Source organism: Litorivivens sp., from assembly GCF_041624475.1.
In the GTDB taxonomy this organism is placed as follows: domain Bacteria; phylum Pseudomonadota; class Gammaproteobacteria; order Pseudomonadales; family Spongiibacteraceae; genus Litorivivens.
Map to the genome: position 1 here is coordinate 1 of NZ_JBFJUX010000012.1, position 57097 is coordinate 57097.

A 57097-nucleotide genomic window follows, 5' to 3' on the forward strand; every position below is an offset into this window, starting at 1 on the left:
CCTGTTTCCTGCTGTTCTTGCGTACTGGACAATTGAGCTCTCCGCTGACGTTTGACGCCACTATAGCGCGATTGAAAAGTGGTGCCCCGGTCAGGATTCGAACCTGAGACCTGTCCCTTAGGAGGGGACCGCGCTATCCAGCTGTGCCACCGGGGCAGACAAAGGCGGCTATTCTAGCCTGTGTGACCTGCCAGTCCAACCACAGGCTTGGCAAACCCATACGCTCTCGCGATACTGCAGGCCGCAATACCCGCTTTGGAGAATCTGTGAATCCAACCGTCTCTGTTGTTATGCCCGTTCTGAACGAGGCCGACCGTCTGCAAAGTGCAGGCCGCTCTCTGGCGTCACTGCCAAACAGCGAGTGGATTGTGGTTGACGGTGGCAGTAACGATGACAGTGTAAAAATCGCAGAGTCGATGGGTGCCAATGTCATTGTAAGCTCGCCGGGCCGCGCCCGGCAGATGAATACTGGCGCCAGTCTCGCCAGAGGTGACTACCTGCTCTTCCTTCACGCTGACACCAGTCTACCCGGTGACTGGCAGCTGTGGCTGCGTGCGCTGGAATCCGTGGAGCCGCACTGGGGGTTTTTTCGTGTGGCGTTGCAGCCTGCCGGCAAAGTGTTAGGTCTGGTAGCCGCTGCAATGAACCTGCGAAGTCGTCTGACGCGCGTTGCAACAGGGGACCAGGCTATTTTTGTGAAGCGCTCCGTGTTTGAGGCGCTGTCGGGTTTTGCGGATATTCCGTTGATGGAAGATGTGGAAATCTCCAAGCGTCTTCGGCGTCAGGCTCCGCCGATGATCTGGCCGACGCCGGTGCATACCTCAAGCCGACGCTGGCGCAGGCACGGCATAGCAAGGACAGTTTTACTTATGTGGAGCCTGCGCCTGCAATACGTGCTTGGCGTGTCTCCAACGATACTTTACCGACGCTACTACGGACCGACCCTTGAGCGAAAATAGTCGCATTGCCGTTTGTCTGTTTGCCAAGGCGCCCCTGCTCGGACGGGTAAAAACCCGGATGCAGCCGATGCTTACACCCTCAGAAAGCCTGGCCTTGCACTGCGATCTGTTGCGGCTGTGCTGTGACAATCTATCGTCGCTGGATCGAGACCGGTTTGAGCTGGAGCTGCACGTTACCGAGCGGAGTGAGTTTTTGATTGATCTTGCCAGCAGTCATGGGTTTTCAGTCAAAATCCAGAAAGGGGCGAATCTCGGGGCAAGAATGAGCCACGCCGTGCGTCAGAGTTTGATGCATCATCGCGCCGTGTTGCTGGTTGGCGCCGATTGTCCCTCAGTGGATGCGCCGCTGGTAGAGCGCGTCGGTGACAGCCTGCGGGATAATCAGGTAGTTATGGTTCCCGCGTTGGATGGCGGCTATGTTGCGCTGGGACTGACTGAATACGCGCCTGAGTTGTTTTGCAATATACCTTGGGGAAATGAGACCGTGGCCCGGGAAACGGCGCAAAGGATTCAACAGCTGGGCTGGAGCGTTGAGTATTTTCCTGCAGAGGCGGATATTGACCGGCCGGACGATTTGAAATGCCTGCGGGGCAAACTGGATTTCTGGTCAGAGAGGTAACAGCGTCAGGCTGCCGCGTATTCGCGTCGATACTGGTCCAGCCAGCCGCTGAACTGATTTTCGTTGAGGGGTTGATCCTGTTGCTTGGAGAAGCACTTGGCCCACAGGCGCCCGAGCTGCGCTGCATCGCAGGGTTGGGGCAATACGATGTCCTCGCGCTGGTAAATTAGCCACGCAATTGCGGTGGCATAGCTGAGATTCCAGCTCAATTCGCTGTCCGGATCCTGCAGAAAGCGGTGTTGGCTGGCCAGGCCGCGCACTTTGCTGGCGAGATCGGGTTTGAACGCGAGATAGGTGTCCCAGATCTGACGGTGCTGTTCAGGTGTTATCTGGTAAATGCCCAGACCGGCGGCGTCTTTGTGAAGCGGGTTGAGCTGCGATTCCAGAGCAGCCGTTCCCAGCAGAAGCTCTTCGGCGACGTTAGAGTCGACCCCGAGGTAGCGCAAGGTGGGGCCAATTATCTGATCTCTAAGCTCGAATGCGTTCATCATAGCTCGGGTTCTCCGCGCCAGAAGTCATCTGTTTGATACTGTCTATTCTTATGGACTTCAGCTTCCGCGAGTTTACTGCAACCTAGAAGCGTTAAATTTCCGCTCCCTATGAATAGAAATAGTGCAATTTTCGCTCAATGTCAAAAAACTTTCACGATTTTAATGTATTAGACCACTTTATTCAGAGTAAATAGTGGAATGTACTGTAAGTGATTATACGCATTAACCTTGTGGTTCGAATGCGCTTGGTGCTAAGTTCTTGTTTTATAATCATTACTCGACGCAAGTAAAACGCAGGCCGAAACCGCGCACAGTGCGCATTTTGCAAATGTATCAGGAGAGAGCTAGCGCATGACAGATACGGGAGTGGTTCTGCCTTGGTGGCTGCTCAGCCTGTTTGCCGGCGTGTTGCTGACGGTATGCGTGTGGCGTCAGGACAGTCTGCGCCGTTGGTGCTCGCAGCGCCTGTTGGGCTCATCAGAGCGGCTGTTGCTCTGGTCCAATCGCCTGGAGTTGCATCTGGCGCGCCTGAAAATACGCACCGATGAAGCCTTTTCCTCCTTAGCCGGCTACCTGGCAGCGATGCGTTATCAGATGGCTGTGATCGACTTCAATCGTCTGTTGATTACCCGTTGGCAGCGCGTCGAAAGATTGTGCGCAGACAGTGACGGATTGATCGCCCGCGCCGGACAGGAGCTGGAAACTGCTCGTTCGGAGCGTCCAGACGCACCGGAGTGGGTAGTGGCCGCCGATGCCATCGGTAAGCTGCCGGCGGGCAATACCCAGCCGGCCACGTCGAAAATTCTCGAGGCCATGCTGGATGCGGCTAAAACCCAGCACGAGGAAGCCTTGCGGGAGTTTCGCTGGGCGGCGGCTGTGCGCGGCCGGGCCTTGCTCGCCAGTGCCGCTTACTGGCGCAAGCTGAATGCCCGATTGGAGGCGATCGAGGCGTATTGGTGTGATATTCGCAACAAAGCGCAGCATATCGCCCGGGCCAGCGCCTCTACCCAGCGGTCAGAGAGCGAATCCCGACGGCGTCGCATTTTGCGCGGGGTGGGCAATGGTGTGATTACCACGCTTTTGCTGGCGGTCTCCTGCTGGTTGACGGTGTATTTGCTGGGTAGCTTTCAGCAGGCTTTGGCTGGACAGGTGGCCGGCTGGTTGTCTGCCTGGTCGGCGCTATATCTGGTAGGTCTGTTGTTGCTTGGTGCGACGATTATTTCTGCCCTGCGCTGCTCGGATGTATTTCCCAGTGTTGCGGAGCTTCCCGCGCGTTGGCGTCGCAGTCTATCGGTGCTGGGTTTGGCGCTGCTGGCGGCGATCAGTGTCACCAGCATGCAGTTGCCGGTGGCGCAGGCGACAAGTGCATTGCTGACTGCAGGCTGGAGCGAGGGCAGTGCCCGATGGATGGCCGGCGTGCTGTTTCTGCTGCCAGCGCTGGTTGCCAGTCAACTCTGTTTACTTGCGCACTGGCTGCGCTCGACCAGGCCCTTGTCGCTGCTGGCGCTGGAGCTGGTCATAAAAACGCTGACCGCGGTATTGAAATGCCTGCACTGGCTGGCCTGTGCCGGATATCGGCTGGTGGCACCGAAGGGGCAAATCTCCTTGCCTGACGCCAGTGGTGAGCCGATCAAGCTGGTGGCAGACAATTCAGGCAAGCGCGCGAGTTAACCGCCCGCGAGCTTAACGGTAAAACCCTCTTTCTCCAGCAGGGGTTTCAGGGCAACACGCTGATCGCCTTGAAATTCCAGTACTCCCGCTTTCAGGCTGCCGCCGGTGCTGAGTTTCTGGCGCAGGCTTTTGGCCAGCACTTTAAGATCTTTTTCCGGCAGCGGGATGCCCGTCACCAGAGTGACGCCCTTGCCCTTGCGCCCTTTGGTTTCTCGTTGAATGCGCACGATTCCGTCGCCAGTCGGCAATGACTGGTTTTCACGACAGCTGCATTGGGCTGCGGGCTGATTACAGCCCGGGCAGATGCGGCCTTGATCCGTTGAATAAACACGACTCATATTCTTGACTCCCTCAGCTCAGTATAATGACTGCCAATGTGGAGGAATGCTTGTTGAAAACACCAGAAGTAGAGGGCCTGTTGCAGGATCTGCAATCGCGCTATGCCTTTCAGGAAGATCTGCTGAACAGCCTGAACGCGACCGTTGTGGCGCAGGGGCGTCAGATCGAGCAGTTACAGCGCCAGTGTCAGCATCTGCAGCAGGTTATTCGTGGGATGGCGGAGGACGTTGAGCAAATGCGGCCGGCGACAAACGAGCGCCCGCCGCACTATTGATCAGTTTCCGTTTACAGTCCGCACATCTTCAGCCTGGGCACCTTTCTCGCCCTGCGTGAGCACAAACTCAACCTGCTGACCTTCCTGCAGGCTGCGACGCCCTTTGCCGCGAATAGAGCGGAAATGAACAAAGACATCGTCACCATTGTCGCGCGTGATAAAACCAAAGCCTTTATTGGCGTTAAACCATTTCACCTTGCCTGTCTCGCGCTGAGGCGTCATTTTTTCCAGCGCAACCGGCAGCCAGGGGCTGACCAGGAAGGACGTCAGACTAACCAGGAAAAAGCCGGCAAAGCTTGAAAGCAGGGATGCGTCAAAGGTTGGGGTGTCGGCGCTGAGCAGGGCGAGCGCGGTAGCGATGGCGCCGAGTACAGTGGCGGCCAGAAGTTTAGTGATAAATACCATAGGTCTCTCTGTAAATACTCATTTAAATCATGGTGTTAGCACACAAGCGCAGGAATGAAGGCGCTGTGAGGCGCAAAAGTTTACCACGTCAACGAGAGAGGCTCTATTGGGATTGCAGTTTACTGAGCCCAAAGCGCCTGCTGAGCATGCGATCCAGCAGTCGGTGAGGCAAAAGGCTCAGGTTGTAAAGCTGGTGCACACCGGCCGCTACTTTGACGTAGGGTTGATCCGGTTTTGCCAGCGCAGTCTGGAGGATCTTGCGGGCGACCTGGTCCGCAGGGCTGCCGTTTTTCTGGGACAGCTCGGCCCGTTCCTGAATGTACTCGACAATTCTGTTGTAACGGGACTGGGGGGAGAAGGTGCGATCCAACTGCTGCCGCGCGGTTTTGCCAAAATCGCTGCGAATTCCGCCCGCCATAACGCACTGGACTTTGACGCCGAAGGGGGCCAGCTCGCGGCGCAGGGCATCATTGAGGCTGTGCAGGGCGCTCTTTGAAGCACAATAGCTGCCGGCGAAGGGCGTCGTGAGGTGGGCGGAAACGCTGCCGATATTGACAATCGTGCCTTGAGTTTCAATCAGTTGCGGTAGCAGGGCCTGGGCCAGCGCCAGCGGGGCCACGGTGTTGGTGTGCAGCTGTTGCTGCAGAACTTTCCAGTGCAGTTCTGCCACCGGCCCCATCTGGCCGTAGCCGGCGTTGTTAATCAGCAGAGAGACCGGCCCTGCCAGTTGCTGCCAGCCCTCGGTTTCGCGGGCAAAGCTATCCGGATCATCGAGATTCAGGGCTACCTTGATGAGGTTCGGGTGTTCCAGCGAGATGCGTGAGGGGTCGCGAGAGGTGGCGATAACCCGAAAGTCGCGTTTGAGTAATTCTTCAGCGAGTGCCAGGCCAAGCCCGGCGCTGGCGCCGGTCACCAATGCGGTTTGTGTCATGCGTACCTCAGTAGACAGGGGCTAAGCTGCCTACCATAACGCGTTGTGTTGCAGGGGTGAATACGAGCTCAGATTTTGAGGACGTCTTCTGCCTGAAAGCCCTTGGGGCCTTCAACCAGATTGAATTCTACCGTCTGCCCCTCATCCAGGGTTTTGTAGCCATCACCTCGAATAGAGCGGAAATGAACGAATACGTCATCGCCGCCTTCCTGGGTGATAAAGCCAAAACCCTTGGCGTTGTTGAACCATTTGACGGTACCGGTCATGCGGTCACTCATGGGACTTCTCCAGATAGCATTCCCGCAGCCATAGGAACGCAGCGCGAGCAAAAGCACGCGGCACGGAATCAAAAGCGACGGGAGATTGGAGGCAGGAGTTACTGCCTACTACAGAAAGCCGAATATTGGCGTCGTTATTTTTATGATAGGGCACTGTGTCACAGACTAACGCTTGAATAACGCTTTCATACTATAACCCGTGCCGACGGCTGTCTACTGTCCAAAAAGCCTTTTTGAAACAGCATCTTACACATTCAAGAGCAGTGTAAACTTGCGCTGACGCCCGGTTGTAGCCAGCGCCAGTGCTTACAACGCGGCAATCGTGGACTGTTGCTCACGCATTTTCTGCAGTGACTGCTCTTGAGCGGCCAGCTTTTCCTTCTCCTTGGCGACGACCTCAGCGGGTGCCTTGGCGACGAAGTTATCGTTACCCAGTTTGCCGGCCAGACGCTGGACTTCTTTTTCCAGTTTGCCAATTTCTTTGCCCAAGCGCGCCAGTTCGGCGTCTTTGTCGATCAGGTCTGCCATGGGCACCAGCAGCTCCATGTCGCCAATCAGCTGGGTGGCTGACATCGGTTTGTCTGCGTCAGATGGTAATACGGTGAGGCTGTCGAGTTTTGCCAGTGTAGTCAGGAACTGCCGGTTCTCCTCGACGCGCCGCTGATCCTCATCCGAGCAGTTGCTGAGTAGTACCGGAATCTGTTTGCCCGGTGGAATATTCATTTCGCCGCGCACGGTGCGGATCGCCACGATCACTGCTTTCAGCCACTGTACGTCGGCACTGGCCTGCGGGTTGAGTTTGCTTTGATCTGCCTCGGGATAAGGCTGCAGCATGATGCTGTCGCCTTCAACGCCGGCGATGGGCGCCACCTTCTGCCAGATTTCTTCCGTAATAAAAGGCATAAAGGGGTGGGCCAGACGCAGCACGGCTTCCAGCACCCTGATCAGTGTGCGGCGGGTGCCGCGCTTGGCATCCACGCTGGCATTGTCGTCCCAGAGCACGGGCTTGGACAGTTCCAAGTACCAGTCGCAGTATTCATTCCAGACAAACTCATAGATTGCCTGAGATGCCAGATCAAAGCGGTACTGAGTGAGAGCTTTTTCTACCGCCGTTTCAGTTTGCTGCAGCTCAGAGATGATCCAGCGATCAGCCAGGCTCAGTTTGACTTCGCTGTCGAGGCCACAGTCTTCGCCTTCGGTGTTCATCAGCACATAGCGGGCGGCGTTCCACAGTTTGTTGCAGAAATTGCGATAGCCTTCCAGTCGCTTCATATCCCAGTTGATGTCGCGGCCGGTGGAGGCGAGCGAGTAGAGGGTAAAGCGCAGGGCGTCGGTGCCGTGGGCGCTGATACCTTCTGGAAAGGCCTTGCGCGTGCGTTTGCCGATCTTTTCAGCCAACTGGGGCTGCATCATATTGCCGGTGCGTTTCTCGACCAGTTCTTCTAGCTCGATGCCGTCAATCATGTCCAGCGGGTCGAGTACATTGCCCTTGGATTTGGACATCTTCTGGCCGCTCTCGTCACGGATAAGGCCGGTGACATAAACGGTTTTGAAGGGCACATGGGGCGTACCGTCTTCGTCCTTCATAAAGTGCATGGTCATCATCGCCATGCGCGCCACCCAGAAAAATATGATATCGAAACCGGTGACCAGCACATCGGTGGGGTGGAAGGTTTTCAGGCGCTCGGTAACCTCCGGCCAGCCGAGGGTTCCAAAGGTCCACAGTGCTGAGCTGAACCAGGTGTCGAGCACGTCGTCGTCCTGATTCAGTTTCGTGGTTTCTGACAGATTGTATTTGCTGCGCACTTCCGCTTCGTCGCGGGCAACGTAGACATTGCCTTCGCTGTCATACCAGGCGGGAATGCGATGACCCCACCACAGCTGGCGGGAAATACACCAGTCCTGAATGTCGCGCATCCAGGAAAAATACATGTTCTCGTATTGCTTGGGTACAAACTGGATGCGCCCGTCCTCGACCGCTTCGATAGCGGGCTTGGCCAGGGTTTTGGCATCCACAAACCACTGATCCGTAAGCAGGGGTTCAATGACCAGACCGGAGCGATCGCCGCGAGGAACTTTCAGGGCGTGGTCGTCGATCTTTTCCAGTAAGCCGGCGCTCTCGAAATCCGCCACAATCTGCTTGCGGGCCTCGTAGCGATCCAGCCCCGCATAGGCGGCGGGCAGGCTGGCGTCGAGCTCGGTATTTTCACTGCCGTCACTGTTAAACACTTCGGCCGTGTCGCGAATGGCCGCGTCGATGGTCATGATATTGATCATCGGCAGGCTGTGGCGTTGGCCCACGGCGTAGTCGTTAAAATCGTGGGCCGGGGTAATTTTGACGCAGCCACTGCCAAAGTCGCGATCTACATAATCGTCGGCGATCACCGGTATGCGGCGGTTGACCAGCGGCAGCATAACGAACTTACCGATCAGGTCTGCATAGCGCTCGTCTTTCGGGTTCACCGCCACAGCGGTGTCGCCCAGCATGGTTTCGGGGCGGGTGGTGGCGACCACCAGATAATCTTTGCCATCGGCGGTAGTGACGCCGTCGGCCAGCGGATAGCGGAAGTTCCAGAGATGGCCCTGCTCTTCGGTGTTTTCCACTTCCAGATCGGAAATGGCGGTATGCAGTTTTGGGTCCCAGTTGACCAGGCGCTTGCCGCGGTAGATCAGATTGTCGTCGTAAAGGCGAACAAACACTTCCTGTACGGCTTTGTAAAAGCCCTCATCCATGGTGAAGCGTTCGTTGTCCCAGTCCACTGACGCGCCTAGCCGGCGCAGCTGGCGGGTGATGGTGCCGCCGGACTCCGCCTTCCATTCCCACACTTTTTCCAGAAACTTTTCGCGGCCCAAGTCGTGGCGCGTTTTGTTGTCCTCGTGCGCCAGTTTGCGCTCCACCACCATCTGGGTGGCGATGCCGGCGTGGTCGGTGCCAACTTGCCAGAGGGTATTGCGTCCTTTCATGCGCTGGTAGCGGGTCAGGGCATCCATGATGGAATCCTGAAAGGCATGCCCCATGTGCAGGCTGCCGGTGACATTGGGCGGCGGGATCATGATGCAATAGGATTCACCGCTCCCGGACGGGCGGAAATAACCTTTGTCTTCCCATGCTTTGCCCCAATGGGCTTCGATCTTGCCTGGCTGAAATGTCTTGTCCATAAATCCAATCGTTACAACGTGAAGGGAACGGCGGCAACCGTGCCGTAAAAGGCGACCAATTATACTGGAATTGGGTGATGAGGCCACCGATGGCGGCCTGTGCACCGGCGCCGCTCAGGCGATTTTGTGCGTGTTCAGCGGATAACCCCGATCCTTGTAGAAGCGATAGCGCTCGCGGCTCGGCGGCAACCAGTCGGGCGCTTGGCAGACAATTTCGCCGAGACGGGCGAAACGACTGAAAAAGTCCGGGATTTGCGGGGCGAAATTTATAAACAGGTCGCCCGCCGGTGGCGGTTCCTGATCCCAGGCGATCACAATAGTGTCATTGGTGTTGGCCGATTTCAGCGCGTGTGGCACAAAGCTTGGCGGCGAAAAGCTCCACAGCAGTTCATCGAGTGCCAGCCCCTGCGCCTCGTCGGCACAGTGCAGGTAGATGGACATACCGCGTTTGTGTGCCTTCTCCGCCAAGCGACAGCCGTAGAGCAAGGCGTCCTGCGGCTGGGCTGATTGCAGTATGTAGAAATCGACCTGAGTCATCAGTCAGCACAGTCCAGCAGATACTGCATCAACAGGCCCACCGGGCGACCGGTGGCGCCTTTGGGTGCTGACAGCCAGGCGGTGCCGGCGATATCCAGGTGGGCCCAGGTCAGGTTTTTGGTAAAGCGCGAGAGGAAGCAGGCTGCAGTCACGCTGCCGGCTTCCGGCCCGCCGATATTGGCAATATCGGCAAAGTTGGAGTCGAGCTGGCTCTGGTATTCGTCCCACAATGGCATATGCCAGGCGCGGTCGCCGCTGCGCTCGCCCGCAGCGAGCAGCTTTTCCGCGAAGGTGTCGTCATTACTGTACAGGCCGCTGGCATGGCGACCAAGCGCCACGACGCAGGCACCGGTCAGGGTGGCAATGTCGATAACGGCTGCGGGCTTGAAACGCTCTGAATAGGTCAGGGCATCACACAACACCAGTCGGCCTTCGGCGTCAGTGTTCAATACTTCAATGGTCTGACCGGACATACTGGTGACCACGTCGCCGGGTTTGGTGGCTCGCCCGCTGGGCAGGTTTTCAGAGGCCGCGATAATGCCAACCACATTAATGGAAAGTTCGAGCGCGGTAACGGCGTTCATGGCGCCCATTACACTGGCCGCGCCGCACATGTCGTATTTCATTTCGTCCATTTTGGCGCCGGGCTTGATACTGATGCCGCCGCTGTCAAAGGTGATGCCCTTGCCGACCAGAACCTGAGGCTTGGCCGACTTCTTGCCGCCCTGGTATTCCATCACGATCAATTTGGCGGGCTCGTCACTGCCGGCGCTGACGGACAGCAGCGAACCCATGCCCAGTTCGCGCATTTTTTTCTCATCGAGCACAGTGACTTTCAATTTGTCACTTTTGCGGCCCAGTGCCTTGGCTTCTTTGGCAAGAAAGCTGGGTGTGCAATAGTTGCCGGGCAGGTTGCCGAGCTGGCGGGCAACGTTAATGCCCTGGCCGATGGCCTGGCCCTGGGCGAGTGCCTTTTTGGCCGCAGCATTGCCGGCTGCCAGCAAGATCAGCTTTTTCAGGCCGGGTTCGGCTTTTTTGCTGAGCGAGGCGGTGTATTGATAGTTGCCTGTTTCCGCCAGTCGCGCCAGGGCGCTGATCTGGGCTTCGCTGCTGAGCACGCGGCTGTTTATCAGCACCGCGGCATCGCTCAGCTTGTGCGTTTTGAGAGCGTTGAACGCTGCAGTCGCGGCCTTGTCGTAGCTTTTTGCATCGACTGAATCGGCTTCACCCAGCCCGACCAGCAGCACGCGTTCGGCGCTTAGAGCGTCGCACCAGGGCAGCATCAAGGTTTGCGCGCCCTTGCCTGAAAAGTCGCCGCGCTTGACCAGGCGTTCAATGGCAGCGTTCAGTGTGGCATCGCCGGGCAGAGCCTTGAGATCCTCCACCGTCAGCGGCAAGACTAGGCAGGCGCTCTTCTGGCGGCTCAGGGTAGAAGGGGCTTTCAGGCTGATTTGCATGTTTGGCCTCGCGCAGTGGGTGCAAAGTAAGGATAATGACGTTTTTGACAGGCCACACAGTGTAATGCCTGCCCAACCATCAGGAAAGTTCCACAGGGTTAAGCTGTCTTGATTCTTTACCGCTACATTGCCAGCGAACTGCTCAAGTCGATGTTTGCCGTCACCTTTATTCTGCTGGTGATCATCATGAGCGGACGCCTGATCAAGTATCTGGCCGATGTCGCCGCCGGTGAATTGGCGCCGGACTTTCTGTTCCTGATCATGCTCTACCGTCTGCCCAATTTTCTGGAAGTGATTCTGCCGCTAGGGATGTTTATCGGCATTCTGCTCAGCTATGGGCGGCTGTATGTGGATTCTGAAGTGGCAGTGATGAACGCCTGCGGCATCAGCCGCCTGCAATTGCTCAAGCTCGCTGCCGCGCCCATTCTGCTGGTGACTTTCGGGGTGGGATTGCTGAGTATGGTGGTCACCCCCGCCGGTATTCGCGCCTATGAGGCGCTCTTGGTGGAAAGTAAGGCCTCGGAGGGTTTGCGCGCAGCGGTGGAAGCGCGCTTTCGTCTCGATGAGCGCAGCGGCCGAGTGACGTATATAGAAAGCCTCAATCGGGACAATGATGGTATGTCCGGCGTGTTTATCGCCCAACCCATGGAAACCGATAAAGGCCGTGAGCTGGTGGCGGTTATCGGAGCCGATCAGGGTTTTTTCGATATGGATGAGCGCAGCGGACAGCGCTATCTGGTACTCGACAATGGCGTGCGTTACGTCGGTGAGCCGGGAGAACTGGATTATCAGGTGGCCCGCTTTGCACGCTACGGACAGTGGCTGCAGGACAAATCCCAGAATCGGGGCCGCAAGGCCGCCGATGGCAAGAGCACCGGTGAACTGTGGGGCTCAGATCAGCCTAACGATCGCGCGGCGCTGCAGTGGCGCCTGTCGCTGGCGCTGTTGGTGCCTGTTGTTGCCCTGCTGGCAGTGGCCTTGAGTAAAACGGACCATCGCAGTGGTCGTTACTCAAAAATGTTCCCGGCATTCATGTTGTACATGCTGTACCTGATCGCCCTGAACGCAGGGCGGGAAGGGCTGGCCAAGGGTGATCTGCCGGCGATACCCGGATTGTGGGGGATTCATTTCGGTTTTTTAGTGTTTGGTTTGTTGCTGATGTTGGGGCCTGACTGGCTTCGTCGCTGGCGGGCGAGGTCCGCATGATCAAGCTTGACGCCTACGTGGGGCGAACGGTTACCGCTGCGATTCTGTTGGTTCTGCTGGTCATTGTTGGTATCGACCTGCTGACCGCACTGATTGACGAGCTGGAGGATGTCAGTGATGACTACAGCTTCTTCCAGGTTGCCAAATATGTTTTGCTGACCACGCCGACAAGCCTTTATGAGTACCTGCCTTTTGCGGCCTTGGTCGGCTGTCTGGCCGGACTCGGCTCGCTGGCTGGCACCAGTGAGCTGGTTGTCATGCGCGCTGCCGGTATCAGTACGGGCCGACTGGTCTGGTCGGTTATCAAGCCGGCCTTGTGGCTGACCTTTCTGGGGCTGTGCATTGCCGAATTTGTCGCGCCGCGTTTTCAGCAGATCGCGGAAAGCGGCAGGGCGATTGCCCTGCAGGAAGAGGGCAAGGTGCACTCGGAATATGGCATGTGGCACCGGGAAGGTGACAGCTACATGCATTTCAATGCGGTGGAAGCCGGCGGTATCCTGCACGGGGTTGTGGTCTACCAGTTCGGTGAGGGCCGCGAGCTTGAAAAGGTGGTCTACGCCGAACGCGCCATCTTCACGAATAGTGAGTGGCTGCTTGAAGACGGTTCGGTGTCGCACTTTTCAGCCAGCGGTGCGAACAAAGAGCTTTTCTCGCAACTCGACTGGGATACCGAGCTGACGCCCGAGTTGCTCAACATTCTGGTGCTGGATCCGGCGGACTTGTCGATCAGCGGTATCTGGCAATACGCCAATTACCTGCAGGAACAAGGGGTGAGTGCGGCGGAGTACGAGTTGGCCTTCTGGCAGAAAATACTGCAGCCGCTGGCGATTCTGGCGCTGGTGCTGGTCGCGATTTCGTTTGTCTTTGGCCCATTGCGACAGGTCACCATGGGCTTTCGTGTGTTTACCGGTGTGATGGTGGGTATCGTGTTTCGCACGATGCAGGATATGCTTGGTCCCGCCAGTCTGGTGTTTGGCTTCGAGCCCCTGGTGGCAACCCTGATCCCCATTGGCCTGTGTTTCCTGTTTGGCGCGGCGATGATGATGCGCCGGGTGTAATCTGGTCTGCCGTCAGCCCTTTTTCTTTTTGGGCAGACGGATCACTCGCGTGCCCGACAAGCGGTCGTGCCAGCTCAACTTTTCCCTGTCCACCCAAACCCACCAATAGCCGATAAAACCCGGCGCCATTGATAGGGTCGCCGCGAGGCAGCGGGCGATGCATCGCAGCCAGCCCGGTTTGCTGCCGTCACGGGTTTGCACCTGTATTCGCCAGGCCTGCATGCCCAGCGTCTGTCCATTTTTGCGCCAGAACAGGCTGTAAAAACCGATCACAACGGCGACCAGATAAAGCTGAAAGCCCAAACCGGCCAGCAGGGGGTCGGCTTTGTGCATGACCTGGCTGCTGGCTTCGGGAATATTGGGGTCGAGTTTGCCGGTCACCAGAACCGCGAGCAAGGTCGCCAGACAGAGCAGGGCGAACAGCAGCATGGCGTCGTAGACCATCGCCATAATGCGCGGCAGAACCCCGGCGGGCGGAAAGGGCTGTTCGGAAGATGCGTCGGTCATGGCTCAGGCGGTTTCCGTGCGGAACAAAATTCGGCGCGCAGTATAGCATGTAGCTCGAGAGCACTGAGTGTTTGCACGGCAGGCTTACCATCGTGTAATGGCCGGCCCCCGGCGCTGACAGGAGCCACGGTTAGTGCTAACCTCGCCTGAAACCTCAGCCGGTGCTGTCATTTGTTTCATTTCACTGACGAATCGTGTCGGCCAATCCCAATAAGAGTAAACAGGATCTGCGCATGCGTGTTCTGGTAATTGAAGATGACGCCACGGTGGCGGACTACATTGTCAAAGGCCTCAAGGAAAGCGGATACAACGTGGACTATGCCGCCGATGGCAAAGTCGGGCTGGTGAAGGCTACCACTGAAAATTATGACGTCGCCATCGTCGATCGCATGCTGCCCCATGTCGATGGTCTGACGATCATCCAGACGCTGCGCGCCTCCAACAATACGACGCCGGTTCTGATTCTCAGCGCCCTTGGCGATGTGGACGATCGTGTCAAAGGGCTAAAGGCCGGCGGCGATGACTATCTGGTCAAACCCTTCGCCTTTGCCGAGCTGCTGGCGCGAATTGAAGCGGTACTGCGACGCCAGGAATCCACGGCGACGCAGACACGACTGAAAGTCGGCGATCTGGAAATGGACCTGCTGGCTCATAAAGTGACGCGTGCCGGAGAAGTGTTCAACCTGCAACCGCGCGAATACAAGTTACTGGAATACCTGATGCGCCATGCCGGTCAGGTCGTTACCCGCACCATGCTGCTGGAAAATGTCTGGGACTATCATTTCGATCCGCAAACCAATGTGATTGATGTGCATATCAGTCGCTTGCGTCAGAAGATCGACAAGGGCTTTGACAAGCAGCTGCTGACCACCGTGCGTGGTGCCGGGTATATGCTGGATGATCCTGAGTAAAGTATTTAACAGCTTTACCTTCCGCTTTATGTCCGGCTATGTAGCCGGGCTCAGCATTACCGTCTTTTTGGTACTGGCGGCAATCTATACCCTGATTTCGCGGGACTACTTCACCCAGGTTCACAACACCATTCAGGAGGAGCTCGATGCGCTTACCGTCACCTATCAAGAGGGCGGTGCCGAGGCTGTTTCAGAGTTTGTTGAGGTGCACGCCGGACCTGATCGCCTGATTCGGTTTTTCTTTCTGGTGGTCGACGAAAATTACGAGCCGATTGCCGGCAACCTCGACCGCTGGCCCGATCCGCGTCAGTACCGGGACGGTTGGCTGGGTTTTGACCTGAAGCTGCTGTCGGGTGACTGGGATGAGGTAGGCACCGAGTTCGTCGCCCGTTCGCGCACCCTTGATACCGGTGAAACGGTGATGGTGGCGCGCCACTATGCCGACGTTATCAACAGTGCCAAGCTGGTCAGTGGTGCGCTGACCCGCTCGCTGATCGCAACCATCGTACTGGGTATCATTGGCGGGGCCATTGTTGCCAGTCGGCTGGTGCGCCGCATCGACGACATGAATCAAAGCCTTAACCGTATTATGTCGGGCGATCTCAGTGAGCGCATTGAAGTGCACGACAGTCACGGAGATTTTCGTCGCATGGCGGAAAACCTCAACAAGATGCTCGATAAAATCGAGCAGCTGATGCTGGGGATGCGGCAGGTATCTGACAATATTGCCCACGATTTGCGTACACCATTAACCCGTCTGCGCAACAAGCTTTCCGATCTGCAGCAATCCTCCAACGAGCCCGATCGTGTGCAGGATTTGATTGATGAGGCAGACGGCTTGCTGGCGACCTTCAGCGCTCTGCTGCGTATCGCCCAGGTCGAGTCCGGCAACCCCCGCTCCGGCTTTACTCAGGTAGATGTCAGAACCATTCTGCTGGACGTGATCGAGCTCTATGAACCTCTGGCGCTGGAGAAAAATCAAACCGTCGAAACAGATCTGGCCCGGGTGCCCGCATTGAGTGGTGATCGCAATTTGCTGTTTCAGGCCATTGCCAATCTGGTCGACAACGCCATCAAGTACACCCCGGAGCAGGGCAAGGTGATGGTGCGACTGTGGGCGCAGCAGGAGCAGGTCGTTATCGAGGTGGCGGATTCCGGCCCCGGTGTGTCCCCCGCCGAGCGCGACAAGGTGTTGCAGCGTTTTTATCGGGTCGAAGCCAGTCGCAGTGAACAGCCCGGCAATGGTCTGGGGCTGAGTCTGGTTAACGCAGTGGTGAAATTACACGGCGGCAGTGTGCAGCTGACGGACAACTTCCCGGGCTTGCGGGTCAGCCTGCGGATGCCTTTGAGTGCATAGCCCTTACATCGCCGCTCAAATTAATCCTGGGGACCTCTGATTAGTTCGACGATAGCTCAGGCTTTCAGAGAAAAGGATTGTGCTTTTCCAGTTTGATATGCCCGGTGTCCGGTGGCGGCGGCGCCGGTTTGGGTTTTTCCCCAAGCCGGGCACCGGGCTCGTCAAGGGACAGGCTGCTGGTGTCGGGGTTCAGTTTTTCCCGGGTATCCGGCAGGGTATCGATGTCTGATCCCGCTTCCGCCAGGCCAAAATCTGGCGGTTCAACTTCGGGCAGCGCCGGACGCTCCTCGCCTTCCCAGGGCTCCATGTCTGCCAGGCTGAACTCGGAAAGGTCCAGTGCCGGCGCGACAACGGTCTGGCGTTCATCGTCAGTCAACACGGGCGTTCCCTCAGGGGCCAAGCCAATGGTGCCGGTTTGCGGTGCCCGGCTTTGCTCAGCAGTCTTGGTTTGCGGTGCCTGCGCATCACCATGACGTTCCAGGCGTTTTACCGCAGTCTGCAGGCCCGCTTTGGTCAGCGCAGCCTTAAACTTTCGGGCGGCATCTTCCGTTACGGCTTTTTTAATGCGATGCGGTTTGCCATCCACCAGGCTGGAGGCCTGCTGCTGATCGGTCTTGAATAACTGGGCTACTCGCGCCACGGCCTGAGCCTGGCTGGTACCGTCCAGCAGTTTGCCGGTTATGATAATGTCGTAGCGAGCTTCACTCATCGTGCTTACCTGGTGCCTTGGCGCTTTCGCCGTCTACTGATCAACTTAGCAGAGATCGCGGGGCAATGTTAAGATGCCTGTTCTGCTCACCTGCGAAATTGACGACCAGACCTCTGAATGGACGCCGAAACGGTTCCCACAAAATTTGCCAAATCGCTGCTGAATCTCGTTGTTGAGAGAGGCTACGACTATGCGCCGGTCCTTGGCGTTGCGGGAATAGATTTCGATCCGATGGATACCAGGTCGCCGGGCTATCAAACCCAGATCTCGGCGCATCAGTACTCCCGACTCTATCAGCAGGTGCTGAGCCTGTTGCAGGACGAGACCTTCGGGCTGGTTCAGGGCAGTGGCGTAACTCCGGGCGCGTTCCGGATGATGTGCTACTGCATACTCAGTTGCGACAATCTGGGTAAGGCAATCAAGCGCGCCTGTGAGTTTTACCGCACCTTCTTCCGCAATGAGGCTCAGATCAGCTTTGCTCTGGAAGGCGAACTGGCCTCTGTTGGCTACAGCGGCGCCCGCGACAGCTCGCTGGCGGCGACCGAAGTCGAAGCGGCTGATATCTATGGCCTGTCGATCTGGCATCGTTTTTACTGCTGGCTGGTGGGCACCTCGATTGAGTTGAGTGAAGTACATTTCGCGCGCCTGGCTCCGGATAACGCTGAGCGGCGAGAAAAGTACGAGCGCCTGTTTGGCTGCCCGGTACTGTTTGGGCAGAGTCGCGATGAGATTCTGTTTCATCAGCGTTTCCTGGACTACCCGCTGGTTCAGTCCGACGAATCGTTGAAAACCTTTCTTAAAACTGCACCCTATCCGTTGATGGTCATGCCCAATGGTCGCAGCGATAACGGTCTGGTGGCCCGAGTGCGGGCGCTGATCGGGCACGATTTCAGTCAGGGCTCGCCCAGTTTTGATCGCATTACCCAGGCGTTGCATATGTCGGCGCCAACTCTGCGCCGCAGGCTGAAGAAAGAGGGCACCAGTTTTCAGACCCTCAAGGATGAATGTCGCCGGGATGCGGCTATCAACTACCTCAGCAATTCTGATCTGTCGATCAACGCCATCGCCGCGCTGATGGGCTTTACCGACCCAAGCGCCTTTCACCGCTGCTTCAAAAAGTGGACCGGCACCACCCCGGGGGAATTTCGGCAGCGGGAGCGGCGCCAGGGCTCCTGAGATAAGCTTTTGTTTTTAAAGTCTTTATAGCTTCTTTGCCAGTCTGATTGACCGCAATTGTTATTGTCTTTCCGCGCCGCAGAGTTAGATTGTGCTCGCTAATTTGGCGGGCGTGTCCTCGCCGCTGTCCAACTGTACACAGGAATCATTATGGCTACCGAAGCATTTATCTACGAAGCGATCCGTACGCCGCGAGGTAAGGGCAAGAAAGGCGCGGGCTCTCTCTACGAAGTTAAGCCCATCGATCTGGTTACCAATCTGCTGGAAACCCTGAAAACCCGTCTTGACCTCGATACGACCCAGGTCGAGGATTTCATTCTGGCTACCGGTGAGCCTGTGGGAGAGCAGGGGCAGGATCTGGCCAAGGCCGCGCTGGTCTATTCAAGCTGGGACGATGTTACAACCGGCGCCCAGCTGCACCGCTTCTGCGCAGGTGGTCTGGATGCGGTAAACATGGCGGCGGCGAAAGTCGCTTCCGGCTTTGAAGATCTGGTGGCCGCCGGTGGTGTGGAGTCCATGTCCCGCCTCGGTATCGGTGCCTCCGGTGGCGCAACTGGCGACCCCTGGGTTGCCATGAAAAGCTATTTTATCTCCCAAGGCCTCGGCGCCGACATGCTTGCGACGCTGGATGGCTTCACGCGTGAAGACGTGGATGCCTACGCCGTGCGCTCCCAGCAGCGCGCTGCCCACGCCCGCGACAACGGTTACTTCAAATCGCTGGTGCCGGTAAAAGACATGAACGGCGTGACCATTTTGGATCACGACGAATTCATCCGTCCGGGCACCACCATGGAAGATCTGGCCAAGCTGAAACCTGCCTTCCAGATGTTTAACGATTTCGGTCACGGCGGCGTTGCCAAACTGAAATACCCCGAGCTGGAAAATATCAACTGCGTTCACACGCCCGGCAATTCCTCCGGCATCGTTGACGGCGCCGGTCTGGTGCTGATTGGTAACGAGAAGGCCGGCAAGGATCAGGGGCTCAAGCCGCGTGCCCGCATCGTGTCCTGTGCGCTGGTTGGCACCGAACCCACCATTATGCTGGCAGGCCCAGGCCCAGCTACCGAAAAGGCCCTGAAAAAAGCTGGCCTGACGGTTGATGATATCGATCTGTTTGAGTTGAACGAAGCCTTTGCCTCTGTCGTTCTGCGCTACCAGAAACAGCTGGGCATCCCCGATGAGAAGATCAACGTGAACGGTGGCGCTATTGCCATGGGTCACCCGATTGGCGCGACCGGCTCCATGATTCTCGGCACCCTGCTGGATGAACTGGAGCGTCGCAACCTGAAGCGCGGTCTCTGCACCTTGTGTGCGGGCGGTGGTATCGGCATCGCCACCATTATCGAGCGGGTTTAACACAGAAATTATCGTAGGAGCGACCAGCGCTTGCGGGCGGGACTCGTTTCTGCAATGGAGAGAAGACAAATGGGATACATTCAACTAGAGAAAGACAGTGACGGCATCGTCGAGCTGATTTTCGACCAGCCGGGTAAAACCGTTAACACCATGGGCGCGGAGTACGACGAAGCCATGCGCGCCGCCGTCGCCGAATTGAAAAGCATGGTAGAGCAAGGCGGTGTAACCGGGGTTTACGTTCGCAGCGGCAAGCCCGGCCAGTTTTTCGCCGGCGGCGATATCAAAGAGCTGCTGGAAATGGACCTGAACCCCAGCGATGAAAAGAAAGCTGAGGTGTACAACGGCATTATGCAAACCAAGGCGCCTTTACGCGAGCTGGAAACGCTTGGCGTACCGGTTGCTGTTGGTATTAATGGCGCCTGTCTGGGTGGCGGTTTTGAAATCTCCCTGGCCTGTCATTACCGGGTTGCGATGAATGGTGTGCAGGTTGGTCTGCCCGAGGCGATGATTGGTTTGATGCCCGGCGCTGGCGGCGTTGTGCGCATGACCTATCTGCTGGGCATGCAGGAAGCCATTGGCCTGATCAGTCAGGGCAAACGCCTGACCGCAGAAAAGGCACAGGGCAAAGGCCTGATCCACGAGCTGGCCGACTCTGAAGAAGATCTGGCCGCCAAGGCCAAGGCCTGGATCAAGGCCAATCCCGAGGCGAAGCAGCCCTGGGACACCGAGGGTTATAAAATACCCGGCGGCTACCCCACCGATGAGGCCAATCAGGGCCTGACCTTCTTTGGTCCATCCAATGTGATGGTCCAAACCAAAAACCTGATGCCGGCACAGAACGCTATTTTTGCCTGTGTGGTGGATTCTGCGCGGGTCGATTTTGACACCGCCCAGAAAATCGAAGGTCGGTATTTCATGCACCTGATGCTCAATCAGGTGTCGCGCAATATGATGACCGCCTTCTTTGTGCAGATGGAGGCACTCAACAAAGGCGCCAGCCGTCCCGATAGCATCGACAAGACCAGTGTGAAAAAGCTGGGTATTCTCGGCGCCGGTCAGATGGGTGCCGGTATTGCTACCGTTGCCGCGCAAAAGGGCATCGAGGTTGTGTTGAAAGATATTTCTCTGGCGAACGCAGAGAAAGGCAAAGCTTATGCGGAGAACTTTTTCAACAAGCGCATTGAGAAAAAGCGCCTTACCGAAGAGGCGAAAACCGAGTATCTGGCGCGCATTAAAGCCACTGAAGACTATGCCGATCTGGCGGACTGTGATCTGGTGATCGAGGCCGTCTTTGAAGACCGCAAGGTCAAGGCCGCGGTAACCAAAGACACCGAAGCCGTATTGAAGGTCGACGGCGTGTTTGCGTCCAACACCTCGTCGCTGCCCATCACCGAACTGGCCGAGGCCTCCAGCCGTCAGGCCAATTTTATCGGTATGCATTTCTTCTCGCCCGCCGAGAAAATGCCATTGGTTGAAATTATCCGTGGCGAAAACACCTCGGATGAAACTCTGGCGCGCGCTTTTGATCTGGCCCAGCAGCTGGGTAAAACCCCGATTGTGGTCAACGATGCCCCCGGCTTCTTCACCACTCGCGTGATCGGTAAAACCGTATCGCAGGGTGCCATCATGTTGGAAGAGGGCATCAACCCGGTACTGATCGAGTCAGCGGCCCGCGACAACGGTTCGCCGATTGGCCCGCTGGGCGCGATTGATGAAATCAGTCAGGAAACCGCCTATAAAAATGGTCAGCAGGCCAAGGCCGATGCCGAAGCCCAAGGTCAGAAGTGGGAAGACAATGCTGCCTCGCGCATTCTCGACCGCATGGTCAACGAGTTTGGCCGCAAAGGTAAGGTTCACGGTGCCGGCTATTACGAGTACCCGCAGGGTGGCCAGAAGCACATGTGGCCGGGCCTGAAAGAGGCATTCGCTCCAAATGGCTACAAAGAGATTCCTTACGAGGATATCAAAGACCGTCTGGTTTACTCCCAGTGTCTGGAAGCGGTCCGCGCCATGGAAGAAGGTGTTATCGAGAATGTGGGTGACGGCAATATCGGTTCCATCATGGGTATCGGCTTTCCGGCCCAGACCGGCGGTGTATTTCAGGCGATCAACGCGATTGGTCTGCAGCAGTTTGTAGAGCGTGCCGAGTACCTGCACCAGCAGTACGGTGAAGACTTTGCCGTGCCGCAGTTGCTGAAGGACCGCGCTGCGAAGAACGAACTGTTTCTGTAAGTTCTCTATCCGGAGGGAGTCACGCCCTCCGGATAGCCCTTTTGCCTGATCAGGCAGATACCGCAAGCTCCGGCCGCTCGGCCTCCAACCACTCCAGCCACGCCTGCATGCCTTCACCGGTTTTTGCCGACAGCTGCAAAATGCGGCAGTTCGGGTTCACCTCACGCACATAACCCAGGCAGGCCTGCAGATCAAAATCGAGATGCGGCAGCAGATCGACCTTGTTAAGCACAACCAGATCCGCCTTGTGAAACATGTGCGGATACTTCAAGGGCTTGTCTTCACCCTCGGTGACTGATAGCACCACGACCCGCTTGTTCTCACCCAGATCAAACAGTGCCGGACAAACCAGATTGCCGACATTTTCCACAAAGACCACGCTGCCCGGTTCAGGCTCGAGCTCGTGGATGCCCGCGTGCAGCATGTCGGCTTCGAGATGACAGCCGGTGCCGGTATTGATTTGCACAGCTAAAGCGCCGGTCGCGCGGATACGCTGGGCATCGTTTTCGGTGGCCTGATCGCCTTCGACCACACAACAGGGGCCGGAGAGTTGCTTCAGGGTTTTTTCCAGCAGGGTGGTTTTGCCGGAGCCGGGTGAACTCAGCAGGTTCAGGCAGACAATGCCGAGCTTATCAAACCAGCGGCGATTGTCTGAGGCGATGCGATCATTTTTACTGAGGATGGCCTGCTCCAACGCAACAGTTTTATCGCCGGTTTCATGGCTGTGTAAATGGTCATGACTATGCCCGTGCTCATGACTGTGATCATGGCTGTGGGTATGCTTCAGTGACTTGCCGTCGAGCTGGGTTTCCGCGCCCTCAGAACAGCCGCAAACTGTGCACATGTTTATCTCCTATTGCAGTTCCATTTCGTGAACCAGAAGTTCATCGCCAGCGACACAACGCAGATTTCGCGAGCCACACTGGCAGCGCCCGAAAGGCGTGCTGCTGCCAAATTCAATGCCACAATCCGAACAGGCTAACCTGCCCGGAACGTTAATGATTTCCAGTCTGGCGTTTTCCAGCACGGTGCCACGCGTACAGCTGTCAAAACAAAAGTGCAGTGCATCGGGCAATACGGCGCTGAATTCGCCAATCTTCACGCTGACCCGTGCGACCGGGTTGCTGCCGGCGGCGTCAGCTACAATGCTGACAATATTGCGTGTGATACCCAGCTCGTGCATCTGACTACAATTTCCAGAGCTTGCAGTACCAATCCGGCTCAACCGGCAGTGGCAGTGCAGGAAGATCACACCATTTGCGCTTGGGTAGATAGTAAATACATTCCTTGCAGCGCAATATCATCTCGCCGTCTTCCATGCTGCCGGTATCACCGAGGGAATGGTTGGCAAAGCCCCCAATCTCCAACAGCGGCAGTAGGTCGTTTTTATCCGTTCTCTCCAGTGCATCCAGCGTTCTCTGCCAGTCCTGCGCGCTTTCCGGCAAACGGGTGTCAGTTTCAATGCCCGCCTGCAGAACACAACCTATCTGGTGGCGCAAAATATCGTCGCTCAGTGTTCGGGTGATCTGGTCAACGGACTCATAAGGAATGGAGGTATCTGCGTAAAGCGCGAGTATTGTCTGCGGGAAAAAGCTGATTTCTCTGGCGTGGCACTGGATGCTATGGGTTTCGATTAACACATTGCTAATCTCAACGTCCTCAAGTTCAGCCAGGATTCTCCCCAGGGATTCGCCGTCTCCGAATTCAGCAAAATGTCGCGCGCTACTGGATTGCCCCAGAGTGCGCAGTAACGGGTTGTTGTCAGATTCACTTGCAGGCTGCTCGTCCGCGCCGAGCCTGACGAGGGCCTGGTGTGGCAGTGTGGTGCCGTTGTCGAGTGCATGCAGAGATTGGCGGAATTCGCCGACGCGGGAGTGACTGGCTTGAGTGGCCAGCGCTTGCCCGGTGCCGCTTGAGCCGCGAAGCAGGCCCAGCAGACAGGCCGGCATTTTTGCGCTGCGCAGGCTAACGATAGCGCTGATAATAGTGTCTTTTGGCGATCCGTTTGCAGCATCGGAAACCGGGTCTAGAAGCTGACTGATCAGCTCCGCGTTGGCATCGGCCGTCGAGTCGTTCAACGGGCGTTCGAGCAATTGCGCTTTATGCACGCCGGCGTGGTTGCTGATACAGGCTTCAAACAACGCTTCGATTTCCGGTGAATCGATGTCAATGCTGGTATGTGGGCTGGTCATGATCCGCGACTCTCCTCCCGGTTAGCAGATACGTGGCAGCAGTTCGCCGCTTGGTACGTCCAGTGAGCGCTCTCCACCGAAGCGGGTTCGCAGCGCCACGTTGTCGGGGTAGTGCGGCGAAAAGCCGCCAATGGCACAGGCATTTTTACAGGCGGGGAAGGCGCGCAGGGCCTTCAGTGCGCTTTCGCAATCCCGCTCGGGCACCACCGCAACAAAGGTCCCTTCATTGGCGAGCCAGAGTGGATCAAAGCCCAGTAATTCGCAGGCACTGCGCACACCTTGCCGAACGGGCAGGCTGCTTTCGTCCAGCCAGGCACCCAGGCCACTGCCCTGCACAATTTCGCTGATCACGGTGGCCACGCCGCCGCGGGTGGCATCGCGGATGACCCGCGTCTCCGGGCAGGCATCCAGTAAGGCTCGGCTGTAGAGGTGGATTGGACGACAGTCGCTTTCGACGGAGCTTTCCAGTTTGAGATCACCGCGGGCGCAGAGTATGGCAACACCGTGGTCGCCCATGGGTCCGCTGACAATAATGCGATCCTGCTCACTGATCGGCGTCTTGCCGAGCTGCAATTCGCGCGCCGCTGCGCCAATGCCGGCGGTGTTGATAAACAGACCGTCGACACCACCGCGCGGTACAACTTTGGTGTCACCGGTCACGATGGCGATATCACTGGCGTCGGCAGCGCGGCGCATGGAAGTGAGCAGATACTGCAGTTCTTCTAAGGGCAAACCTTCCTCGATGATCAGACTGCAGGAAAGATAGAGGGGGGTAGCACCTGCGGTAGCCAGATCATTGACGGTGCCGTAGACCGCCAGTGAGCCCAGATCGCCGCCGGGAAAATGGCGCGGGCTTACAGTAAATGAATCACTGGTAAAGACCAGGCGTTGATCGCCGGCCACCTGCTGCCAGTCAAAGCTTGCGGCGTCGCTGGATTGGTGCTGACCATTGCTCAGTGTTGGCAGAATAAGCGTGTCCAGCAGGCGCCGCATATCGCGGCCACCGGCACCGTGTGACAGGGTAACCACACCGATTGAGTCAAGCATGTTCCACCTGTTTGTGTTTTCTATACTGGCCGTATTGATAGTACGCCGCACAGGCGCCCTCCGACGAAACCATCAGCGCGCCCATCGGCTGCTGCGGCGTGCATTGTTTACCAAACACCTTGCAGTCATAGGGCTTGATAGCACCCTTGAGCACTTCGCCACACTGGCAGGCGCTGGGGTCGGCAATGCTGGCCTTGCGAAGGGCAAAGCGTCGCTCTGCATCAAAACCGGCGTAGGCCTCGGCGATGGCCAGCCCCGAGTGATCGATGGAACCCAATCCGCGCCACTCAAAAAAGTCGCGCAGGGTAAAAACTTCGCCGATGGCTTGCAGCGCCTGTGTATTGCCGTTTTCGCGAACAACCCGCGCATACTGGTTTTCCAGTCTGGCCTGTCCGTGCAGGTGCTGGCGCACAATCATATGCACCGATTGCAGTATATCCAGCGGCTCAAAGCCGGTAACCACAAAAGGCAGGCGGTAGCGACTGGGTACAAAATCGAAAACCTGGGTGCCGATAATCATGCTGGCGTGGCCCGGACCGATAAAGCCGTCCAGCCGCAGGCCCGGCGAATCCAGTATGGCTTTGATAGTGGCGACAATGGTGATGTGATTGCAGAACACGGAGAAATTGTTGATACCGTCTCGCTTTGCATCTTGCAGGGTAACGGCCGTTGCCGGCAGCGTGGTTTCAAAGCCCAGACCGAAAAACACGACCTCGCGTTCGGGATTGTCCCGGGCAATGGCCAGTGCGTCGGCGGGCGAGTAAACCGCGCGTACATCGGCCCCTTTGGCGCGCGCATTCAACAAACTGCCCTGTGAGCCGGGCACCCGCAGGGCGTCACCAAAACTGGTGAAAATCACACCGGGAGTATTGGCGAGGATCAGGCAGTCGTCGATAACCCCCTTGGGTAATACACAGACCGGACAACCGGGGCCGTGGACCAGTTCTATGGCGTCCGGCAAGAGCTCGTGCAAACCAAAACGGAAAATACTGTGGGTATGGCCGCCGCAGACCTCCATGATTTGCAGGGGGCGGGTACGCAGAGCCATAAGCGCGTCACTGTCCCGATGAATCTGCTGCAGCAGGGCGCGGGCCAGTGTCGGTTCGCGAAACTCGTCGATGTATTTCAGCGTGTTACCCATTTCTGCATCGACTTCCGTATTCATCAGCGGCGCTCCGCCATCAGGGTATGCACCAGGTCCCACAGAATGTGGTAGCAGGTAACGTGGGTCTCCTGAATGCGATGGACGCTGTGACTGTTAACCACAAGGCAGTGCTCCACAGCGGGGTGTGTCGCCAGGGCGCCGCCATCGCTACCCAGCAGGGCAAAGGTATGCAGGCTCTGCGCGTGGGCGGCGGCAAAGGCGTCAATCAAATTGGCGGAGTCACCGCTGGTGGAAATGCCGAACAGCGCATCCCCGCTGCGGCCGAGCGCCATAACCTGGCGCTGGAAAATAGCGGAAAAACCCACATCGTTGCCGACCGCTGTCAGCGTGGCGATATCGGCGCAGAGATTGATAGCGGGCAGTGCCGGGCGCCCGGTGGTGACCGGATGGTTGAACTCGACACTCAGGTGGGCGGCATCGCAACTTGAACCGCCATTTCCCATACACAGTAGCTTGCCGCCGCGCTGAAAGACTTCGGCAAGGGCGCTGGCCATGTCGATCAGGGTGTCGGCATGGCGGTCAAAGAACTGCTGTTTGGTGTCCACGCTGTCGCGACACTTGCGGGCGATGGATTCCCGTAACTCAGGCACAAGACCTTTGTCCGTTCTCAGATGAGGGTACATTTTCTGCAGAGTGCTATGTGGTTCGGTCATGCGGAAAAGGCTCCGTCGGCTTCGCCGATCTGCTTTAACAGGGTCAAGGTCAGCTCAGCTTCCTGCTCGTCGATGATCGACATTGCAAAGCCTACGTGGACCAATACCCAGCAGCCAATGTAGTCGGCAATGGGCGTGTCGGGTTCAACCACACAGGCCAGATTCACTTCCCGGCTTACGCCACCCACGTTGACCAAGGCCAGTTTATGTTCGGCGTGGGTAATGGCGCTTATCCGGGCGGGTATGCCAAGGCACATCAGGTCGTCTCCTTAGCCAGTTGTGAACGAGCGGCGGCAACGCAGGCCTGGCCCAGAGCCAGTCCACCGTCGTTGGCGGGCACCTGTCTATGCAGCAGTACCTGAAAGCCTTTTTCCCGCAGTGCCTGCTCAGTAAGGTTTGTCAGAGTGATGTTCTGAAATACACCGCCGGTCAGCGCAACGGTTTGCTCAGTCCACTCATCTTCCTGAGCGTAAAGCGCGGTTGCTATCGCGGCAATGCTCTGAGCCAATCCCTTGTGAAAACGCCGGGCGATATCTTCGCGGCTCGCGCCCGCCTGCAGATCCTGTCGGATCGATGGCCACAGCTCGGCGGTGGAGAGGGAAAGCCCTGAATCCAGCGCAACAACGGGCAGGCTATACGTAGAGTCGCAACGACTGACGCTCGCCAGTGCTTCCAGCTGCATCGCGGCCTGGCCTTCGTAGTGATTGTCACTGATATTCAGCGCGGCGGCGACGGCGTCAAACAAGCGTCCAATGGAGCTGGTGGCCGGGCAATTAACGCCGGCCTGAAGTTGCGTGGACAGGCTGGCCAGTGGTTTATCCGTCAGCGCGTTAAAACCACAGGCGACCTGATCAAGCTGATGGCTGTGCAGTTGCGCGAAAAGATTGCGCCAGGGTTGCCTCGCCGCCAGTTCGCCACCCACCAGAGGAAATGTCTGCAGGTGCCCCAGTCGCCGATAACGGCGGTAGTCTGCCAGCAAAAATTCTCCACCCCAAAGTGTGCCGTCGTCGCCCAGCCCGCTGCCGTCAAAACACACACAGAGAATGGGCGCAGCGCTGAGAGGGCGCAGGTTGTCGGCCAGACAACTGGCGGCATGGGCGTGATGATGCCAAATGCTCTGTACTTGCAAGCCCGATGCTTCCGCAAGGGTTTGCGCATGACGGGTGCTGAAGTATTCCGGGTGTTGGTCGCAGGCAAGTTGGCTTGGTGTGAAGCCCTGCAGTGTGCTGAGCTGTTCAATCAGCGCTGTCCAGTCCTGACGCAGCGCCGGGCTGTCCAGATCGCCCACCCAGGGTGAGAGAACCGCCTGGCCGCCAAGCAGGCAGAAGGTGTTTTTTTCGTGGCCGCCGAGGGCGAGTACTCTAGCCTGGCCGTCAAAGCCGGGAGGCAGCGGCAGCGGCGCGGGGGCATATCCACGGGCCCGGCGCAGGGGCTGCAGGGTATTGGCCACCAGCTGAACCAGGGAGTCATCGGCGCGCTGTTTGATTGTGCGGTTGTGCCAGAGAATGCCGATTATCTGTTGGTTGGCGAACTCAATGGCTTGAGCCGCGTCGATGAGCGAGGGCCGACCGGGAAAGTTGGCACTGGTCAGCACAATGGGGTGATCAAGACCTTCCAGCAGAACGTGATGCAAAGGGGAGTGCGCCAGCATGATCCCGAGTCGGGGCATATCGGGAGCAAGCTTTGTGTTTAAAGTGTGGTCTTTGCACGCCTGCACTAAAACGATAGGGGCTGCCGGCGAGCGCAGTGCTTCCGCTTCCTGTTGAGATATGTGGGCAATACTCTGGGCTTGTGCGAGATTGGCACACAGTATGGCTAGTGGTTTGTGGGGGCGGTTTTTAAGGGCTCTCAGACGAGATATAGCCAGATCGTTATTTGCCTTGCAGGCCAGCTGGAAACAGCCGGTGCCTTGTAGGGTGATAATCTCTCCGGCGTTAAGGGCGGCTATTGCAGAGCTCATCGCCGATTCGGCGCTGAAGGTGCCGCCGGCGGGGGAGCGGAAGGAAATAGCGGGGCCACAGGCCGGGCAGGCGATGGGCTCGGCGTGAAAGCGCCGGTCTTCTGGATTGTGGTACTCCGTCTCGCAGCATTTGCAAAATGGGAATTCAGCCAGTGAGGTATTGGCTCTATCCCAGGGCAGAGTCTCCAGCACCGTATAGCGGGGGCCGCATTCGGTGCAGTGAGTAAAGGGATAGTGATAGCGGCGATCAGCCGGATCAAACAGCTCACTGCGGCAGCGCTCGCACAGGGCGCGATCGGGCATCAGCTGTACCGCTTTTTTCTCGCTAAGGCTTGGGCATACGGCGAATTTATGGGGCGCGCCGGACGTGTTGAGGTCTCGCGTAGCAATGCCCGCAATCTGCGCTCCAAGGGGCGGATGGTCGCGCAGTTCGTGTAATGCCCGCTGGATCGCGCTGCGTTCTCCAAACCAGCGAATGGTCACTTCACCGCCGCAATTGAACACTTCGCCGGTCAGCCCGTTGCTCTGCGACAGGCGATAGATCATCGGGCGCATACCGACGCCCTGTACCAGCCCCGTGAGCGATACTTCGAGGGCTGTCGAAGTGCTTGTCACGAATGTTCTCCCTGTGCGGCGCTGACGCGAGCGCGGGCTTCCGCGGCACTGATAACCTGCACTACCTGAACGTCGCCGCTCTGTTGGGTCGGCATGACCTCAATGGTCTGTATCCACTCGCAGGCCGTGCTCAGCGCCGTCTCGATAGCCTGCGCTGCGCCTGGGTCGGCGGTGCCGAGCATTTCGATTACCACGCGTTTGTCGCCGGTGATCTCTAACAGCCGCACATCGCCGCCGTGCTGCTTAAGATCGGCTCGCACAGCGTCCAGCGTCGTAAGAACCTGCTCCTGTTGTGAGGGCTTGATCAGGCCGTGACGGCGCAACAGGGTGTACACCGCCGGGCTGGCAGTGGCTTCACGCAGGGCGCGATTGGCAGCGGGGTCGCGGGCCAGCTGTGAAACCAGGTCCTGCAGGGCCTGTCTGTGGAAGGCCTCGACGCTGTCGCGCAGCTCGAGCGCGATTTTGGCGTTGTCAGGTGCCAGTTGCTGACACTGTTCGCTCAGACTATCGATCCGGCTCGCCAGAGTTTCCAGTGTTTCGTCAGCGGGCTTCATACGTCTGGTTTCCCTGAGTGATAGATTGAGTGGGCGGCTGAGCGATCCGGCAATGTCATATCGGCGCGGGATAGTGCGGTCGAGTCCTGCGGCCAATAGCGTTCGCTCAGCTGCTCGCAAAGCCTGTCCGCCGCAGCCCTTACGGTGTCGCTTAGCGTCAGTCCTAGGCCCAGGTTTTCAGCTTCAATCAGGTAAACGCTGATGTCGTTTGGAAACTCGTCACCGAAAATGCGTTGCCCTGCATACACGGCGTTTTCCCAGCGAAAGTTGTGGAGGTTCAGACCCGGTTCGGGAATACGTTCCAGCTCCGCGCCGGGCACTTTGCACAGGGTTCCCGGGGCTTGCCCGCTGTCGCTGGCGTCAATCAGGATCAGGGTGCTGCATCCGCGCGCTTTGAACATGACTTCCATGCCATTGGTGCCGGTATCAAACAGACGAATATCGGCTCGGGCAGGCAGGCTTGAAAGCTGCTGTACAACATAGCTGGCAACGCCGTCGTCACTGCGGTTGCTGTTGCCACAGGCAATGATGGCGGTAAAGGGTGAGGTGTCTTCCGCTTTGCCGGGCCCCGGGTTTTTCAATTTACATTCACTCATATCAAGTGACCTGAAAGCGGGCCAGTTCTTCCCCTGAGCTGGCATCGTGGGCGTGCACGGTACAGACCATGCAGGAATCAAAGGAACGCGCCACCTGACCCACTTCGACCGGGTCGCGCGGATTGGCGACAGGTGTGCCGATGAGTGCCTGTTCCAGGGGACCGCGATTGCCTTCGCCGTCGCGCGGGCCAATATTCCAGGTAGTAGGGGACACAATCTGGTAGTTCGCGATTTTGCCGTCGCGCACATCAATCCAATGAGCCAGTGCGCCGCGCGCGGCTTCGGTGGCGCCGAAGCCGCGGCCATCGATTTCTTTGGGTTTTTCATACCAGGTGTCGTGCAACCGAAACTCGCGCAGACAGTGCTCCGCTTCCCGGTAAAGTTTTACCACTTCATGCATGCGCGCAAAGTGCCTGAGCAGCAGACTGGAACCGCCGAAATGGCGCATCATGTCACTCACCAGGGTGTTGTGGGCCTGCCAGGGTTCGCGCTGCTTTGAAGCGACAAGATTGCGCGCCAGGCCTCCGGTTTCCAGCCGGCCCAGACCTTCATAGAGCACGGCTGTGCTCCAGGAATACTTCTCGTCGTGGTTGATACTGTTGTCGTGACGAGGCCGCGTATCCCGGTCGAAAGGGTGGGTATCGCCGTTGCCTTCGTCGTACCAGGCGCGCTGTGTGTTTTCGCGCACAAATCGGTGGTCGACCTCGCTGTGGGAGTCGGTGGCAAAATCGTAAATGCCGGAGGGCACCCGCAAGGTTGCGTTGCGCCCGATGATAGTTGGCTGCTGGTAGCGGTCTTCGTGGGGCAAGCAGCCCCAGGCGAGAAATTTGTCGTGGCCGCGACCGAACTTGTCGAGCCCAATGTCCAGCCCCATCCGCCAGTAGAGGCCCAGGTCCGAATTGGCGTGCTCGGGTGACTCGTCCAGCCAGGCCTGAAACTCATCGTAGCTGCTGATCTGGCTGTAGCGATCGATGGAGCAGCCCAGCCAGATCGGTTCAATCCATTCGCGGCGGAAGTTCTCCATGATTGCCCAGGCGCGGGTGACATCGGTAAGCGTCGGCGCACACATTACCCCGCCCGGGACCATAAAGCTGGAGTGGGGCCATTGGCCGCCGAACAGGGCGTAGACCTCGACCGGGCGACCGGAAATGGTGATACCTATTTCGTAGTGGGTGCCGGTATAGGCACTCCAGCGGCGCACGGCTTCTTCGTAGAAGGGGCTGCCCGAATACTTGGGGTTGGTAAAATCGATCTGGAACAGACCGTAGTGATGTCGTACAAAACTCTGCAGGCTTTCCACGATCTGACCAAGATTGCGCGCCAGAATGGCGTTGCGCGGCACCTGCGTTCCCCAGGCGGTATCCAGTGCCCAAGCGGCACAGGTGAGGTGGGATGCACCACAGATACCGCAGGCGCGCGGGGTAATGATCAGCCCGGCCTGGGGATCCTTGTCCTTGAGAATGATCTCCAGGCCGCGAAAAAGTTCGGCTGTGGTCCAGGCATCCACCACTTCGCCGCCGCGAATATCCACGCGCACATCGAGATCGCCTTCCACCCGCCCGACCGGGGAGATATCCAGTCGTGTCGTTTTGCTCAACGGCCTGTTCCCTCTAGTTTGTTCATACGAGAAATATGTCTTCCTCGGCCCACTGGGGCGCCGCCACCTTGGCTGCCGCCGTCAGTTTCATATAGCCCACTTTGTCGAGACCTTCCGGCAGGTCGCGGGGCAGGCCCATGACGGTCTGGCTTTTGAATACGGTGCCCGGCGCAAGATCAAAAAATGGAAACTCCGGTTCGGTACAGCCAATACAGGGCATGCCGGACCGAGTCTTCGATGATTGCCGGTTCCAGAGTATGCGATTGCACGACGAGCGTGTTACCGGCCCGCGGCAGCCCAGGTCGTAGTAGAGGCAGCCCTTGCGCTGGGCAAACTCGGTGGCTGCAATCTTGTAAGTGTAGTGCATATTGCGAGTACAGCCGGTCTGGGTAAAGGTGCTAAAAAAGGTCTTCGGCCGCTGCAGCTCGTCCAGCCCGATATCCCGCGCTCTGCCTGTGGCCAGGGCAACCAGTATCTGCGAAATCCAGTCGGGGTGGGCCGGGCAGCCGGGAATGTTGATCACCGGCAGACCACCCTGACTGATATAGGCAGTGCCGAGTGCACCGCCACGTTTTTTCTTGAGATATTGCAGCCCCTCGGAGTCAGTGGGATTGGGCGCCGTGGCCGGGATGCCGCCCCAGCTGGCGCAGTCGCCGATGGCAACCAGATAACGCGCTTGATCCGCCAGATCGTTGACCCAGTCTTTCATGGGTTTGCCTGCAAAGCGATTCCAGCGGCCCGTTCCGTCCGGGCCATTAATCACCGTGCCTTCGTAGACGAAGATGTCCAGCGGAATGCTGCCGTCGCAGCAGCCTTTGAGGATATCCTGCACCGCGTCGCCCAGCTCCGGGCTCAGGGAGGGGTGCCACAGAATATTGATATCAAACTCGCGCACCAATTCCACAAAACTGGGTTGCTGGGCGTTGAGAAACGACATGGTATTACCGGAGCAGGCACCGCCTTGCAGCCAGAGCAGGTTTGTCATGGGGCCGGGCTCCTGTTGGGTTGATCAGCTGAGGGAACGTCCAGCACGAAGCAAGTACCCTGACCTGGGGCCGTTTTAACTTTGATACTACCGCGCAAGGTCTGTTTGATCAGGTTGTAGGTCAGATGCAGACCAAGACCCAAGCCGCCTTTGTTGCGACGGGTGGTGAAGAAGGGCTCGAAAATTTTGTCGGCGACTTCTTCACTCATACCGACGCCTTCGTCGCGCACAGCGAAGGTCACTTGTTGTGGCCTGCTGCTGATGTCGATGTAGACCACACCACCCTGGCCCTGGTAACCGTGAATCGCAGCATTGAGGACGATATTGTGCAACACATCGCGCAGAGCGCCGGCATCCAGCTTAATGGGATGCTCAAGGCGGTTATTGATTCGCAGCTCGCATTGATTTTTTTTCAACTCCTCTGTCAGTGAAAACAGGATATTTTCCAGAGTGCGGTCGTCAGTCAGGCTGCAAAGGTTGTCACTACGGGTGCTGACCGAGAGTCGTTTGAAGGTGTTCACCAGTTCAGCGGCGCGCTGCAGATTGCGCTGCAGCAAATCGGTTGATTCGACGCCGCCTGAAAAAAATCGCTCCAGGCCGGATTGAGTCAGGTGGTGGCTCTGTAGTTCTGCCGAGTGTTGCCTGAACAGCGCTTGGAGGTGCGACGCTGCGGTCATGGATACGCCCAGCGGTGTGTTGATTTCATGGGCCAGACCGGCGACAACGCTGCCGAGTGCAGCGAGTTTTTCCGCCTCCACCAGCTCGTGCTGGGTTCGGCTCAACTCCTCCAGAGTAGCCTGCAGTTCGGTATTCAGTTGCTCGGTGCGCTCGTATTGACGCTGCAGTTCCGCTTCGTGTTGTTTGCGCTCGGAGATATCCTTGACCACACCAACATAGGATTCGCGACCATCAATCGTGACGGCGTTTACTGCAAGATCCATGGGAAACACGTCGCCGTTTTTGCGTTGCCCGGATACTTCCCGGCCGATGCCGATTACCCGCGGCTCGCGGGTAGACTGAAAGCGCTTGAGGTAGCCGTCGTGCTCTTCGCGGTAGGGAGAGGGCATCAGGGCTGATACGTTCAGGCCTATCAGCTCGTGTGCCTTATAGCCAAAGATGCGTTCCACCGCCGGGTTGACGGCCTCGATGATGCCCTGGTTGTCGATGGTGATGATGGCGTCTACGACGGTTTCAACGATGGCCTTTATCTGATTCGCCCGATCTTTCAATTTCAGATCGGCGGCTATCAATTCGCTGCTGTCGGTGGTGAGTACAATCGCACCTTCAATGGTGCTATCGTCTTCAGGGCTATGTATGGGGTGTACTGAGAAGCGGCCGAAGAACAGTGAGCCATCCTTGCGCTTGAAGGATACCACCTCTTCCGGGACGGAACGGCCCCGCAAAACCTTCGCCAGGGTCTTGTTCAGGACACTGATACTTTCAGCGGGTGCGAGCTCAAGCCAGTTGCGGTTCAGCATATCCTGTTCGCTACAGCCAAACACTGCGCAGGCACCAGGGTTCCAGTAAGCAATGATTCCGTCCCGATCGACACTGTAAAGAGCAATGCTGGAGCTGTTGAAAATAGCCAGCCATGCATCGTGAAGCCCGTTTGTGGCTTTTCGAGTCAGGCTTAGCTGCGGGGTAGGGCCAGGCATATACTTGTTCCCTGCGGCTGATCTGATGTTGCCCTGATGGTGCCCATGTGAAGGTCGACAATCCGCTTGCACAGTGCCAGCCCGATGCCACTGCCCTCTGTTTGTTCATCTCGGGACGCGCGTCGGAAGGGCAGGAACACATCCTCAAGTTTTTCCGTCGGAATGCCGAGCCCGTTGTCCTTGATAATCACCTCGCAGTGGGTATCTGATTCTCGAATTGTTATGTCTATCGACAGCGGGCGATCGGGGCTGCGGTACTTGGCGGCGTTGTCTAGCAGGTTGTTGATGACCATGGCGATGGTTTGACGGTCGGCGCAGGCCTGTCCGGCACCACTGACCGTAACCGGCGGGTTTTCGTCAACAAGTCGAGTGCGAAAGGCGCTGACGGCGTCATCGACCAGTTCGGCCATATCAAGCTGGGTCGGGTGGAGACTGTCCTTGCCCATTTGTGAGAGCGATAGCAGTTGCTCCAGCATGGTTAACAGCTGGCTACTGCGTTCCTGCAATGCTTCTACGAGCTCCCTTGTGCTGCTGGGAGCATCCTGCAATTCATCGCCGAGGAGCTCGGACAGCATATGCAGGTTGCGAGCTGGCCCACGAATATCATGGGCAATGGCGTGACTGAACAGTTCGACATCGGCAATCACTTCACGCAGTTTGCGATTAGTTTCATCCAGCGCCAATGAAGCGCGGTAACTGTCCAGCGCCATGTGCACAACAGCACGCAGTCGCTCCGAGGTTAATTGGGTTTTGGGCTCGTAGTAATTGACACCGTAATCAGACGCAGCTTCGCTTTCGTGAAGCATCCCCGGTTGGCCGGTGCGCACAATTATACGTGTGTGGGGGTTGTCGTAGTGGGTGCGGACATAACGCGCTACATCCAGTCCGTCGGTATCTCGCGCCATCACAATATCGAGCAGGATCACAGCAATGTCAGGAGCTTTATCAAGGTGTGTGATGGCTTCTTCCGCAGAATAGGCGTGCAGGAACTCCAGGCGCCGGCCGAGCACCATCTGCTTTTCAAGAACCATGTCGGTGACCGCGTGAACATCCGCTTCGTCGTCGACAACCAGAATAGTCCACACCGAAGTGCTTTCCTCGGTGGGGATGGATTCCTCGGCCAACTGCAGCGGGAGCGAGTCTTCGTCCGTCGGCATGTGCTGCTCCGTCCTGTCGCCGATCTGCCTGATTGGGGCTCGATTGGCGGAGCTGAGTATGCGTCAGGGAGCCGCGTTGAAGCTCCTGAGTCATGATAGTTACAACTTCAGTATAGACTGTTAATAGGTACTTACGCCTAGTTCTCGTTCCGGATCGCTTTGTGCAGGCTTGACGCTCCCGGGGCGGCTGGCTACAGTCTCGCGCTCCTTCAAGACGGTGTGACCTGATGCCCCGCAAGCTCACCCAGCCAGCCCGCGACTATATGTTGGGTCGATTATGACAATTGGCCTGCTTGCAGTATGGCTGACGGCACTGGTTCTCGATCGCTGGTGGGGAGAGCTTCGGCGCGGCCATCCACTGGTGTTTTTTGGCCGTTACGCCGGCTGGCTGGAACAGCGCCTGAACGCTTCGGCCTCGCGCAGTTCGAGCGCCCTGCTGCTGTTGGGGGCGCTGGCGATGTTGCTGGCTTTACTGCCCTGGATCTTTTTTGTCTGGTGGTTGGGTGAGCAGATGGGGGTATTGGTGTGGCTTTTTGACAGCCTGGTACTCTATTTTGCGCTGGGTCGGCGTAGCCTGTTTGAGCATGCAATGGCCGTCAGAGACCCCTTGTTCAAGGGAGAGCTTGCTGAGGCGCGTCACGCCACAGCCAGAATTGTCAGCCGTGAGACGGCCACTGCCAGCGAACAGGATCTGGTCAAGGCGGTGGTGGAAACCAGTCTTGAAAACAGCAACGACGCGGTGTTTGCGTCCCTGTTCTGGTATGCCCTGGCGGGCAGCCCCGGCGTCGTGTTACACCGTCTTGCCAATACCCTCGACGCCATGTGGGGTTATCGCAACGAACGTTTTCTGTACTTTGGACGCAGTGCCGCCCGGCTGGACGATCTGCTGGCCTTTGTTCCGGCCCAACTGTTAAGCCTGCTGTTCTGTCTGGTGGCTGAGCCGGGCAGTCGTCTGGCGGCCTTTCGCGCCTGGTGGCAGCAGGGCCGGCACTGGAAAAGTATTAACGCGGGGTCGGTGATGGCCTCTGGTGCTGCCGCCTTAGGGCTTAGCGTTGGCGGGGCAGCGCGCTATGCCGAGGGTACAGAGGAGCGGCCACGCCTCGGTTGCGGCCGCAGCCCGCAGCCGGGTGATATTGAGGTCTGTTTTCGCTTGCAGCGCCGCGCGATTGCGTTGGCTGTGGTCATTCTGGCGGTGCTTATTGTATTGGCAGGCCCGAGGCAATGGTGAGCGCGGCAGCTTGATTGGAATAGCGTTTTAATTGGAGACCACCTTGAACTTTGGCAGTCCGGATAAGTCCTCGCAGGCATTGCGTGTATCAGCTGACAGCCCCACCTGGGAGCTGCTGTGCGAGCACGGCGGTAATCCCGAAGCTCTGTCTGAGGCGCTCGGGATATCTCCGGAATCACTCCTCGATCTGTCGTCGGCGGTCAGCCCGGAGCCCTATCCATTACCTGCCATGCCGCCTGAGGTCCTGACGGGTTTGCCCTACCATACAGAACCCCTGTTGCAGGCTGCGGCCGGATATTTTGGTATGCAGCTCGAGAACATTCTGGCCTGCTCCGGTTCGCAGGCGATTATTCAGGTTCTGCCGCGTTGCCGTCAGTCTTCGCGAGTCCTGCTGCCGGAGGTGGGCTACGCTGAGCACCGGCAGTGGTGGGTGCGTGAAGGTCATCACTGCAGCAGTTACGCTTATCCGGAGCGGGAAAGTCTGGCCCGGCGGATTGTCGACACCCACGCCGATGTGCTGGTGCTGATTCATCCGAATAACCCAACGGGTCACTATATCAACACCGATGACCTGCAATACTGGCGCGCCACCCTCAAGGCTGATGCCTGGATTGTGGTGGATGAGGCCTTTATAGACCCGACGCCGGATGCTTCACTGATCAGCCTGCTGGATATGCCCGGGCTGATTATTTTGCGTTCAGCGGGTAAATTCTTCGGCCTGCCCGGTCTGCGGTTGGGTTTTGCCCTGGCGGCACCCGAGCTGCTTCGCCAACTGGACGATCAGCTTGGACCCTGGCCGGTCTCGGCAGCGGCCCTGTGGGCCGGACCGCAATTGTTGACGGATATTGCATGGCAGAATGACAGACGTACAAAGCTGCGCCAGTTGAGTGATGCCCAGTATGCCTGTTTGCGGCAAGCCTTTCCCGAGACCACGCTTGTCCAGACTCCCCTGTTCACTAGTATGCGGCTGAGCCATCACAGGGCTGAGCGTCTGGTTTCTGCGCTGCTGTCGGAGCGAGTAGCCCTTCGTTACTATCGTCAGCACCCGGAGCATGCCTGGCTGCGTGTAGGTCTGGCGAAAGCAGATCAGCTGGAGCGTCTGCAGGGTGCTCTGGCCAGTATTCAAGGTGGTTTATCAAGTGGCTCAAATTGATATCGCCTTGAGCACCTGATTCGCTTGTTGTCCTGTATTGCCTCTCTATACCATGAGGCTACTGAAAAAAGAGGGCGGAGCTGTGGCACAGCGTATTCTGCTTACCGGAGCATTCGGTAACATCGGCACTTACACCATCGATTATCTGCTTGAACGTGGCTGCGAACTGGTTTGCCTGGATCGGAAGCTGCCCGGCACCGAGGCGGTTGCCAGGCGCTACGACCAGCGCATCAAAGCGGTATGGGGCGACATTACCCAGCCCGCGGTTTGGGAAGAAGCCCTGATCGGTGTGGATACGGTTATCCATCTGGCCGCGGTTATTCCACCAGTCACCGAAACCAATCACGCCCTGGCGGACAAGGTGAATGTTGAGGCCACCAAAAACCTGATTGCTGCGATGGAGGCGCAGGGCGTAAAACGCCTGATTTTTGCTTCCAGCGTTGCGGTTTACGGCAAGCTGCAGGATCGGGAGCCGCCGCTGACCGCCGACAGCCCATACCGGCCCGATGATTACTACGGCGAGACCAAGCTGGCCTGTGAAAAGGCCATTCACGCCTCCAGTCTGGACTGGAGCATATTGCGCATCAGTGTGGCGCCACCGGTTGAAGTGAAGTTTGTGGGCGGCAACCACGATTTTGCCATGATCTTTGATATCGCGGTCGATACCCGCATCGAATACGTACACCCAGCGGACTGCGCTCTGGCTTTTGCCAATGCGGTATTTTGCGATGAGGCCATCGGCAAGCATCTTTTGCTGGGCGGTGGGCCCAGCTGCCAGTGTACCGGCAAGGAATTTAACGACGGTATCCTCGGTGCCTACGGCATTCCGCCTTTGCCCGACAATATATTCAAGAAAGGCACACCGGCTTTTTACGGCGATTTTCTGGATACGGAAGAAAGTCAGCGGTTACTGCAGTTTCAGCGGCACAGTCTGGCTGAAAGCCTGTCACACAGTCGCAAAAGCGTCGGCCTGCTTTACTACGTGATCAAACTCTTCGGTCCGCTGATTCGGCCTGTTCTGGCCTCGCGCTCACCTTATCGATAGTTAAACTTCAGACAAAAAAGAGCCCGCCAAATGGCGGGCGAACAGGCTGGATGGGAAAAGCGGCACAGGCCGTTTTCTATATCGCCCAGTTTATGAGCGCGAACAATCCCGCAACAGGCCTGAAAACACCGATATTGTTGTCAAAAACTACCGCCTGAGCAGAGCGTGCGCCGAAAATGTTTATGAAAACCGGCGCTTTTGTGGTTTCTGTTATGGTGGGCACTTCCTACTATCTCTCCAAATTCAAAGGAGAATGCCACCATGGGAAGCTATGCCATGACCGGCGGTGCCACCGGTATCGGCGCCGCGATTCGCAAAAGCCTTGTCAGCGCGGGTCACCAGTTGATTGTGGTTGACGTGAAGGACGCGGACATCAACGCTGATCTGTCAACCGCTGAGGGCAGGGCAGAGGCGCTGGCGGGCATCAAGGCGCGGGCCAGTGATGGTCTGGATGGCTTTATCGCCTGTGCCGGGGTTTCCGGCTCGGTGCCGGTAAAACCTCTGATTCCTTCGGTGAATTACTTTGGCAGTGTCGAGCTGGTTGATGGCCTGCGCGATCTGCTGCGCGCCCGCCGTGGCTCTGTGGTACTGATCGCTTCCAACTCTGCGCCCATGGAAACCCGTCAGGATTACGTGGACGCTCTGCTGGCGGGCGATGAAGCGGCTGCCCGGGCCATAGCGGAAGACACCGACGGTCACCCCCTCTACAGCGGTTCCAAACAGGCGATTGCCCGCTGGATGCGTCGCAATACCCAAAGCTATGCGGCTGATGGTATTCGTTTGAATGCGGTAGCGCCGGGCTACACCCGTACGCCAATGACCGAAAGCGTTGCCAGTGACCCGGCCTACGCGGATGCCATCAAGCAGTTTCTGGACAGCATTCCCCTCAAGCGCGCCGGCGAACCGGAAGACATCGCCAAGGCGGTCAACTACCTGTTGAGTGATGACGCCAGCTTCGTTTGCGGCTCGGTATTGTTTGTCGATGGCGGTCACGACGCCATGCTGCGCCCTGACAGTTTCTGAAAGTCTATTTGCCCACACCATTGAGCTTTGTGTTATGACTCCAAACCGTCGTCAGTTTCTGAAATCTTCTTCTTTGCTTGCCGCAGGCTCTGCCCTGTCCGGCTGTGCCACGCTGGATACCTCCGGCAGCTACGATGATTGGGATGCCACCCAGATGGGGAGTCTGGTGCGAGCCGGCCATATCACCCCAACGGAGCTGCTCAACGAAGCCCTGGTGCGACTGCAGAGCTGGAATCCTGGGCTCAATGCGGTGGTGATGACGCATCTGGACTTTGCCCGCAGCGAGATTGAGAAAGGGGTTAACGGGCCACTGGCTGGCGTCCCGTTTTTGATCAAGGATTTGAACACCTATCTTGGCGGAACCGTAACCAGTGAAGGCAGTCGTTTTTTCGCCAACGCGGTTGCCGAGCGCGACAGCTATCTGGTGGAGCGCTATCGCAAGGCCGGGCTGGTGATTTTCGGCAAAACTGCGACCCCGGAGTTCGGCAAAAACACGGTCTCTGAAACCCTGCTGTGGGGAGACACCCGCAACCCCTGGAACCTGGCCCATAGCCCCGGCGGTTCCTCCGGCGGCTCGGCGGCGGCGGTGGCGGCGGGTATTCTGCCGGTGGCTCACGGCAACGACGGTGGCGGCTCAATCCGCATTCCGGCATCGGCCTGCGGTTTGTTCGGCCTGAAACCCAGCCGCTTTCGCACCCCGCTGGGGCCGGCCAAGGGCGACGGCAATGGTATGGCAACCCAGCACGTGATCAGCCGCAGTGTGCGCGACAGCGCCCTGTTGCTGGATATCAGTCGCGGCCCGGAGCCGGGCGGCTACGGGTCCATTCGCGCGCCGCAGCGGCTTTACTTCGAGGAGATTGGCAGAGCGCCCGGCAAATTGCGCATAGGGTTGATGAAAACCCCGGTGATTGATGTGCCGGTTGACCCGGAATGCGCGGAGGCGGTAGAGAAGGCGGCTCTGCTTTGTCAGTCACTGGGTCACTCGGTGGAAGAGGTGACGCTGCCGGTTGATGGTATGGCCACCTACATGGCCGCCGGCAATCTGCTCTCGCTGAGCAGTAACCTGTCCATTCAGGCGCGCGAAAAAGTGCTGGGGCGCAAAGTCACTGAGAACGATATTGAGCCGATTAACTGGGCGCGCTACCACCAGTACAAAAACGTGTCGGGTGAAGAAATACTGGCGGCCCGCAGTCTGCAGGTGAAAGTGCACTGGCAGATCGCCGAGTTTATGAAAAACTACGACATCATTCTGTCTCCGACATTGCCGATCCTGCCGGCAAAAGTCGGGGAGCTGGGGCCGATACAGCCGCAGGCGGTGGTAGACCGGAAGTCGTCCATGTACAGCCTGTTCACCCTGCTCTACAACTTTACCGGCCAGCCCGCCATGAGTGTGCCGCTGCACTGGAGTCGTTCCGGCCTGCCGGTCGGTGTACAGTTTGCCGGGCGTTACGCGGAAGAAGACACTCTGGTGCGACTGGCAGCTCAGCTCGAAAAGGCCGCGCCCTGGTGGGATAAGAGACCTTCCCCGCCAGTTTGAGCTTGAGAAAGGGATTTATTTGAAGCCTGACAAGAGGTGCCCTTTTCTGCATCGTCTCGCTGCAGTGGCCTGAATGTCGGGGGCGTTTTCCTCATAAAGACATTTGCCTGTAACCTTCGTGAGTTTCAATCCTGTCTTTGGGGAATCCATTCTTACGAACAGGGCGCTATGTCGTTGTACCAAAGGATCAGTAAGTTCGTCGCTGACGCATTAGCCCGACTGGTCCAGCGACACCGGCCTCGAAAGCCTGTAAACCCAGTAAAACTTACTCAAACCTGCAGCCAGCCCATTGCTGAAATCGACACGCGCTACCTGTCGTTTTCGATTGATATTTCCCTTCTGGCCGGAGGGCATTGGTGGGAGGGGGCCATGGATACCCGCCGCGGCCTCGGTACACTGCGAATATCGCCGATTAACCTGAACATCAAGAAACTGGACAAGTTCGTACAGCTGCTTGGTCCAGCGTACCTGCGCGTGGGCGGTTCGGAGGCCGACAAGGTTCACTATCTCGATAAGCCTGACAGCGAGCCTGACTCGCTGGTACTGACTCGTGAGCAATGGGATGACCTCCACAGCTTTGTGCGGCGCAATCAGCTCAGGCTGGTTTTTACCTGCAAATACGGGCTGTTCAATCGCCGTGATCAAGGGCGCTGGCAGGGTCAGGAAGTGCTGGCGCTACTGGAATACAGTAAGCAAAAAAACTATCGCATTGACGTATTTGAACTGGGCAATGAGCTCAATGCCTATTGGGCCTTTCACGGCCTGATGTCTCAGCCACGTGCTGATAATCTGGCCCGTGACTACGATCGCTTTACCGAGCTGGTCAAGTCGTTATTCCCGGATGCCCGAATCTCCGGCCCCGGCAGTGCCTTCTGGCCCAAGCTGGGGGAAACAGTGCGACCCATCAGCAACATTACGCCACGTTTTCTTGCGAATCTTAAAATGCCCATCGATATCGTTGACTGGCATTACTATCCGTTTCAGAGCGATCGCAGTCCGGTTCGCACGCGTCGGGCGCGCATTAAATACCTGCTTGACCCCAAGTCATTTGAATACTTTCGGCGCTATAGCAAACGCCTGAGCTCACTGCGCAAGCGTTACCAGCCTCAGGCTGAGTTGTGGGCTGGAGAAACCGGGTCCGCCCAGTGCGGTGGTCAGCCGGGGCTGTCCGATCGCTGGGTGTCCAGTTTTTGGTGGGCGGACCAACTCGGTATGGGCGCCCGCTATGGTCAAAAAGTGATGGTGCGTCAGTCACTACTTGGCGGTGATTACGGAATGATTGCCCGGCTTACGCTCAAACCCCGGCCAGACTATTGGGTGAGCTGGCTGTGGGGGCAGCTTATGGGGCAATCTGTATACGCTATCGACAGTAATGATCCCTACCTGCGTTGCTACCTGCATAGTGCCAAATCGGGTAAAGATAAAATGATGTTGCTTATTAATCTGAGGCCACACCCGACAGAACTGGAATTGCCTGAAGGGTTGCGAGGAAGGCTTTCCTCCGGTTATGTCCTTACCGCCAAGAAGCTGACGAGCCGCCGCGTGCGTCTCAATGACAAAAAACTGCGTTTTCAAGGTGGCAAGGTCAACTTGCAGCAATTTCCCCAAAAACGGTTTACCGGAATACTTGCGCCTCACAGTATCAGCTTCTGGTATTGTGAAGCAGCGCAATCTTAAGCGGCTTTGAAGTAGGGATGATCGAGGGAGGAGGTCTTCTTAATCCTCTTCCGACTGATTGCGAAACTGCTTGGGCGTCATCCCTGTCCAGCCCTTGAATGAGCGGATAAATGAGCTGGGTTCCAGAAATCCCAGCATCTCGCCAATTTCGTGAATCTTCAGTTTCTCATCGCGCAGATAGCGTATCGCCAGATCGCGGCGATAGCGGTCTTTCAATTCCTGATAGCTGGTTCCTTCTTTCTGCAGTCGTCGTCGCAGACTTGACGGTGAGAGGTGAAGGTAATCAGCCATTGCTTCGAAGGTGGGCGGCGCACCGGTAGGGGATTTGGCCAGCAGGGATTTGATGGCCGCGCCGGTACTCGCAGGGCGGCTGTCCTGCACAATCATGGTGTACACCGCGTTATCAAGGAACTCGTCCAGCGATTCGGGCGTGTGAATCATATGATGGTCAAGCTGTTCGGCGGTGAAGTAAAGCGCGGTCAGCTCTTGATCAAAATCCACATTCACCTGAAAGACATTGCGCAGGCTGTCGGCATAGGCTTCGGATACATTGGGCGCAGAGATCGTGACCCGGTCGAGGTCGATATTGCGGCCGATCAGCCAGCCCATAAATACGTACCAGATACGCAGGCCGGAGGCCTTGGCTACGGTGTCGATGTAGAGGGTTCGGTCCCACTCGTCGGGGGCGTACGTGCGGTTGGCAGCGTCGCTGTTAATGAGGTAGTGCAGAGCGGCCATGTCGCTTTCTTCAATCAGCTCGATGCGGTGGCCGGTTTGCGGTTGCATCATGCGTTCGAAGCGGGCGGCGCGGTAAAGGGCGTCGCGCAGGGTGTGGCAGGTGATAACGCTGTAGCACATAAAGCGGAACACGTCGGTACCTATGCCCGCACCCCAAGGCAGGGCCATATCCAGGTTCTGCATTTCCTGGGCGGCGGCCTCGTAAAGCCGAGAATAGCTGTAGCTGGAGAGCGCCGCATGGCGATCCATCGCGTCCACTTCGGTGCGGTTAAGGTTGGCCGAGCGGGCCAGCTCTTCCGCGTTGAGACCAATTTTTTCCAGGTAATCCAACAGTCGCTGAAATTTTCCCGCCTGGGTGATGTGTTCCTTGCCCTTGCTCATGCCCGTCTTTTTCCAGTGATATGAATAACTTGCCGCAGTGAACTTAAATGACGGTGAAAATGCGACAATTTGTGCTGTTGGCGAATCCGGCCTTAACTACACTGTGGGAACATCAATACACACCTCTCAAGGGGGAGCGAAATGAGTACCGAGTTTGGGGTGCAGGTGCGCCATGAGGCCGTCACCAATGGTATCACCAATTGTTTCTTCAATGGCGTGATTGCGTGGTTTCTCGTTCGGACGAAAGAGATGATTCCGGTGTGGGGTGGACAGGGTCTGCTGGTAGACTTTTTCGCCACCGGGCTAATCCTGCTGTTTATTGTGACTCTGATCGTGGTGCCTCTGTCCCGGCGCAAGGTCCGGCAAGGTAAGTTAGCGCCACTGCCGCTGCCCTTTAACGCCTATGGCCAGTTTATTCGCTTTCTGGCGCGTCGCCATCTGAGTCTCAGTGCTCTGCTGCTGGGCCTTATCGGCGCCGCGTTGTTTGTTCCCCCGACCGCGGCCGCGATGGCTTTGCTGCAGATAGACAGCCTTTCTCCCATGATGTTTGCGCTTACCAAAGGTGTGTGGGCCGGCCTTGTTGCAGGCTGCATGGTTCCGCCGATGATTCATCTGGCGGTGTGTGCTGATATTCCCGAGTTTCAGGCTTCAGAGAGTTAGTGGTTATGAGCGACAGCAGATTATTGAATGACAAGGTGGCGCTGGTAACGGGCGGTGGTTCCGGTATTGGCCGCGCCATCAGTCAGACCCTGGCCCGCGAAGGCGCCAAAGTGGCGGTGGCAGATTTCAACGAAAGCTTTGGTCAGGAATGTGTCGAGTTGATCAAACAGGCCGGTGGCGAGGCGGTGTTCCTGAAGGTGGATGTCACCCAGGAAGAACTGGTCAAGAAAATGGTTGAAGACACAGTCGCTGCCTTCGGCCGATTGGATGTCGCCTGTAACAACGCGGCGGTAAGTCGCGGCAGCGGGCCGATCCATCAGTTCTCCAAGGAGGTGTTCGATCAGACCTTGGAAATGTGTCTGACCAATACCTGGCTATGTATGAAATACGAAATTGAAACAATGCTGGCACAGGGCGGCGGAGCCATCGTTAATATCTCTTCCAACGCCTCCTTGCGCGGCCAGGCTTACAATACGGCCTATGCCAGCGCCAAGGGCGGGGTGAATATACTCACCAAAAGCTCAGCGGCGGAGTACGGCAGCCAGGGCATTCGTATCAACGCTATTTCACCCGGTGTGATTCGCACACCCGGCCTGGAAAAGTATTTTGAAGAGCAGCCAAAAATGGCTGAAGGCCTGAAAAAGGTCGCGGTGATGAACCGGCTGGGTGAGCCCGAAGAGATCGCTGAAGCGGTCGCCTTTCTGGCCTCTGATCGCGCATCGTTTATTACCGGTCAGCTGTTGTCTGTCGACGGCGGCGGTGCCATTCGCGGTTAACGGGAGAGAGCCATGAAAACACGCGTACCCCTGCCTATGCCTTTCGGTTGGTTTCAGGTGCTGTATTCCCACGAACTGGCGATAGGTGAATCCAAACCGCTGGAATACTTTGATACCGAGCTGGTGATCTTTCGTACCGAGTCTGGAGAGGCCAAAGTGCTGGACGCCTACTGTCCGCATATGGGCGCCCATCTGGGTTACGGCATTCGCGATCAGGCCGGCGGCGGTTCGCAGGTTAACGGTGAAAGTATTGTCTGCCCCTTTCACGGCTGGGAGTACAACGGAGAGGGTGTGTGTACCAAGGTGCCCTATGCCACCAACCCGCCGCCGAAAGTGGCGCGTTGTGAAAAGGTGATTAAAAACTGGCAGGTGCGCGAGCTGAATCAGTGCATCTATGTTTGGTATCACCCTGAAGATATCGAACCCCTGTTTGAACCGGAAGCCATTCCGGAAGCCGCGGCGAACAATGACGAGTGGGGCGAGCTGAAAACCTATGAGTGGGAGATTGACACCCACATGCAGGAAATTGGCGAAAACGCCGTCGACCCGGCCCACTTCTTTTTTGTACACGGCACCGCCGATGTGCCCACGCCAACCGAAATGTCGTTCGACGAACATAAACGCTACGGCTTTCTGAAAACCGAGATGCACACCCCCAAAGGCACAGTGCACGGCAGCATCGAGAACAGCAGTATTGGTCCGGGCATTGCGCTGGTGAAATTCAGCGGTATTTGTGACACGGTGCTGATGGCCAATATTTCCCCAGTCGCGCCGGAAAAATCCGTAGCCAAATACGCCTTTATTCAGCGGGCCGACGCCGGCAAAACCGCAAGTCGGGTGGGGCAGGCGATTATCGATGATATTCGCAAGCAGATGGATGAAGACCGGATTATATGGGCGCACAAACGCTATCTGGAAAAACCCATGCTCTGTGATGGCGATGGGCCCTTTAACCGTTTTAGAAAGTGGTACGGACAGTTTTTAACTCCCTCTCCCATTGGGAGAGGGTAGGGGTGAGGGGAATGTTTAAAAACTACAACCACCTGCTACAACCCGGCCGCATAGGCTCCATGCAGCTGAAAAACCGCATGTTTGTTACCGCGATGGGCGTTAACCTTGCGGAACCCGACGGCCACTGCGGTGAGCAGATTCGCGCCTTCCACGAGGAGCAGGCCAAAGGCGGTGCCGCTTTAATCACTCTGGGTGTAGCCGGTGTCGCCTGGCCCCACGGCGGCAACCAGCCGCGACAGGTGGCAATCTCGGATGACAGGTTTATTCCCGGTTTTAAAAAGCTGGCCGATGCTGTACATAAACACGACGCCAAGGTTATTGCCCAGCTGCACTTTGGCGGCCTGGTCGGTGTAGAGGATATGAAAGCCGGGCGCCCGGTATGGATTCCGTCCATGCCGGTGTTCAAGCAGAGCGATCTGGAAGCCGGCATGTTAAAGGAAGAAATTCCGCGCTCGGCCACTTCACAAAAGCTCGACGTAAAACTCCACCCCATGACCCACGACGATATTGCCACCCTGGTGCAGCAATTTGCGGATGCGGCGCGGCGGGTGCAGGAAGCGGGGATGGACGGCCTGGAAATTCACGGCGGGCACGGTTACATCATCTCCGAGTTTCTGTCGCCGCTGACCAATCAGCGCGACGATGAGTACGGCGGCTCAGTGGAAAATCGCGCTCGGTTGCTGATGGAAGTGATTGCGGCAGTGCGCAAAGAAGTCGGTCGGGATTTCCCTGTCTGGTGCAAGCTCGATTCCGAAGAGTTTGGTCAGCCGGAGGGCATATCGCTGGAAGACGCCAAGGCCGTGGCGCGTATGGCCCAGGACGCCGGTATGGACGCCATTACCGTCAGCGCTTACCACGATACATCGCGCGGTGCGCTGCATTCCGAATCCAATATTCCCCATACGCCGGAGCGATTGGTCAGTAACGCCGCCGCCATCAAGGCGGTGCTGGATATCCCGGTGATTACGTCCGGTCGTATCGAACCCGAGCGCGCCAGCCAGCATATTGGCGAGGGGCATTTTGATTTTCTTGGGCTGGGCCGAAAAATGTTGGCCGACCCGCACCTGCCAAACAAACTGGCAGAAAACAGGGCCAAGGACGTCCGTCCCTGCGTTTACTGTTATTGCTGCGTCAGTCAGATTTACCTGGAATCGCCAGTGAAATGTGCGGTTAACCCGGATACCGCCGCCGAAGCTGAAAACCTGATGGCACCTGCGGCCAGCCCCCGCAAGGTTGCGGTTATCGGTGGTGGCCCGGGCGGGATGGAGGCTGCTCGGCGCCTGACCCTGCGTGGCCACGATGTGGTGTTGCTGGAGAAAAGCAATGTGCTGGGCGGCACCCTGCAGTTTGCATCCATTGCCTATGAACCCAACGGCAAGTTGTTGGATTGGCTCAAGCGGCAGGTGCGCGCACTGCCTATCGACATACATCTGAACACCGAAGCGACTCCGCAGCTGTTGAAGCGGCTTGGGGTGGATGAGGTGGTTGTGGCCACCGGCGCAACCCGCGCCATGCCGGCCATTCCCGGCGCGGACCGGGACTTTGTCTTCAGCGGCGACGAAATGCGGGCCATGGTGCTGGGTGAAAAGCTGGCCTCAGTGCGGGAAAAGCTCGACGGCTTTTCGCGGTTTATGCTCGCGGCGGGCACTGCGACCGGAGCGAGCCGTCACCGCAGCCTGATTAATCTGGCAACCCGTTATTGGCTGCCGCTGGGCGACAAGGTGGTGATCATCGGCGGCGAGCTGGTCGGGCTGGAACTGGCCGAATACCTCGCTCACCGGGGCAGGCAGGTGACGGTGCTGGAAGAGAGCAGCCGGCCGGGCGCCGGTCTTTATCTGGTGCGTCGCCTGCGCCTGCTCGACGAACTGCGCGAGGCCGGCGTAACGCTGATCAGCAAAGCCTCACAGATCGCCATTGGCGAGCAGCAGGTTGAGTACCGCAATTATCGCGGACAAATTCGTCATATTGGCGCTGACCATGTGGTCGTTGCCAAGGGCGCTCAGGGCAACCTGGCATTGGCAGAGAATCTGGGAAAACAGGGTTTTTCTGTGCACACCGCGGGCGACTGCAGTGGCGTTACCTATATTGAAGGTGCGATGCACGACGCAGCGCAGATAGCGGCCCGTATTTAAGCCCGGTGCTTTGTGGTAATTTAGCGCGCGATTCGGGCACCGGGCCAATTTCAGGCCCAAGATAAGGGGCGGCTACCACGTGCTAAGTTACCAACACCAGTACCACGCGGGTAATCACGCCGATGTACTCAAGCATTGGCTGCTACTGGAGTGCCTCGCTCATCTGCAGAAGAAAGACAAACCCTTTGATTACATTGATACCCACGCCGGCGGTGGTCTTTACCGCCTGGACTCCGAGGCCGCCCGGAAAACCGGCGAGGCCAGTGAGGGGGTATTAAAACTTCCCTGGGATAGCCTGCCTGAACTGCAAGATTACCGCGCCAGTGTTGCGGATGATCTCAACAGAAAATGCTATCCCGGATCACCCCTGCTGGTTAGCCGCCGCTTGAGGCCCGGTGACCGAGGCTGGTTTTTTGAGATGCATCCGGCAACGGTCCGCGATCTTGAAAAGCACTGCGGCAAGCCGAAGAGCTGCCGCGTAAAGCGCGAAGACGGTTTTGCTGGCCTCACCGCGCTATTGCCGACCGCCAGCCGCCGTGCGCTGGTTTTGATAGACCCTTCCTACGAAGTCGAAAGTGACTACCGATCCGTGGTTAGCGCCGTGGCAGCCGCCTTAAAGAAAATGCCGCAAACCCAGATTCTGCTCTGGTATCCGGTGGTCAGCCGTGAGCGCGTCAATACCCTGGAAAAAGACATCATAAAGGCCGGCCTGCGAAACAGCCACCTCTTCGAAATCAGTATCGACGATGATGCGGGGGAGGGCATGACGGCCTCAGGGCTGATTGCAATTAACCCGCCATGGACCACGCCCGAGCGTTTCAAATCGCTTGCTCCCGGATTATCGGCGGCAATGGCGCGCGACGGCAAGCCGCGCTGGCGCTACCAGGTGCTGGTGCCGGAATAAGTCGACAATTGCAGTCGCATCCAAGTATTCACTCACGACGTAAAAACGCTTCTAATGTGGTAGAACAAGCACATACGTTTTGCGGGAGAGAGTGTTGTGATCAAACCCCTTCGATTTCTGACCTGTCTGCTGGGCGCCGGGCTACTCAGTGCATGCGTTGTCGCGGAAACCGGCTACAAGATTGAAACCGTCACTGATCAAGTCCGCTCCCCCTGGGGAATAGATTGGCTGCCCTCGGGCGAAATGCTCATTACCGACAAAAAGGGCAAACTCTACCGCCTGAAGCCGGAGCGCTCCCTGCAGGCGATCAGCGGTCTGCCCGAGATTGATGTAAACGGGCAGGGTGGTTTGCTGGATGTGGCCGTGCATCCGGATTACGCAAACAATGGTTGGTTGTACCTGTCCTACTCCAGCCCGGCAGGCGAAGGCCGGGGGAGTAATACCGCTGTTATGCGGGCCCGACTTGAAGGCGCCGCCCTGGTGGATGCTCGCGTACTCTATAAGGCCTCACCGAACACGGGGCGCGGCCAGCACTACGGCAGCCGCATAGTGTTGGATGGCAAGGGCCACCTGTACTTTTCCATTGGCGACCGCGGTAATCGCGACGAAAACCCCCAGAGTCTGTCACGCGACGGCGGCAAGATTTATCGACTCACTGACGATGGCAAGGTGCCGACGGATAACCCTTTCATTGACGAGAGTCAGGCATTGCCGGCGATCTATTCGCTGGGGCATCGCAACCCGCAGGGTATGGCGATGCATCCGGTCACCGGTGCAATCTGGCTGCATGAGCACGGTCCGCGAGGCGGCGATGAAGTCAATATTGTTAAGCCGGGCGCCAACTACGGCTGGCCGATATTGAGTTATGGCGTGAACTACAGCGGCACTGAATTTGCCGAAGGGCATACCCGGGAGGGCTATGAATCTCCCATACACTACTGGGTGCCCTCGATTGCCCCTTCGGGCATGGCCTTTGTCACCAGCGAACGCTATCCCGCCTGGAAGGGGCATTTACTGGTGGGCTCCCTCAAGTTTGGCTATATCGAACTGTGCCGCTTGCAGGGCAACAAGGTTGTGGCTACAGAAAAACTGTTTGAGGGAATCGGGCGAGTTCGCGACGTCAAACAGGGGCCGGATGGTTTGATTTATGTGGCGACGGAGAACAAAGGTATCGTGCGGTTGGTGCCCAGTGAAGGCTGATCAGAAGGCGCTCTTGCCGGTTGCCAGAATCTGATAGCTGTCGATGCCGTGGCGTTCGCGCAGGGGTACGGCTATATCCAGATGCACCACTTTGTTTTTGCCGGCTTTGCTGGAGCTGAAACGCAAACCGAAACCGATATTGGCGAGGTTGGTCGTATTGGCAGAGTTCGGTGTTTCGGTGTCGCGCGTTCGACCGATATCAACATAGGCTACGCCGCCTACCCGCAGCAAATTGAAGATATGCCAGTCGGTAAAGTGACGGCGCTCCACCGTAAACAGCCAGCGTTCGTTGCCGCGCTGCATATCGTTGGGGTAGCCGCGTAAATCGCCGCTACCGCCACTGGTAAGCTGTTCGTTCTGCTGAATGTGTCTGGCAATGTCTATTTTCAACCGCGCATACCAGCGGTTCCTGTCGTCAATAAAATGAAAGTAGCGATTTTCAAAGGTGAGAAAATTGCTTTCCGCGCGATCAATCCGGGTGTTGTAGCGCCCGGACAAGCTGCCGAAGAGTTGCATCAGATGGTGTTTGCCAACGCTTAATGTGTACTCATGGGCAATGGAATAGATTGCGGCGTCTTCGCTGCTGCCCCATCTGTTATTGGCATAACCCAGTCGGGTCGACCAGTAGGCGCCGAGTCGAATATCTTCCTGTCTGCCTATCTGGGCGATATTTGTGGTTGTCCAGAAGCGGTCTTCAATAGACTCCCACCCAACCCAGGGGTAGCGAAGCCTCTGGTCAGGTGGTGGCGCGGCGCCACTGGTAGACAGCGCAGCGTACTGGGTGGTGTTATCCGTGTAACCCACTGTCCAGCGCTGTGCGATATTTTCGACAATGCCGCGTGACCAACCCAGGTAGACTTCATTGAATTCTTCCCTTGTTTCAAAGGTATTGAGTGTTTCCTGAGCCGTTTCTATATCGTCGATACGCTGTTCGCGCAGGGTGTAAAGCCCATAGGCCCAGGGCGTATCCAGTGAGTAGAAGGGGCGGGCGAAATTAAACTCCTTCAGTTCACCGTCGGAGGTGTTGGCGTAGGTCAGGTCCAGCTCGGTGTGGTTGCCGAATAACTGATCGTGGCTGTAAGCAATGCTGTAGCCCGTGCGATCGTCATTCTTGAAACGACCGATAGCCAGCGACTGGCCGGTACCTAGCAGGTTGGATTCACTGATACCGACGTCGCTTTTGTTTTCGCCACCTGTGCGGGAGAATGATGCGGTTGGGTTCAGCGTCCAGATATCGCGCACCACCGCCAGTAATTCCAGCTGATCACCGCATATCCGTTCAGGTACGATCATCGCGTCGGAGACGTAGTCATTACGGCGGAGCAGGCGCTCGTTTTCCGTGAGTGCGCTGGGGTCCAGGGTCGAGCCCGGTTTCAAGGTAAGTTGACGCCGAACAGTGGCCGGTCGGGTATCGATATGGAGGGTATTAATCAGCCGATAGAGCCGGTTGTTCTCTTTTGGGTCGCGCTCGTTGAAGATCGGCAATACCACCGGTTCAATGCGACTGATTTGCAGCCCTTTGTAGGCCTCAAAATCGATGGCCTCGCGGGTATCCACAAATTTAAACAGGCGCGGGTCATTCCGCTCGTAAAAGGTTTGGCATTCTGATTCAGCGCGAGCGCAGCCCGCTGCTGCGATCAACAATAAAGGCACGAGCCTGAGTATAGCCATACACCGAATTTGTCCCTGGCACCTGCTCCTATAATTGTTAGCCTACGAAGAGGGCCGGCGGTGAGCAACGAAAAGGGGAATTGTGGGCAAAACAGAGCAGGCGGAATGGGGAGAGGCTAGGAACTGCCCGGCTGTGCTTTTTTCATCCGCACCCCAAATTGAACAGATAAAGCTTCGAGCACGAGATACCAAGCCAGTGTGCCTGCGCTGCTGCGCTAAGTGGTTAAATCGGTAAGTAAAAGTCACAATGGAGCTAAAGTAACAATTATGTAAATATGGGGTAATTGTCGACAAGGAGCGGGTATGACCGTTGTTAACAATAACAGCAGCGGCCCCGTTACGACTACACACGGAGGTCGCAAACGCTACATTACCGTTGCTGCACGGCTTGCACTCATGCTGAGCTTTGCAGCAATTTGGATGAGTGGCAGCCTTTATCTCGCCATGCCGTGGATCGATGCGCTTGCGGTTGATATTGGGCACATTGCAGCGTGGTTTGTGGTCGCGGGTATCGCGCTGATCCCCGGGTATGTCAATGCCTTCCTAGTCGCCGGTCTGTTATTCGACTGGCGCCCACGATTCCAGCCGCTGGAACAAGCGCCTGGTTTGAGTGTACTGATTGCCGCTTATAACGAAGAAAATTCGATTAACGGTACGCTTACCTCTATCTTCCGGCAGAACTACCCGGGGTCACTCCAGATTATCGTTATCAACGATGGTTCCAGAGATCGCACCGCCGACGTAGTCAGAGAGTTCCAGACATCAATCCAGCAACTGCAAGCTGGTTACACATTAGAGCTGATTGACTGCGACACCAATCAGGGCAAGGCTGCAGCTCTCAATCGTGGCCTTAAACAGGCGCATTTTAGTCTTGTGGCCACGATCGATGCGGACTCCATGCTGTACGGTGATGCCTTGCTCAATATCGTCACCAATCATCTGCGAAGCCCTAGTCACACTGCCGCTACTGCAGGTTGTGTGCTCGTCAGAAATTCCCGTAAAAATCTGCTTTCGAAATTGCAGGAGTGGGACTACTTTCTCGGAATCTCTGTTGTTAAACGCATTCAATCCCTGCTGCAGGGTACGCTGGTCGCCCAGGGCGCATTTTCCGTCTACAACAAACCCGTACTAGAGTCCGTGGGTGGTTGGCGGGATACGGTTGGCGAGGATATTGTGCTTACCTGGAGCATCATCGAAAAAGGACACAGAGTTGGTTTTGCTGAAAATGCGTTTGCTTTTACCAACGTACCGGAAAATTATCGGGCGTTTTACAATCAGCGCAAACGATGGTCACGTGGCCTGATAGAGGCCTTCAAGCGTTTTCCGCGAGTGCTTTTTCACCTGCGCCTCAACACACCGTTTGTCTGGCTGAATCTCCTGTTCCCCTACCTGGATTGTATTTACCTTTTCGTTTTTCTGCCCGGGGTGTTCGCTGCAATCTTCTTCCAGTACTACGCGGTCGCCAGTATTGTCACGTTGCTTCTGCTTCCACTGATCCTGATTCTGAACCTGCTCATGTATCTGAAGCAGGTGGCCGTCTTCAACCAGTACGGGCTCAAAGTGCGTCGCAACATTCTGGGTGCCGTGCTCTTCATGCTCGGATACCAGGCCATACTGGCGCCGGCTTGTGTGGTCGGGTATGCCTCCGAACTGTTTAATACGAGGAAAAGCTGGTGAATCGGTATAGCGCAGGCCTGTTTCTTTGCGTCGCAGTGATAGTTTCTCCGGCCTCTGTCGCTCGTGAAAGAGTGACTATTGATGCAAACATCGCTCGGGATTCAGATCACGCAAAACACGACGGCTACTACCTGAAGTACCGCTACGACACGGGTACACGCCAGAGTCCGAGCTATTGGGGTTTTGGCGGTGGCATGAGAGAGGTCAGAGATCGTCGGGGTGAATCGAGCTACCATGCGGTCACTGCCGAGATGGAAAAGCCTCTCAATAAGACCATTGCCCTGCGGGCACAGGCCGCCAAACTGATTGACACTCGCTGGTCTCCCTGGACCGGCAGCTCCGCGCTGGTGATTAAACCGAATGACCGAAGCTACAACGAAGTGTTTGCTGAACGGGATATCGTAGACACAACACGAGCCATTGAACAAAAGCTGACGGTAGAAACCTACGGCCTGTCGTCAGACTATCGATTGCACCCGGAATGGACAGTGGTTGGCGCCTACTTTCGCCAGGATTTCAGCGACCGCAACGAGCGCACCGGCAAGGTAGCTCGACTACTCTGGGAAATAAGCCCCTTACCTTGGCTGATTGCCGAGTTAAATTACAAAGAGCTCGATGCCGACTTCAACGGTGATGGCTATTTCAGCCCGGACGAGCTTACTGAATCACTTGCGCTGGTGACCTTTCGCGGTACGATTTTCAAGGAAAGCCACGCTCTACAACTGAAGGTTGGTGGCGGCGAACAGACCATCAATCGCGAATTCTCACAAGACCTTTATCTTGTCGAATTCAAGGCGCGAGGATGGTTTACCGACAGTGTTGGCCACGAATTTACCCTTGGCTGCAAAAACACTGGTGACGTAAGTTTCGCCGCCCAGGCCGACGATTACCGGTATTGTTATTCCAGGCTGCAGCTTCACCGCGTTTGGTAGAGAACGCTTTATCATTGACGGGAGCTAGACATAAAAAAGGCCAATCGTTTCCGATTGGCCTTTTTGTCTGGTGGAGCCGGGGGGATTTGAACCCCCGTCCGCCAGCACTCTGCCGAGAGCTCTACATGCTTAGTTTCCGTTTATTGATTTAGCCGCTCACAGCCCAACGGTCAGGACGTGATTGGCGAGCCTGCTTAGAGTTTAACAGCGCCGTGACAGGCACACTTTGCTGCGATCCCATTCTGTATGACAGTCAGTAGCGCGGTATGGGCACCTTGCTAATGACCGCTAACGGGGTTTATGCCGCTAGAGCGTAGTTGTCGTCGTTGGCAACTATAAGATTACAGCTTTTGATTAACGTGATTCGCTGCCATCACGGCATGCACTCTTCGGTTTTGTCACCGGCGTCGAATCCAAATCGGCCCCAAAACCTGTACCCCCGCATTGTAACGGACTGGGTCCGTTGCGTCATGCTTAGTTTGCGGGCGCTACGTTGAGTTGGACGCCTGCGAGGGCAATGAGTTCCTGCTCTTCTTCCAGATCTGCGCGGGTCAGGGGGTTTTCGTCCAGCCAGCGTTGGGGTGCCGACAGGGTGATGGCTTTTTTGCCGGCGGCAAAAACCTGCACCTCGGCCGGTATGCTGCGGCTCTGGCGGCGGCGGTGGAGGATACAGGCCAGGCGGAACAGGGCGACCAGCAACCAGTCCGGGCGAAAGCTTGCGGGTACCTCGCTGGTTTTAGGCTTGCGCCGGTGGTTCAGTACCAGAAAAGCCAGGCGGGCCTGTTCCTGGCGTGAGAAGCCCGGCATGTCTGCATTGTTGAGTATATAGGCGCCGTGTTTGTGATACCCGCCGTGGGCTATCGCGAGGCCGATTTCATGCAGCGCCGAGGCCCAGCGCAGCAGGTATTCCGCTTCGTGAGGATCGGTTTTCAGGTCTGTTTTGATCTCGGGCAGCCAGCGCAGGGCCAGCTTACAGACTCGTTGGGCCTGAGCGGTATCAACATGGTACTGACCGACCATGTGGTTGATGGTGCTTTCACGGGTGTCGTGGTGGTGCAGGCGCCCGGCCAGATCGTGAATGATGCCTTCGCGGATGGCGTACTCCGAGGTCTGCATCTGGTCTATGTCGAGCTCATCAAACAATGCCAGCAGAATGGCCAAACCGCCCGGCAGCACGCTCTGGCGCTCGCTGCTGAGACCTTTGATATCCACCTCGTCGCAGCGTTTGAAGTTCAGTAGAGCGTCGCGCAGTTTTAGCAGGCTTTTGGCAGTTATCGCGCTGCTTTCGCTGAAGCCGTTGTCGCGCACAATACGGCCAATGGTGCGAATGGAGCCGGAAGCGCCTACCGCTTCATCCCACTGGCCACGAAAGGCCTCTATGTAGGGGGAGAGTTCCCGCGCTGCGGCGTTGCGGGCCTTGCGGAAGCACGATTCGCTGAGTTTGCCGTCGGGGAAATAGCGCCGGCTGAAGCTGACACAGCCCATGTCCAGGCTTTCCATAAGTTTGGGCTTTTGCGCACCGATAACCACTTCGGTCGAGCCGC

At 57.2% G+C, this 57097-nt stretch carries 52 protein-coding genes, 1 tRNA gene and 1 other RNA gene (1 of these 54 cut by a window edge); 25 read left to right on the forward strand and 29 right to left on the reverse strand.

What is annotated here, in order from left to right:
* Positions 1 to 79: 79 nt before the first annotated feature.
* Positions 80 to 156, reverse strand: a tRNA-Arg gene (locus tag ABY734_RS12455).
* Between the two features lie 134 nt (positions 157 to 290).
* On the opposite strand from ABY734_RS12455, the gene ABY734_RS12460 reads away from it, so the two are divergent.
* Together ABY734_RS12460 and ABY734_RS12465 are read left to right on the forward strand one after the other, a co-directional pair.
* Positions 291 to 959 (forward strand): TIGR04283 family arsenosugar biosynthesis glycosyltransferase, encoded by a 669-nt coding sequence (locus tag ABY734_RS12460; protein WP_372779695.1) that lies wholly within the window; start codon positions 291 to 293, stop codon positions 957 to 959.
* The gene (locus ABY734_RS12465; protein ID WP_372779561.1) at positions 946 to 1578 is read left to right on the forward strand and encodes a TIGR04282 family arsenosugar biosynthesis glycosyltransferase; all 633 of its coding nucleotides are present in this window, start codon (positions 946 to 948) and stop codon (positions 1576 to 1578) included. The genes ABY734_RS12460 and ABY734_RS12465 overlap by 14 nt, the downstream gene beginning before the upstream one ends.
* A gap of 5 nt (positions 1579 to 1583) precedes the next feature.
* Here the strand turns inward: ABY734_RS12465 and ABY734_RS12470 are convergent, their stop codons facing one another.
* Positions 1584 to 2069: a hypothetical protein gene (locus tag ABY734_RS12470; RefSeq protein ID WP_372779562.1), complete on the reverse strand. Its 486-nt coding sequence runs from the start codon at positions 2067 to 2069 to the stop codon at positions 1584 to 1586.
* A gap of 351 nt (positions 2070 to 2420) precedes the next feature.
* On the opposite strand from ABY734_RS12470, the gene ABY734_RS12475 reads away from it, so the two are divergent.
* Complete coding sequence (locus tag ABY734_RS12475; protein WP_372779563.1) at positions 2421 to 3740, forward strand: hypothetical protein; 1320 nt, start codon at positions 2421 to 2423, stop codon at positions 3738 to 3740.
* Here the strand turns inward: ABY734_RS12475 and ABY734_RS12480 are convergent.
* A complete protein-coding gene (locus tag ABY734_RS12480; protein ID WP_372779564.1) occupies positions 3737 to 4078 on the reverse strand; it encodes a translation initiation factor Sui1 in 342 nt (113 codons plus the stop codon). The two genes, ABY734_RS12475 and ABY734_RS12480, sit on opposite strands and share 4 nt — an antisense overlap.
* Positions 4079 to 4131: 53 nt before the next feature.
* Here ABY734_RS12480 and ABY734_RS12485 point away from each other — a divergent pair, with 53 nt between their 5' ends.
* Positions 4132 to 4353 (forward strand): SlyX family protein, encoded by a 222-nt coding sequence (locus ABY734_RS12485; RefSeq protein WP_372779565.1) that lies wholly within the window; start codon positions 4132 to 4134, stop codon positions 4351 to 4353.
* Here the strand turns inward: ABY734_RS12485 and ABY734_RS12490 are convergent, their stop codons facing one another.
* The 6 genes from ABY734_RS12490 to ABY734_RS12515 form a co-directional block, all read right to left on the reverse strand.
* Positions 4354 to 4758 carry a cold-shock protein gene (locus ABY734_RS12490; protein ID WP_372779567.1) on the reverse strand — a complete coding sequence of 135 codons (405 nt, stop codon included), beginning with the start codon at positions 4756 to 4758 and terminating at the stop codon, positions 4354 to 4356.
* A 103-nt stretch (positions 4759 to 4861) separates the two neighbouring features.
* Positions 4862 to 5689: an SDR family NAD(P)-dependent oxidoreductase gene (locus ABY734_RS12495; protein WP_372779568.1), complete on the reverse strand. Its 828-nt coding sequence runs from the start codon at positions 5687 to 5689 to the stop codon at positions 4862 to 4864.
* Positions 5690 to 5757: 68 nt separating this feature from the next.
* The gene (locus tag ABY734_RS12500) at positions 5758 to 5967 is read right to left on the reverse strand and encodes a cold-shock protein (protein ID WP_372779569.1); all 210 of its coding nucleotides are present in this window, start codon (positions 5965 to 5967) and stop codon (positions 5758 to 5760) included.
* A 306-nt stretch (positions 5968 to 6273) separates the two neighbouring features.
* The gene (locus ABY734_RS12505; RefSeq protein ID WP_372779570.1) at positions 6274 to 9126 is read right to left on the reverse strand and encodes a valine--tRNA ligase; all 2853 of its coding nucleotides are present in this window, start codon (positions 9124 to 9126) and stop codon (positions 6274 to 6276) included.
* Between the two features lie 114 nt (positions 9127 to 9240).
* Positions 9241 to 9663, reverse strand: a complete 423-nt coding sequence (locus ABY734_RS12510; protein ID WP_372779572.1) for a DNA polymerase III subunit chi — start codon at positions 9661 to 9663, stop codon at positions 9241 to 9243.
* Positions 9663 to 11120 (reverse strand): leucyl aminopeptidase, encoded by a 1458-nt coding sequence (locus ABY734_RS12515; RefSeq protein WP_372779573.1) that lies wholly within the window; start codon positions 11118 to 11120, stop codon positions 9663 to 9665. The genes ABY734_RS12510 and ABY734_RS12515 overlap by 1 nt, the downstream gene beginning before the upstream one ends.
* A 108-nt stretch (positions 11121 to 11228) precedes the next feature.
* On the opposite strand from ABY734_RS12515, the gene lptF reads away from it, so the two are divergent.
* Together lptF and lptG are read left to right on the forward strand one after the other, a co-directional pair.
* Entirely contained in the window at positions 11229 to 12326 is a 1098-nt protein-coding gene (gene lptF / locus ABY734_RS12520; protein WP_372779574.1) for an LPS export ABC transporter permease LptF, read from the forward strand.
* Positions 12323 to 13384, forward strand: coding sequence for an LPS export ABC transporter permease LptG (lptG, locus tag ABY734_RS12525; RefSeq protein WP_372779575.1), 1062 nt, complete (start codon positions 12323 to 12325; stop codon positions 13382 to 13384). Before lptF ends, lptG begins: the two co-directional genes overlap by 4 nt.
* Positions 13385 to 13396: 12 nt before the next feature.
* Here the strand turns inward: lptG and ABY734_RS12530 are convergent, their stop codons facing one another.
* Complete coding sequence (locus ABY734_RS12530; RefSeq protein ID WP_372779576.1) at positions 13397 to 13891, reverse strand: RDD family protein; 495 nt, start codon at positions 13889 to 13891, stop codon at positions 13397 to 13399.
* Between the two features lie 233 nt (positions 13892 to 14124).
* Here ABY734_RS12530 and ABY734_RS12535 point away from each other — a divergent pair, with 233 nt between their 5' ends.
* Positions 14125 to 14802, forward strand: coding sequence for a response regulator transcription factor (locus ABY734_RS12535; RefSeq protein ID WP_372779578.1), 678 nt, complete (start codon positions 14125 to 14127; stop codon positions 14800 to 14802).
* The gene (locus tag ABY734_RS12540) at positions 14789 to 16159 is read left to right on the forward strand and encodes an ATP-binding protein (RefSeq protein ID WP_372779580.1); all 1371 of its coding nucleotides are present in this window, start codon (positions 14789 to 14791) and stop codon (positions 16157 to 16159) included. The genes ABY734_RS12535 and ABY734_RS12540 overlap by 14 nt, the downstream gene beginning before the upstream one ends.
* A gap of 64 nt (positions 16160 to 16223) precedes the next feature.
* Here the strand turns inward: ABY734_RS12540 and ABY734_RS12545 are convergent, their stop codons facing one another.
* The gene (locus tag ABY734_RS12545; protein ID WP_372779582.1) at positions 16224 to 16868 is read right to left on the reverse strand and encodes a hypothetical protein; all 645 of its coding nucleotides are present in this window, start codon (positions 16866 to 16868) and stop codon (positions 16224 to 16226) included.
* 117 nt (positions 16869 to 16985) lie between these two features.
* Between ABY734_RS12545 and ABY734_RS12550 the strand changes: the two genes are divergently transcribed.
* The 3 genes from ABY734_RS12550 to ABY734_RS12560 all read left to right on the forward strand — a co-directional run bounded on the left by ABY734_RS12550 (position 16986) and on the right by ABY734_RS12560 (position 21632).
* The gene (locus ABY734_RS12550; RefSeq protein ID WP_372779583.1) at positions 16986 to 18044 is read left to right on the forward strand and encodes an AraC family transcriptional regulator; all 1059 of its coding nucleotides are present in this window, start codon (positions 16986 to 16988) and stop codon (positions 18042 to 18044) included.
* A 150-nt stretch (positions 18045 to 18194) separates the two neighbouring features.
* The gene (locus tag ABY734_RS12555) at positions 18195 to 19400 is read left to right on the forward strand and encodes an acetyl-CoA C-acetyltransferase (protein WP_372779584.1); all 1206 of its coding nucleotides are present in this window, start codon (positions 18195 to 18197) and stop codon (positions 19398 to 19400) included.
* A gap of 69 nt (positions 19401 to 19469) precedes the next feature.
* Positions 19470 to 21632 carry a 3-hydroxyacyl-CoA dehydrogenase NAD-binding domain-containing protein gene (locus ABY734_RS12560; RefSeq protein ID WP_372779585.1) on the forward strand — a complete coding sequence of 721 codons (2163 nt, stop codon included), beginning with the start codon at positions 19470 to 19472 and terminating at the stop codon, positions 21630 to 21632.
* Between the two features lie 49 nt (positions 21633 to 21681).
* Here the strand turns inward: ABY734_RS12560 and hypB are convergent, their stop codons facing one another.
* From hypB to ABY734_RS12630, 14 genes are read right to left on the reverse strand one after another with little or no spacing between them, the layout of a single operon-like run.
* Positions 21682 to 22476, reverse strand: a complete 795-nt coding sequence (gene hypB, locus ABY734_RS12565; protein WP_372779586.1) for a hydrogenase nickel incorporation protein HypB — start codon at positions 22474 to 22476, stop codon at positions 21682 to 21684.
* A gap of 9 nt (positions 22477 to 22485) precedes the next feature.
* A complete protein-coding gene (locus ABY734_RS12570) occupies positions 22486 to 22815 on the reverse strand; it encodes a hydrogenase maturation nickel metallochaperone HypA (RefSeq protein WP_372779587.1) in 330 nt (109 codons plus the stop codon).
* Between the two features lie 4 nt (positions 22816 to 22819).
* Complete coding sequence (locus ABY734_RS12575) at positions 22820 to 23824, reverse strand: hypothetical protein (protein WP_372779589.1); 1005 nt, start codon at positions 23822 to 23824, stop codon at positions 22820 to 22822.
* Positions 23825 to 23845: 21 nt separating this feature from the next.
* Positions 23846 to 24871: a hydrogenase expression/formation protein HypE gene (hypE, locus tag ABY734_RS12580; RefSeq protein ID WP_372779591.1), complete on the reverse strand. Its 1026-nt coding sequence runs from the start codon at positions 24869 to 24871 to the stop codon at positions 23846 to 23848.
* Entirely contained in the window at positions 24864 to 26000 is a 1137-nt protein-coding gene (gene hypD, locus ABY734_RS12585) for a hydrogenase formation protein HypD (RefSeq protein WP_372779697.1), read from the reverse strand. Before hypD ends, hypE begins: the two co-directional genes overlap by 8 nt.
* Before the next feature lie 35 nt (positions 26001 to 26035).
* Positions 26036 to 26689, reverse strand: coding sequence for an SIS domain-containing protein (locus ABY734_RS12590; protein WP_372779592.1), 654 nt, complete (start codon positions 26687 to 26689; stop codon positions 26036 to 26038).
* A complete protein-coding gene (locus ABY734_RS12595) occupies positions 26686 to 26946 on the reverse strand; it encodes a HypC/HybG/HupF family hydrogenase formation chaperone (protein ID WP_372779593.1) in 261 nt (86 codons plus the stop codon). The genes ABY734_RS12590 and ABY734_RS12595 overlap by 4 nt, the downstream gene beginning before the upstream one ends.
* Positions 26946 to 29264, reverse strand: a complete 2319-nt coding sequence (gene hypF, locus ABY734_RS12600; protein ID WP_372779594.1) for a carbamoyltransferase HypF — start codon at positions 29262 to 29264, stop codon at positions 26946 to 26948. Before hypF ends, ABY734_RS12595 begins: the two co-directional genes overlap by 1 nt.
* A complete protein-coding gene (locus ABY734_RS12605) occupies positions 29261 to 29818 on the reverse strand; it encodes a hypothetical protein (RefSeq protein WP_372779595.1) in 558 nt (185 codons plus the stop codon). The genes hypF and ABY734_RS12605 overlap by 4 nt, the downstream gene beginning before the upstream one ends.
* Positions 29815 to 30414, reverse strand: a complete 600-nt coding sequence (locus tag ABY734_RS12610; RefSeq protein WP_372779596.1) for a hydrogenase maturation protease — start codon at positions 30412 to 30414, stop codon at positions 29815 to 29817. Before ABY734_RS12610 ends, ABY734_RS12605 begins: the two co-directional genes overlap by 4 nt.
* A gap of 1 nt (position 30415) precedes the next feature.
* On the reverse strand, positions 30416 to 32011 hold the full coding sequence (locus ABY734_RS12615) for a nickel-dependent hydrogenase large subunit (protein ID WP_372779598.1): 1596 nt from the start codon (positions 32009 to 32011) through the stop codon (positions 30416 to 30418).
* A 22-nt stretch (positions 32012 to 32033) separates the two neighbouring features.
* Positions 32034 to 32996, reverse strand: a complete 963-nt coding sequence (locus ABY734_RS12620; RefSeq protein WP_372779599.1) for a hydrogenase — start codon at positions 32994 to 32996, stop codon at positions 32034 to 32036.
* Positions 32993 to 34651 (reverse strand): PAS domain S-box protein, encoded by a 1659-nt coding sequence (locus ABY734_RS12625; protein WP_372779600.1) that lies wholly within the window; start codon positions 34649 to 34651, stop codon positions 32993 to 32995. The genes ABY734_RS12620 and ABY734_RS12625 overlap by 4 nt, the downstream gene beginning before the upstream one ends.
* Positions 34627 to 35808 carry an ATP-binding protein gene (locus ABY734_RS12630; RefSeq protein WP_372779601.1) on the reverse strand — a complete coding sequence of 394 codons (1182 nt, stop codon included), beginning with the start codon at positions 35806 to 35808 and terminating at the stop codon, positions 34627 to 34629. The genes ABY734_RS12625 and ABY734_RS12630 overlap by 25 nt, the downstream gene beginning before the upstream one ends.
* A 277-nt stretch (positions 35809 to 36085) precedes the next feature.
* Between ABY734_RS12630 and ABY734_RS12635 the strand changes: the two genes are divergently transcribed.
* The 6 genes from ABY734_RS12635 to ABY734_RS12660 all read left to right on the forward strand — a co-directional run bounded on the left by ABY734_RS12635 (position 36086) and on the right by ABY734_RS12660 (position 43471).
* Positions 36086 to 37036: a cobalamin biosynthesis protein gene (locus ABY734_RS12635; RefSeq protein WP_372779602.1), complete on the forward strand. Its 951-nt coding sequence runs from the start codon at positions 36086 to 36088 to the stop codon at positions 37034 to 37036.
* A 43-nt stretch (positions 37037 to 37079) separates the two neighbouring features.
* On the forward strand, positions 37080 to 38189 hold the full coding sequence (locus tag ABY734_RS12640) for a threonine-phosphate decarboxylase (protein WP_372779603.1): 1110 nt from the start codon (positions 37080 to 37082) through the stop codon (positions 38187 to 38189).
* Positions 38190 to 38271: 82 nt separating this feature from the next.
* Complete coding sequence (locus tag ABY734_RS12645) at positions 38272 to 39234, forward strand: NAD-dependent epimerase/dehydratase family protein (protein WP_372779604.1); 963 nt, start codon at positions 38272 to 38274, stop codon at positions 39232 to 39234.
* Between the two features lie 261 nt (positions 39235 to 39495).
* Complete coding sequence (locus ABY734_RS12650) at positions 39496 to 40257, forward strand: SDR family oxidoreductase (protein ID WP_372779605.1); 762 nt, start codon at positions 39496 to 39498, stop codon at positions 40255 to 40257.
* Positions 40258 to 40291: 34 nt separating this feature from the next.
* Positions 40292 to 41794, forward strand: coding sequence for an amidase family protein (locus tag ABY734_RS12655; protein WP_372779606.1), 1503 nt, complete (start codon positions 40292 to 40294; stop codon positions 41792 to 41794).
* Positions 41795 to 42163: 369 nt separating this feature from the next.
* Positions 42164 to 43471, forward strand: coding sequence for a glycoside hydrolase (locus tag ABY734_RS12660; protein ID WP_372779607.1), 1308 nt, complete (start codon positions 42164 to 42166; stop codon positions 43469 to 43471).
* A gap of 39 nt (positions 43472 to 43510) precedes the next feature.
* Here ABY734_RS12660 and ABY734_RS12665 read toward each other — a convergent pair whose 3' ends face one another.
* On the reverse strand, positions 43511 to 44590 hold the full coding sequence (locus ABY734_RS12665) for an AraC family transcriptional regulator ligand-binding domain-containing protein (RefSeq protein WP_372779608.1): 1080 nt from the start codon (positions 44588 to 44590) through the stop codon (positions 43511 to 43513).
* Between the two features lie 141 nt (positions 44591 to 44731).
* Between ABY734_RS12665 and ABY734_RS12670 the strand changes: the two genes are divergently transcribed.
* The 6 genes from ABY734_RS12670 to ABY734_RS12695 all read left to right on the forward strand — a co-directional run bounded on the left by ABY734_RS12670 (position 44732) and on the right by ABY734_RS12695 (position 51273).
* Positions 44732 to 45250, forward strand: coding sequence for a hypothetical protein (locus tag ABY734_RS12670; RefSeq protein ID WP_372779609.1), 519 nt, complete (start codon positions 44732 to 44734; stop codon positions 45248 to 45250).
* A gap of 5 nt (positions 45251 to 45255) precedes the next feature.
* Positions 45256 to 46026: an SDR family NAD(P)-dependent oxidoreductase gene (locus tag ABY734_RS12675; protein WP_372779610.1), complete on the forward strand. Its 771-nt coding sequence runs from the start codon at positions 45256 to 45258 to the stop codon at positions 46024 to 46026.
* A gap of 12 nt (positions 46027 to 46038) precedes the next feature.
* Positions 46039 to 47037: a Rieske 2Fe-2S domain-containing protein gene (locus tag ABY734_RS12680; protein ID WP_372779611.1), complete on the forward strand. Its 999-nt coding sequence runs from the start codon at positions 46039 to 46041 to the stop codon at positions 47035 to 47037.
* 11 nt (positions 47038 to 47048) lie between these two features.
* The gene (locus tag ABY734_RS12685; protein ID WP_372779612.1) at positions 47049 to 49169 is read left to right on the forward strand and encodes an FAD-dependent oxidoreductase; all 2121 of its coding nucleotides are present in this window, start codon (positions 47049 to 47051) and stop codon (positions 49167 to 49169) included.
* A gap of 79 nt (positions 49170 to 49248) precedes the next feature.
* A complete protein-coding gene (locus tag ABY734_RS12690; protein WP_372779614.1) occupies positions 49249 to 50073 on the forward strand; it encodes a 23S rRNA (adenine(2030)-N(6))-methyltransferase RlmJ in 825 nt (274 codons plus the stop codon).
* Positions 50074 to 50169: 96 nt separating this feature from the next.
* A complete protein-coding gene (locus ABY734_RS12695; protein ID WP_372779616.1) occupies positions 50170 to 51273 on the forward strand; it encodes a PQQ-dependent sugar dehydrogenase in 1104 nt (367 codons plus the stop codon).
* Here the strand turns inward: ABY734_RS12695 and ABY734_RS12700 are convergent, their stop codons facing one another.
* Positions 51274 to 52944 carry a hypothetical protein gene (locus ABY734_RS12700; RefSeq protein WP_372779618.1) on the reverse strand — a complete coding sequence of 557 codons (1671 nt, stop codon included), beginning with the start codon at positions 52942 to 52944 and terminating at the stop codon, positions 51274 to 51276.
* Between the two features lie 303 nt (positions 52945 to 53247).
* Between ABY734_RS12700 and ABY734_RS12705 the strand changes: the two genes are divergently transcribed.
* Positions 53248 to 54621, forward strand: coding sequence for a glycosyltransferase family 2 protein (locus ABY734_RS12705; RefSeq protein ID WP_372779619.1), 1374 nt, complete (start codon positions 53248 to 53250; stop codon positions 54619 to 54621).
* A 71-nt stretch (positions 54622 to 54692) separates the two neighbouring features.
* A complete protein-coding gene (locus ABY734_RS12710) occupies positions 54693 to 55553 on the forward strand; it encodes a hypothetical protein (protein WP_372779620.1) in 861 nt (286 codons plus the stop codon).
* 68 nt (positions 55554 to 55621) lie between these two features.
* On the opposite strand, the gene ssrA is transcribed toward ABY734_RS12710, so the two are convergent.
* Positions 55622 to 55979, reverse strand: a transfer-messenger RNA (tmRNA) gene (gene ssrA / locus ABY734_RS12715).
* Positions 55980 to 56027: 48 nt separating this feature from the next.
* Positions 56028 to 57097, reverse strand: partial view of an exopolyphosphatase gene (locus ABY734_RS12720; protein WP_372779621.1) — the 3' portion only. It continues 430 nt past the right edge of the window; 1070 of the gene's 1500 nt are visible here — the last part of the coding sequence; the start codon falls outside the window, past its right edge; it ends in the stop codon at positions 56028 to 56030.

What these genes read in the sequence shown, in the direction of transcription:
- ABY734_RS12460 (WP_372779695.1), top strand. Translation starts at nt 291, where the DNA reads ATGCCCGTTCTGAACGAGGCCGACCGTCTGCAAAGTGCAGGCCGCTCT.
- ABY734_RS12470 (WP_372779562.1), bottom strand. Translation starts at nt 2,069, where the DNA reads ATGATGAACGCATTCGAGCTTAGAGATCAGATAATTGGCCCCACCTTG.
- ABY734_RS12475 (WP_372779563.1), top strand. Translation starts at nt 2,421, where the DNA reads ATGACAGATACGGGAGTGGTTCTGCCTTGGTGGCTGCTCAGCCTGTTT.
- ABY734_RS12480 (WP_372779564.1), bottom strand. Translation starts at nt 4,078, where the DNA reads ATGAGTCGTGTTTATTCAACGGATCAAGGCCGCATCTGCCCGGGCTGT.
- ABY734_RS12490 (WP_372779567.1), bottom strand. Translation starts at nt 4,758, where the DNA reads ATGGTATTTATCACTAAACTTCTGGCCGCCACTGTACTCGGCGCCATC.
- ABY734_RS12495 (WP_372779568.1), bottom strand. Translation starts at nt 5,689, where the DNA reads ATGACACAAACCGCATTGGTGACCGGCGCCAGCGCCGGGCTTGGCCTG.
- ABY734_RS12500 (WP_372779569.1), bottom strand. Translation starts at nt 5,967, where the DNA reads ATGAGTGACCGCATGACCGGTACCGTCAAATGGTTCAACAACGCCAAG.
- ABY734_RS12505 (WP_372779570.1), bottom strand. Translation starts at nt 9,126, where the DNA reads ATGGACAAGACATTTCAGCCAGGCAAGATCGAAGCCCATTGGGGCAAA.
- ABY734_RS12510 (WP_372779572.1), bottom strand. Translation starts at nt 9,663, where the DNA reads ATGACTCAGGTCGATTTCTACATACTGCAATCAGCCCAGCCGCAGGAC.
- ABY734_RS12515 (WP_372779573.1), bottom strand. Translation starts at nt 11,120, where the DNA reads ATGCAAATCAGCCTGAAAGCCCCTTCTACCCTGAGCCGCCAGAAGAGC.
- lptG (WP_372779575.1), top strand. Translation starts at nt 12,323, where the DNA reads ATGATCAAGCTTGACGCCTACGTGGGGCGAACGGTTACCGCTGCGATT.
- ABY734_RS12530 (WP_372779576.1), bottom strand. Translation starts at nt 13,891, where the DNA reads ATGACCGACGCATCTTCCGAACAGCCCTTTCCGCCCGCCGGGGTTCTG.
- ABY734_RS12535 (WP_372779578.1), top strand. Translation starts at nt 14,125, where the DNA reads ATGCGTGTTCTGGTAATTGAAGATGACGCCACGGTGGCGGACTACATT.
- ABY734_RS12540 (WP_372779580.1), top strand. Translation starts at nt 14,789, where the DNA reads ATGATCCTGAGTAAAGTATTTAACAGCTTTACCTTCCGCTTTATGTCC.
- ABY734_RS12545 (WP_372779582.1), bottom strand. Translation starts at nt 16,868, where the DNA reads ATGAGTGAAGCTCGCTACGACATTATCATAACCGGCAAACTGCTGGAC.
- ABY734_RS12550 (WP_372779583.1), top strand. Translation starts at nt 16,986, where the DNA reads ATGGACGCCGAAACGGTTCCCACAAAATTTGCCAAATCGCTGCTGAAT.
- ABY734_RS12555 (WP_372779584.1), top strand. Translation starts at nt 18,195, where the DNA reads ATGGCTACCGAAGCATTTATCTACGAAGCGATCCGTACGCCGCGAGGT.
- ABY734_RS12560 (WP_372779585.1), top strand. Translation starts at nt 19,470, where the DNA reads ATGGGATACATTCAACTAGAGAAAGACAGTGACGGCATCGTCGAGCTG.
- hypB (WP_372779586.1), bottom strand. Translation starts at nt 22,476, where the DNA reads ATGTGCACAGTTTGCGGCTGTTCTGAGGGCGCGGAAACCCAGCTCGAC.
- ABY734_RS12570 (WP_372779587.1), bottom strand. Translation starts at nt 22,815, where the DNA reads ATGCACGAGCTGGGTATCACACGCAATATTGTCAGCATTGTAGCTGAC.
- ABY734_RS12575 (WP_372779589.1), bottom strand. Translation starts at nt 23,824, where the DNA reads ATGACCAGCCCACATACCAGCATTGACATCGATTCACCGGAAATCGAA.
- hypE (WP_372779591.1), bottom strand. Translation starts at nt 24,871, where the DNA reads ATGCTTGACTCAATCGGTGTGGTTACCCTGTCACACGGTGCCGGTGGC.
- ABY734_RS12590 (WP_372779592.1), bottom strand. Translation starts at nt 26,689, where the DNA reads ATGACCGAACCACATAGCACTCTGCAGAAAATGTACCCTCATCTGAGA.
- ABY734_RS12595 (WP_372779593.1), bottom strand. Translation starts at nt 26,946, where the DNA reads ATGTGCCTTGGCATACCCGCCCGGATAAGCGCCATTACCCACGCCGAA.
- ABY734_RS12605 (WP_372779595.1), bottom strand. Translation starts at nt 29,818, where the DNA reads ATGAAGCCCGCTGACGAAACACTGGAAACTCTGGCGAGCCGGATCGAT.
- ABY734_RS12610 (WP_372779596.1), bottom strand. Translation starts at nt 30,414, where the DNA reads ATGAGTGAATGTAAATTGAAAAACCCGGGGCCCGGCAAAGCGGAAGAC.
- ABY734_RS12620 (WP_372779599.1), bottom strand. Translation starts at nt 32,996, where the DNA reads ATGACAAACCTGCTCTGGCTGCAAGGCGGTGCCTGCTCCGGTAATACC.
- ABY734_RS12625 (WP_372779600.1), bottom strand. Translation starts at nt 34,651, where the DNA reads ATGCCTGGCCCTACCCCGCAGCTAAGCCTGACTCGAAAAGCCACAAAC.
- ABY734_RS12630 (WP_372779601.1), bottom strand. Translation starts at nt 35,808, where the DNA reads ATGCCGACGGACGAAGACTCGCTCCCGCTGCAGTTGGCCGAGGAATCC.
- ABY734_RS12635 (WP_372779602.1), top strand. Translation starts at nt 36,086, where the DNA reads ATGACAATTGGCCTGCTTGCAGTATGGCTGACGGCACTGGTTCTCGAT.
- ABY734_RS12650 (WP_372779605.1), top strand. Translation starts at nt 39,496, where the DNA reads ATGGGAAGCTATGCCATGACCGGCGGTGCCACCGGTATCGGCGCCGCG.
- ABY734_RS12655 (WP_372779606.1), top strand. Translation starts at nt 40,292, where the DNA reads ATGACTCCAAACCGTCGTCAGTTTCTGAAATCTTCTTCTTTGCTTGCC.
- ABY734_RS12660 (WP_372779607.1), top strand. Translation starts at nt 42,164, where the DNA reads ATGGATACCCGCCGCGGCCTCGGTACACTGCGAATATCGCCGATTAAC.
- ABY734_RS12665 (WP_372779608.1), bottom strand. Translation starts at nt 44,590, where the DNA reads ATGAGCAAGGGCAAGGAACACATCACCCAGGCGGGAAAATTTCAGCGA.
- ABY734_RS12670 (WP_372779609.1), top strand. Translation starts at nt 44,732, where the DNA reads ATGAGTACCGAGTTTGGGGTGCAGGTGCGCCATGAGGCCGTCACCAAT.
- ABY734_RS12675 (WP_372779610.1), top strand. Translation starts at nt 45,256, where the DNA reads ATGAGCGACAGCAGATTATTGAATGACAAGGTGGCGCTGGTAACGGGC.
- ABY734_RS12680 (WP_372779611.1), top strand. Translation starts at nt 46,039, where the DNA reads ATGAAAACACGCGTACCCCTGCCTATGCCTTTCGGTTGGTTTCAGGTG.
- ABY734_RS12685 (WP_372779612.1), top strand. Translation starts at nt 47,049, where the DNA reads ATGTTTAAAAACTACAACCACCTGCTACAACCCGGCCGCATAGGCTCC.
- ABY734_RS12700 (WP_372779618.1), bottom strand. Translation starts at nt 52,944, where the DNA reads ATGGCTATACTCAGGCTCGTGCCTTTATTGTTGATCGCAGCAGCGGGC.
- ABY734_RS12705 (WP_372779619.1), top strand. Translation starts at nt 53,248, where the DNA reads ATGACCGTTGTTAACAATAACAGCAGCGGCCCCGTTACGACTACACAC.